The sequence below is a fragment of the Leptolyngbya sp. Cla-17 genome (assembly GCF_016807185.1).
Lineage (GTDB): Bacteria > Cyanobacteriota > Cyanobacteriia > Leptolyngbyales > Leptolyngbyaceae > ULC077BIN1.
This window is the reverse complement of the sequence record NZ_JAEVYN010000003.1, coordinates 224,129-281,799: the sequence shown is the minus strand read 5'-3', so window position 1 is coordinate 281,799 and position 57,671 is coordinate 224,129. Positions and strand designations below refer to the sequence as shown.

General features: G+C 50.3%; 53 protein-coding genes and 3 pseudogenes (2 of these 56 running past the window's edge). 24 read left to right on the top strand and 32 right to left on the bottom strand.

The features are described from left to right. From JOY44_RS25990 to JOY44_RS25955, 8 genes are all read right to left on the bottom strand, one after another. A protein-coding gene (locus tag JOY44_RS25990) for an Eco57I restriction-modification methylase domain-containing protein (RefSeq protein ID WP_171576457.1) crosses the window boundary here: on the bottom strand, positions 1-3,713 show its 5' portion. It extends 463 nt beyond the left edge of the window; only the first 3,713 of its 4,176 coding nucleotides appear in the window; the start codon lies at positions 3,711-3,713; its stop codon lies beyond the left edge, outside the window. A 6-nt stretch (positions 3,714-3,719) separates the two neighbouring features. After that, positions 3,720-4,148 (bottom strand): hypothetical protein, encoded by a 429-nt coding sequence (locus tag JOY44_RS25985; protein ID WP_242541882.1) that lies wholly within the window; start codon positions 4,146-4,148, stop codon positions 3,720-3,722. 108 nt (positions 4,149-4,256) lie between these two features. Continuing rightward, positions 4,257-7,409: a DISARM system SNF2-like helicase DrmD gene (gene drmD / locus JOY44_RS25980; RefSeq protein ID WP_242541881.1), complete on the bottom strand. Its 3,153-nt coding sequence runs from the start codon at positions 7,407-7,409 to the stop codon at positions 4,257-4,259. A gap of 187 nt (positions 7,410-7,596) precedes the next feature. Further along, positions 7,597-7,869, bottom strand: coding sequence for a class I SAM-dependent methyltransferase (locus JOY44_RS25975; RefSeq protein ID WP_171576455.1), 273 nt, complete (start codon positions 7,867-7,869; stop codon positions 7,597-7,599). Positions 7,870-8,028: 159 nt separating this feature from the next. Further along, on the bottom strand, positions 8,029-8,880 hold the full coding sequence (locus tag JOY44_RS25970) for a GNAT family N-acetyltransferase (protein WP_171576454.1): 852 nt from the start codon (positions 8,878-8,880) through the stop codon (positions 8,029-8,031). Continuing rightward, a complete protein-coding gene (locus JOY44_RS25965) occupies positions 8,877-9,710 on the bottom strand; it encodes a zinc-dependent peptidase (protein WP_171576453.1) in 834 nt (277 codons plus the stop codon). The genes JOY44_RS25970 and JOY44_RS25965 overlap by 4 nt, the downstream gene beginning before the upstream one ends. A 24-nt stretch (positions 9,711-9,734) precedes the next feature. Next, positions 9,735-11,234 carry a phenylacetate--CoA ligase family protein gene (locus JOY44_RS25960; RefSeq protein ID WP_171576598.1) on the bottom strand — a complete coding sequence of 500 codons (1,500 nt, stop codon included), beginning with the start codon at positions 11,232-11,234 and terminating at the stop codon, positions 9,735-9,737. Between the two features lie 7 nt (positions 11,235-11,241). Beyond that, positions 11,242-11,844: a class I SAM-dependent methyltransferase gene (locus JOY44_RS25955; RefSeq protein WP_171576452.1), complete on the bottom strand. Its 603-nt coding sequence runs from the start codon at positions 11,842-11,844 to the stop codon at positions 11,242-11,244. Between the two features lie 299 nt (positions 11,845-12,143). Between JOY44_RS25955 and JOY44_RS25950 the strand changes: the two genes are divergently transcribed. Continuing rightward, positions 12,144-13,613: a transglutaminase domain-containing protein gene (locus tag JOY44_RS25950; protein WP_171576451.1), complete on the top strand. Its 1,470-nt coding sequence runs from the start codon at positions 12,144-12,146 to the stop codon at positions 13,611-13,613. A 189-nt stretch (positions 13,614-13,802) separates the two neighbouring features. After that, complete coding sequence (locus JOY44_RS25945) at positions 13,803-14,069, top strand: hypothetical protein (protein ID WP_171576450.1); 267 nt, start codon at positions 13,803-13,805, stop codon at positions 14,067-14,069. Here the strand turns inward: JOY44_RS25945 and JOY44_RS25940 are convergent. Beyond that, entirely contained in the window at positions 14,052-14,483 is a 432-nt protein-coding gene (locus tag JOY44_RS25940; RefSeq protein ID WP_171576449.1) for an EVE domain-containing protein, read from the bottom strand. The two genes, JOY44_RS25945 and JOY44_RS25940, sit on opposite strands and share 18 nt — an antisense overlap. Before the next feature lie 37 nt (positions 14,484-14,520). After that, positions 14,521-14,673, bottom strand: coding sequence for a hypothetical protein (locus JOY44_RS25935; RefSeq protein ID WP_171576238.1), 153 nt, complete (start codon positions 14,671-14,673; stop codon positions 14,521-14,523). Between the two features lie 145 nt (positions 14,674-14,818). On the opposite strand from JOY44_RS25935, the gene JOY44_RS25930 reads away from it, so the two are divergent. The 3 genes and pseudogenes from JOY44_RS25930 (at position 14,819) to JOY44_RS25920 (ending at position 16,883) form a co-directional block, all read left to right on the top strand. Next, a complete protein-coding gene (locus JOY44_RS25930; RefSeq protein WP_171576448.1) occupies positions 14,819-15,274 on the top strand; it encodes a DUF4174 domain-containing protein in 456 nt (151 codons plus the stop codon). Between the two features lie 21 nt (positions 15,275-15,295). Continuing rightward, positions 15,296-16,129: an aldo/keto reductase gene (locus tag JOY44_RS25925; protein ID WP_171576447.1), complete on the top strand. Its 834-nt coding sequence runs from the start codon at positions 15,296-15,298 to the stop codon at positions 16,127-16,129. Between the two features lie 78 nt (positions 16,130-16,207). Continuing rightward, positions 16,208-16,883 (top strand): annotated as a pseudogene (locus JOY44_RS25920) (aldo/keto reductase). A gap of 9 nt (positions 16,884-16,892) precedes the next feature. Here JOY44_RS25920 and JOY44_RS25915 read toward each other — a convergent pair. Further along, a complete protein-coding gene (locus JOY44_RS25915; RefSeq protein WP_171576597.1) occupies positions 16,893-17,558 on the bottom strand; it encodes an SDR family oxidoreductase in 666 nt (221 codons plus the stop codon). A gap of 60 nt (positions 17,559-17,618) precedes the next feature. Here JOY44_RS25915 and JOY44_RS25910 point away from each other — a divergent pair, with 60 nt between their 5' ends. From JOY44_RS25910 to JOY44_RS25900, 3 genes are read left to right on the top strand one after another with little or no spacing between them, the layout of a single operon-like run. Continuing rightward, positions 17,619-18,839: a saccharopine dehydrogenase family protein gene (locus tag JOY44_RS25910; protein WP_171576446.1), complete on the top strand. Its 1,221-nt coding sequence runs from the start codon at positions 17,619-17,621 to the stop codon at positions 18,837-18,839. 42 nt (positions 18,840-18,881) lie between these two features. Next, positions 18,882-19,151: a Precorrin-3B methylase gene (locus tag JOY44_RS25905; protein ID WP_171576445.1), complete on the top strand. Its 270-nt coding sequence runs from the start codon at positions 18,882-18,884 to the stop codon at positions 19,149-19,151. A gap of 23 nt (positions 19,152-19,174) precedes the next feature. Further along, positions 19,175-20,032, top strand: coding sequence for a nucleotidyltransferase domain-containing protein (locus JOY44_RS25900; RefSeq protein ID WP_171576444.1), 858 nt, complete (start codon positions 19,175-19,177; stop codon positions 20,030-20,032). A 52-nt stretch (positions 20,033-20,084) separates the two neighbouring features. Here JOY44_RS25900 and JOY44_RS25895 read toward each other — a convergent pair whose 3' ends face one another. Beyond that, positions 20,085-20,588, bottom strand: a complete 504-nt coding sequence (locus tag JOY44_RS25895) for a DUF6929 family protein (RefSeq protein WP_171576443.1) — start codon at positions 20,586-20,588, stop codon at positions 20,085-20,087. Between the two features lie 11 nt (positions 20,589-20,599). Further along, positions 20,600-21,958 carry a serine hydrolase gene (locus JOY44_RS25890; RefSeq protein ID WP_242541880.1) on the bottom strand — a complete coding sequence of 453 codons (1,359 nt, stop codon included), beginning with the start codon at positions 21,956-21,958 and terminating at the stop codon, positions 20,600-20,602. 325 nt (positions 21,959-22,283) lie between these two features. On the opposite strand from JOY44_RS25890, the gene rsgA reads away from it, so the two are divergent. Continuing rightward, a complete protein-coding gene (rsgA, locus tag JOY44_RS25885) occupies positions 22,284-23,351 on the top strand; it encodes a ribosome small subunit-dependent GTPase A (RefSeq protein ID WP_171576441.1) in 1,068 nt (355 codons plus the stop codon). A gap of 27 nt (positions 23,352-23,378) precedes the next feature. On the opposite strand, the gene ilvD is transcribed toward rsgA, so the two are convergent. Further along, entirely contained in the window at positions 23,379-25,058 is a 1,680-nt protein-coding gene (gene ilvD / locus JOY44_RS25880; protein WP_171576596.1) for a dihydroxy-acid dehydratase, read from the bottom strand. Between the two features lie 110 nt (positions 25,059-25,168). Here ilvD and JOY44_RS25875 point away from each other — a divergent pair, with 110 nt between their 5' ends. Then, positions 25,169-26,065 carry a LysR family transcriptional regulator gene (locus JOY44_RS25875; protein ID WP_171576440.1) on the top strand — a complete coding sequence of 299 codons (897 nt, stop codon included), beginning with the start codon at positions 25,169-25,171 and terminating at the stop codon, positions 26,063-26,065. Between the two features lie 46 nt (positions 26,066-26,111). On the opposite strand, the pseudogene JOY44_RS25870 reads toward JOY44_RS25875, so the two are convergent. The 3 genes and pseudogenes from JOY44_RS25870 to JOY44_RS25860 form a co-directional block, all read right to left on the bottom strand. Then, positions 26,112-26,309, bottom strand: a pseudogene (locus JOY44_RS25870) (NAD-dependent epimerase); the annotation flags it as partial. Between the two features lie 119 nt (positions 26,310-26,428). Further along, complete coding sequence (locus JOY44_RS33090) at positions 26,429-26,629, bottom strand: helix-turn-helix domain-containing protein (RefSeq protein WP_415881136.1); 201 nt, start codon at positions 26,627-26,629, stop codon at positions 26,429-26,431. After that, a pseudogene (locus JOY44_RS25860) lies at positions 26,598-27,472 on the bottom strand (transposase-like zinc-binding domain-containing protein). The gene JOY44_RS33090 and the pseudogene JOY44_RS25860 overlap by 32 nt, the downstream one beginning before the upstream one ends. Before the next feature lie 177 nt (positions 27,473-27,649). On the opposite strand from JOY44_RS25860, the gene JOY44_RS32540 reads away from it, so the two are divergent. Then, on the top strand, positions 27,650-27,772 hold the full coding sequence (locus tag JOY44_RS32540; RefSeq protein WP_281063344.1) for a hypothetical protein: 123 nt from the start codon (positions 27,650-27,652) through the stop codon (positions 27,770-27,772). 5 nt (positions 27,773-27,777) lie between these two features. Next, entirely contained in the window at positions 27,778-28,236 is a 459-nt protein-coding gene (locus tag JOY44_RS25855; RefSeq protein WP_171576437.1) for a hypothetical protein, read from the top strand. Positions 28,237-28,593: 357 nt separating this feature from the next. On the opposite strand, the gene JOY44_RS25850 is transcribed toward JOY44_RS25855, so the two are convergent. Further along, positions 28,594-29,271: a hypothetical protein gene (locus tag JOY44_RS25850; RefSeq protein ID WP_171576436.1), complete on the bottom strand. Its 678-nt coding sequence runs from the start codon at positions 29,269-29,271 to the stop codon at positions 28,594-28,596. 127 nt (positions 29,272-29,398) lie between these two features. Here JOY44_RS25850 and JOY44_RS25845 point away from each other — a divergent pair, with 127 nt between their 5' ends. Both JOY44_RS25845 and JOY44_RS25840 read left to right on the top strand, forming a co-directional pair. Next, the gene (locus tag JOY44_RS25845) at positions 29,399-31,291 is read left to right on the top strand and encodes a 3'-5' exonuclease (RefSeq protein ID WP_171576435.1); all 1,893 of its coding nucleotides are present in this window, start codon (positions 29,399-29,401) and stop codon (positions 31,289-31,291) included. A gap of 38 nt (positions 31,292-31,329) precedes the next feature. After that, complete coding sequence (locus JOY44_RS25840) at positions 31,330-31,497, top strand: hypothetical protein (RefSeq protein WP_203032181.1); 168 nt, start codon at positions 31,330-31,332, stop codon at positions 31,495-31,497. Positions 31,498-31,657: 160 nt separating this feature from the next. On the opposite strand, the gene JOY44_RS25835 is transcribed toward JOY44_RS25840, so the two are convergent. Both JOY44_RS25835 and JOY44_RS25830 read right to left on the bottom strand, forming a co-directional pair. Next, entirely contained in the window at positions 31,658-31,951 is a 294-nt protein-coding gene (locus tag JOY44_RS25835) for a GIY-YIG nuclease family protein (protein ID WP_171576434.1), read from the bottom strand. 133 nt (positions 31,952-32,084) lie between these two features. Next, entirely contained in the window at positions 32,085-32,594 is a 510-nt protein-coding gene (locus tag JOY44_RS25830) for a DUF1993 family protein (RefSeq protein ID WP_171576433.1), read from the bottom strand. 200 nt (positions 32,595-32,794) lie between these two features. On the opposite strand from JOY44_RS25830, the gene JOY44_RS25825 reads away from it, so the two are divergent. Continuing rightward, positions 32,795-33,391, top strand: coding sequence for a rhomboid family intramembrane serine protease (locus JOY44_RS25825; RefSeq protein WP_171576595.1), 597 nt, complete (start codon positions 32,795-32,797; stop codon positions 33,389-33,391). Between the two features lie 138 nt (positions 33,392-33,529). On the opposite strand, the gene JOY44_RS25820 is transcribed toward JOY44_RS25825, so the two are convergent. Next, on the bottom strand, positions 33,530-34,075 hold the full coding sequence (locus JOY44_RS25820) for a pyridoxamine 5'-phosphate oxidase family protein (protein WP_171576432.1): 546 nt from the start codon (positions 34,073-34,075) through the stop codon (positions 33,530-33,532). Between the two features lie 140 nt (positions 34,076-34,215). Then, the gene (locus tag JOY44_RS25815; protein ID WP_171576594.1) at positions 34,216-34,452 is read right to left on the bottom strand and encodes a hypothetical protein; all 237 of its coding nucleotides are present in this window, start codon (positions 34,450-34,452) and stop codon (positions 34,216-34,218) included. A 516-nt stretch (positions 34,453-34,968) separates the two neighbouring features. Here JOY44_RS25815 and JOY44_RS25810 point away from each other — a divergent pair. From JOY44_RS25810 to JOY44_RS25790, 5 genes are all read left to right on the top strand, one after another. Next, entirely contained in the window at positions 34,969-36,006 is a 1,038-nt protein-coding gene (locus JOY44_RS25810) for a DUF4114 domain-containing protein (RefSeq protein ID WP_242541878.1), read from the top strand. Positions 36,007-36,737: 731 nt separating this feature from the next. Continuing rightward, positions 36,738-37,367 (top strand): ParA family protein, encoded by a 630-nt coding sequence (locus JOY44_RS25805; protein WP_171576430.1) that lies wholly within the window; start codon positions 36,738-36,740, stop codon positions 37,365-37,367. Then, positions 37,367-38,578 (top strand): ParB/RepB/Spo0J family partition protein, encoded by a 1,212-nt coding sequence (locus JOY44_RS25800; protein WP_171576429.1) that lies wholly within the window; start codon positions 37,367-37,369, stop codon positions 38,576-38,578. Before JOY44_RS25805 ends, JOY44_RS25800 begins: the two co-directional genes overlap by 1 nt. A gap of 150 nt (positions 38,579-38,728) precedes the next feature. After that, positions 38,729-39,460, top strand: a complete 732-nt coding sequence (locus JOY44_RS25795; protein ID WP_171576428.1) for a hypothetical protein — start codon at positions 38,729-38,731, stop codon at positions 39,458-39,460. 21 nt (positions 39,461-39,481) lie between these two features. After that, positions 39,482-40,135 carry a hypothetical protein gene (locus tag JOY44_RS25790; protein ID WP_171576427.1) on the top strand — a complete coding sequence of 218 codons (654 nt, stop codon included), beginning with the start codon at positions 39,482-39,484 and terminating at the stop codon, positions 40,133-40,135. Here JOY44_RS25790 and JOY44_RS25785 read toward each other — a convergent pair. Together JOY44_RS25785 and ggt are read right to left on the bottom strand one after the other, a co-directional pair. After that, positions 40,132-41,868, bottom strand: a complete 1,737-nt coding sequence (locus tag JOY44_RS25785) for a ShlB/FhaC/HecB family hemolysin secretion/activation protein (RefSeq protein ID WP_171576426.1) — start codon at positions 41,866-41,868, stop codon at positions 40,132-40,134. The two genes, JOY44_RS25790 and JOY44_RS25785, sit on opposite strands and share 4 nt — an antisense overlap. Positions 41,869-41,982: 114 nt before the next feature. Further along, positions 41,983-43,821 carry a gamma-glutamyltransferase gene (gene ggt / locus JOY44_RS25780; protein ID WP_171576425.1) on the bottom strand — a complete coding sequence of 613 codons (1,839 nt, stop codon included), beginning with the start codon at positions 43,819-43,821 and terminating at the stop codon, positions 41,983-41,985. 62 nt (positions 43,822-43,883) lie between these two features. Between ggt and JOY44_RS25775 the strand changes: the two genes are divergently transcribed. Continuing rightward, entirely contained in the window at positions 43,884-46,334 is a 2,451-nt protein-coding gene (locus JOY44_RS25775) for a filamentous hemagglutinin N-terminal domain-containing protein (RefSeq protein ID WP_171576424.1), read from the top strand. Between the two features lie 231 nt (positions 46,335-46,565). On the opposite strand, the gene topA is transcribed toward JOY44_RS25775, so the two are convergent. The 8 genes from topA to JOY44_RS25735 form a co-directional block, all read right to left on the bottom strand. Beyond that, positions 46,566-48,824 carry a type I DNA topoisomerase gene (gene topA, locus JOY44_RS25770; RefSeq protein WP_171576423.1) on the bottom strand — a complete coding sequence of 753 codons (2,259 nt, stop codon included), beginning with the start codon at positions 48,822-48,824 and terminating at the stop codon, positions 46,566-46,568. Between the two features lie 99 nt (positions 48,825-48,923). Continuing rightward, positions 48,924-49,145, bottom strand: coding sequence for a Mo-dependent nitrogenase C-terminal domain-containing protein (locus JOY44_RS25765; RefSeq protein ID WP_171576422.1), 222 nt, complete (start codon positions 49,143-49,145; stop codon positions 48,924-48,926). A 7-nt stretch (positions 49,146-49,152) separates the two neighbouring features. Continuing rightward, entirely contained in the window at positions 49,153-49,875 is a 723-nt protein-coding gene (gene ssb, locus JOY44_RS33085) for a single-stranded DNA-binding protein (protein WP_171576421.1), read from the bottom strand. Positions 49,876-49,934: 59 nt separating this feature from the next. Then, positions 49,935-51,236 (bottom strand): pentapeptide repeat-containing protein, encoded by a 1,302-nt coding sequence (locus JOY44_RS25755; RefSeq protein WP_171576420.1) that lies wholly within the window; start codon positions 51,234-51,236, stop codon positions 49,935-49,937. Between the two features lie 87 nt (positions 51,237-51,323). Continuing rightward, complete coding sequence (locus JOY44_RS25750) at positions 51,324-52,400, bottom strand: SpoIID/LytB domain-containing protein (RefSeq protein WP_171576419.1); 1,077 nt, start codon at positions 52,398-52,400, stop codon at positions 51,324-51,326. Then, positions 52,397-52,543, bottom strand: coding sequence for a hypothetical protein (locus tag JOY44_RS25745; protein WP_171576418.1), 147 nt, complete (start codon positions 52,541-52,543; stop codon positions 52,397-52,399). The genes JOY44_RS25750 and JOY44_RS25745 overlap by 4 nt, the downstream gene beginning before the upstream one ends. Beyond that, on the bottom strand, positions 52,540-53,067 hold the full coding sequence (locus tag JOY44_RS25740) for a hypothetical protein (RefSeq protein WP_171576417.1): 528 nt from the start codon (positions 53,065-53,067) through the stop codon (positions 52,540-52,542). Before JOY44_RS25740 ends, JOY44_RS25745 begins: the two co-directional genes overlap by 4 nt. Positions 53,068-53,075: 8 nt before the next feature. Beyond that, positions 53,076-54,224 carry a ParM/StbA family protein gene (locus tag JOY44_RS25735; RefSeq protein WP_171576416.1) on the bottom strand — a complete coding sequence of 383 codons (1,149 nt, stop codon included), beginning with the start codon at positions 54,222-54,224 and terminating at the stop codon, positions 53,076-53,078. 365 nt (positions 54,225-54,589) lie between these two features. Here JOY44_RS25735 and JOY44_RS25730 point away from each other — a divergent pair, with 365 nt between their 5' ends. The 3 genes from JOY44_RS25730 to JOY44_RS25720 form a co-directional block, all read left to right on the top strand. After that, positions 54,590-55,078, top strand: a complete 489-nt coding sequence (locus JOY44_RS25730) for a hypothetical protein (protein ID WP_171576415.1) — start codon at positions 54,590-54,592, stop codon at positions 55,076-55,078. A gap of 6 nt (positions 55,079-55,084) precedes the next feature. Next, on the top strand, positions 55,085-56,998 hold the full coding sequence (gene mobF / locus JOY44_RS25725; protein ID WP_171576414.1) for a MobF family relaxase: 1,914 nt from the start codon (positions 55,085-55,087) through the stop codon (positions 56,996-56,998). Positions 56,999-57,127: 129 nt separating this feature from the next. Beyond that, on the top strand, positions 57,128-57,671 hold the start of the coding sequence (locus JOY44_RS25720; protein ID WP_171576413.1) for a hypothetical protein. It continues 752 nt past the right edge of the window; only the first 544 of its 1,296 coding nucleotides appear in the window; the start codon lies at positions 57,128-57,130; its stop codon lies beyond the right edge, outside the window.

Here is a 57,671-nt window from a genome sequence, read left to right as displayed (position 1 = left end):
GGGAAGGTTAGAAAGCAGTCTGAGGGAGAGTAATTTATATCAAGGCGCATTGTTGAGCTATGGAGCCAAGCCCAATGATAATGAAAATTTGATTGCAGCAAAGCAAATTCTGAATATTGACTCAAAGGGAAAACTGCGAGTCTATGGGCAAAAACTATATTTGGTAACTGAAAGGCGAAACCCAGATGATTATTAACAAGTGATAAAGTCAAAGCTCGATCGCACCCCTCGATCGCCCCATAAAGCGCCGGACATTTCTCCGCATACTGCCACCATTTTTCACGGCGTTCTTTTCGATTATTCTTATCTCGCTCAGGCTTCACCTTCTCACGCACGATCGCTAAACAATCAGGATAATCGGCGGCATAGGGCGCACCCTTTGGCTTCTTGGGATCATCATGGTCTGCGTCTAACGCCCAGTCTTTGAAATTAATCACCCATCGGCTCGGTGATTGATCGGGGCGTGAGTTCAAATCTTCTCCATTCAGGTAAGGAAACAGGACATCTTTGTTTTTGGGATCTTTGTCGATGAGTGCCTGTGCCTCTTCGGGCGTGAGCACAAATCCCATGCCTAAGACAATTGAACCTTGAAATGATTTACTTTGATTTGCGATTAGCTGATACGGTTTCCCAACAGATTTCCCCGGTGGCGTGAGAAATGATGTAATTCCTGGGACAACTTTTTCATCTAAAACATAGTCATTTTGCCATTGCTGTTTGCATAACCAAAGATGAGCAACTTCTAAACTGGCTGCACCAATCCAAGGACGGCTCGGTACAGCCCGATGAATCACGCAACCATTTGCCACTAATTGATCTAACCCCACTTCACGGGTATCACCTTGAGCAATGGTATTGGTTGCAACTAAGCCGAATCCTCCAAAATTGCTGATGAGTTGATTGGCTCGCAGGAAGAAGTAAGCGCAAAGATCCGCGCTGCCTCGTTGACCGTTTGCCAGATATTCCACCAAGAAATTTCGGTAGTCTGTGCCGATCGCGCCTGTAATTTTTTGTCCGCCTTGAAAGGGTGGGTTGCCGACGATCGCCGCAAATCCCTTCGGTGCATCTTCCTGCAAAAACACTTCAGGAAACTCCAAAGCCCAATGGAATGCTCTCCGAGTTGGTTGTTTCTCTGGTTTACCCAAATCCAACATCCGGTCTGCTTTTTCCCGCAAAAGCTTGAGACGGTGGTCTTGCTCCTCTTCATCCTCAGTCAGCAAAGCATCCTCTACCGAGCGTTTCAATACCTCTAACGCCTCAGCGGCTAAGTTCTCCGCTTTTCCCGATTGCGTCAAAGCCTCCCCAATTAACAAATCGCCGACCAGTTTCACCCAACCCAGTGCGGCTTCTGCTTCTTGCAACAAGGTTTCCTTCCGCTGTAGATCCTGAATGTCATTGACTGAAAAGCTCTCAAGTTCCTGACGTTTGGCGATCGCATTCTTCAGCAACGGCTCACAAATTGCTGCAATCATCGTGCGCTGTAGCTTTGCAGGTGGATTGAGGTGAAACTTCTCAATCTGTTCGGCACTTGTCACCCCTAATAACGAATCACCACACTTCAGTGCATGATTCAGAAACGTAAACGGTCGCCCCTTCGCCAGCGTCACCAACCACAGCGACAGCTTTGCCATCTCTACCGCCAACGGGTTTTTATCGACTCCGTAGAGACAGCGATCCGCCACAATGCGTCGTGCCACCGCCAACCGCTCATCAGCATCTTTCGGAATCGGGCACTCCTCTGGACGCGCCCCTGACAGCGTGCCCTCTGGCGCAATCACCACCTGCCCCGGATGCTCTGCCTCCGCCTGCTGCCATGCCTCCACCAGCTTTCCAGCCAGATAGCGACAGGTCTGCACCAAAAACGCGCCACTGCCCATCGCCATATCGCAAATCTTCAGTTGCAGCAATGCCGCCGCCGATCGCAACCGCCACTCTTCCTTTGGCTTGCCTTCTGCCACACCCTCATACACCAACGGCTCCAGCGTATACTGCACAATCTCCTCCGTTAGATTGCGCGGCGTATAGTGCGTCCCAGACTGACGGCGATCGACCCCCTCGGTCATATACACCGCCCCTGCCGGAATCACCACCGGGTAGCCCAGCGTATCCTGCCGAATCAACCCAGCGAAGGGAAGGACGCGATCGAGCAGTGCCGAGTCATTGTTACAAGCCGATCGCAAGCGCTGCTGGTCGCGTGGCTCAAGCTCTGCACTCAAGGCTTTCTTCAAGGCAGTAGGCGATCGTCCCGTCTGCTCCTTCAACCACGCCAATAACGCTTCTTCACTCTGCGCCTGGAACCGCTCTAATTCTGCCAGTACAACCTCTGGTTCCTCATAGCGCGTCCCGACCAAGCCCAGCACCGTCGAAGTTGCCCGCACCGCCGTATGATCCAGCAAGCCTTCATAGACATGCCCAATTTGCTCAATATCCAACGCTCGAAACGACAACCGACGCGGCTCCACGCCACCACCCGGCACCCGAATTTGTAGAATTTGCAACGCCTCTAGCAAGTGCAACACAATCCGGTTGTTGATCCGCAATGGGTCAGCACTCGTTTCCTGCCAATGCGTTCCCTGCTCGCGCCCCTCCAGAAACGGAAAGCGATCGGGGTCAAACAAACTGCCGCCATAGGCTGGAAGCTGCAACGTGTCGTGAAAAATGCCGCCATACACAGCCCGAAACGTCGCCAACAACCGACACCAGGCATCCGATCGTCGTTCCAACACCTCTTCCCCATGCAGATCAGCGTGCGATCGCAACTGCTCCCGCAGAGTAGATACCGCATAATGCTGGTCATAAATCGGGTCACCCAACAGCAACAAGCCCCGCTCCTCCGCACAGAAGAGAAACACCAGCCGCATCATCACCGTCAGGGCTGCCTCATAGATCTGGGACTCGGAAATATCTTTCAGCAACGCTCCATTTTGATCCTGGTCGAGACGAGCGATCGCCTGCACCAGCACCTCCACCGCCCGCCGCACCTGATAGCCCAACTGGTCGGTCACTTCCTGCTGATCCGCCACGCTCTGGGTCAGCAAAGCCTCTAGCGTCTGGGAGTCCTCGACCCCAAAGAACCGCCGCGCCACCAACAAACTCCGAAACGCCCGCAGCGTCAGATGCTCCTCCACCCACAGGATGCTGTACCAGGAGATAAACCCCGTTGTCTCTCCCTTCGGCGCATTCACCAACATCCAGTGTTCGCCATTCGTCACCAGCCCCAACCGCACATTACAGGCGTGCAGCAACTCCATCATCCGCGTCGCCGGACTCGCCGCCCATCGCGATCCCTTCAACGGCTTCTCTAAAGCCTGCCCTGATGGCACAAGCTGCACCAGTAACCGAGGCTTCCCCGCATCCGCTGTCCCTGCCGGATTCACCACCACCCAATCCGGGCGTAAGGTTTCATTTTGTTCGGCAACGGTCACACTCAACCCCGGCGGGATCTGCTGCCCACTCAACAACACGTCCTCCGGCAACTCCAGCGTTTGCTTCAGCACAAACTCCACCCACGCTCGATGGATCGCTGGCTCTGGCTTCAAGCCAAACTGGCTGTCCTGCCATTCTTCGTAGGCCGATCGCAACAATTTCAAATGCTCCGGCTCGTGGGCATCCAACCCTGCTGGAAACGCCTTGAGCAGCACAGGCAAGCTCAGAAACGGACCCGATGCTTCAACCAGCGATAACCATTCAGCGTGATGACGGGCAATAGACATAGATGGTTAAGGATATTCAATTAAAACTGGACTTTCTGGAATGAATCGAGCTTGATAGTTTGTTTTCTTATTCTTCCCACGCAAGCCACCAATTGGAATCGGCTGCTTAAGCTGCTCTAGCTCTTGCACCTCCCAAAACACCGCCCAGGTCGGGGGATCAGTAGCCGTTGATTGAGGACGACAAATCAATTTACCCGGATAGCGACCTCGACGAGACCCCACATAACCTATATACAATCCGCGCCAGGTCACCTCCGGGTTCAATGGCTGCTCGCCTTTGGCGTGAGAGGCGTAGATGAAGACCTCGATCGCCTTGCCACCCCTCAGCTTTTCGGCTTCCCCAAACACTTCAAAATCCATGCTGCCAAAAGCCACTTTGGGCACATGATCAGGCGGCAGATCATCAGAATCGATTTGGGCAACAAGCGACTCCATTCCTGAGATTAAATGTATCTCTGGGACGGGAGCAAGAATTGCGAAGGCGTGAGTCTTTTGCATAAATCGTCGAACACTATTGAACAAAAAGTCAGCTTTTCTAGCCTACTAGGGTCGGATGAGTTTCTGCGGCACCAAGAACACGACTGCCAGAGGAAATAGTCGTGCCGTTGGGTTTTCAAACCGCTTCTGGATCAGACTTGTTTCCTGTTCAATCTCCTGTGGAATTTGCGCTGCCCTGGCTTTGAGGCTGTTCATATTTCGCTCAAACTGCTCTCGCTCTGGCGTACTAAAAAGGGTCAATTGCTCTACTTGAGGTTCGTCTAGTTCTCTGAGAATGCTGGTTTGCAATTCAGTGAGGATGGCAGTAATGTTCGCAATCTCTTTCTCCGCCCGGTTCTGCAAATCTCGTTGCAGACTGGCGGTTCGTTCACCCTGCCGCACTATTAATGCCTGCATCAGTGGCTCGGCGCATTTGTCCCAACGCTCCACCAACTTTTGTTGCATCGCTTTGGGCACGGCATCAGCAGACACTGCTCCTAATGCCGCTTGTAGAGGCATCACACCCAAACGGCTAAAGCGTCCTTCCTTCAACACTCCACCGGCCGTAATCACCTCTTCATGCAGTCGTTGCTGGTCACTCCCCAGCAGCACCAGTCGCCCATACGCCACTACTGCCGGAGTTTCTAACCCTGCCTTCGAGGACACCACTCTAGCAGCCACTCGATGCAGTTGCTTTCTGCCTTCTGTAGACCAGACCTCTGCCCGGAGCAACCGCAAACACATCTGCACTAAACGGTGATTCAGGTGTGCCAGAACCACGTCATCGCGTCCATGTGCCGCATCAGCATCAAACACGATCGGACGCATTGCTTTGGTGTGAGGGTGCTCTAACCCCTCAGCACAGACCGCCCAGCTACTCTTCAGTGGGGGCAAATTAAACACTGAACCCTTCACCCCCTCAACCGTTGTCTCAATTAACGGAGGCTGATCTGCTAGCTCCAAGCCAATCCGCACCACCGCTTCGACGTTTTCTGGCGTCAGCCGCAGATTTTGCCGCGTCTCCTGTAACTGCTCTCGCAGCTTCTCAATTTGCTCTCGCACCTTGCGTTCAAACTTGAGCATTCGCCTCACAGGTGCCGATTCTTGCTCAGCCCTGGTGGTATCGAGTGTCACTCGTCGCCCCAACATCGCTTCTTCTACTTGGGCTGCAATCACCGGACCTACTTTGCCCAGGTCTTCCCGAATATTGTTCACCTTGAGTGCCGCCCGCATCAGGAACTCTAAATCCCCCTCCAAATCACCAGGACGAATCCCGCTCGTGGTCTGCTCCTGATAGCCTTTGCCCACAAAGTGATAGATCCGTACTTCAGGCGCTCGCTGCCCATGGCGGTCAATCCGTCCATTGCGCTGCTCCATCCGGTTAGGGTTCCAGGGAATTTCGTAGTGGATCAGGCGGGAACAGAAGTTTTGTAAGTCCAGACCTTCGGAAGCCGCATCAGTCGCCAGCAGAATCCGCACGGGAGACACATCGGGATGCGTTTGAAAGGCTGCTTTCACCGCTTCGCGATCGTCTGAGTTCATGCCACCATAAAGCGTCCGCAGACGATCGCCCTGCACTAGCCCGTCGGCTGCCAGCAAATTATAGAGCCACTTCTGCGTTGCCCGATACTCGGTAAAGATAATCACGCGCTCGTTTGACCACTGCCCTTGGGGACGAATGGTGGTGTTGATCCAGTCGAGCAGTTGGGTTGCCTTAGCGTCGGGCTGTCGGGCTGCCCCTTCCGCCCACTGAAGCATTTCTCGCAGCAAGCCTTGCTCTTCCGATGTAAGCGCCCGAAACAGACGACTGGTCTGGCTGATCGAATCATCTGTTACCGCTTCATACACCGCATCATCAGCAAATTCTTCTTCCACCTGCTCTAGCTGTCGCCGCAACAGCCCTTCAGTTGGTTTCGCAGATAGGCTACTGGCTTGACGACGACGCGCGGTCGTTAACGACTCCTGGTGTTGCGTCAGAGTCGTAAGAAATGCTTGGGGACAGGAAAACAGCCGTTTCTTGAGCAGCTTCAAGACAAACTCAGTAGCGTACTTTTCAAGGCTGTCGTTAGCACCCTTCGTTCGCAGTTCTGTATACCGCTTCAGGGACGCATGTGCCTGACGTTCTGCTTGAGGATAATCCACCGCGATCGCCGCCAACTTCCGTTCAGGAAACATGGGCGAATCATCCCAATTTTTCATCTCCTGCTTCAAGCGCCGCACCATCACCACTTGCAGTTGGTTACGATCGGGTTCGACCCCTCGCGCAAACCGCTGAGCGTCTAGCAATTCCAGCAGTGCTGTGAAGCTTTCGGGATAACCGTTGTGAGGGGTAGCAGTAAGAAAGAGCTTATGCTCAAAGTGTGGCACCAATAGACGAATGGTCGCGGTTCGCTGGGAGTCGATCGCATACTGCCCACTACCAGAAGGAGCCACGTTATGGGCTTCATCCACAATCAGCAGATCAAAACGACGGGGATAAATGGATTCCCCTTCTGCGGGCAAGACTTCCCGAAACTGACGCAAAGGGCGATCGCGCTTGAGGAAGTCGATCGAAGTAATAAGTCGGGGAAAATGAATCCAGGGATTGGCATGAATGCCGCGCTGCCGCCGCAGGTCTTTCATCAAGGTACTATCAACAATCCGAAAGTCTAGCCCGAACTTATCGCGCATCTGATCGCGCCACTGAACTTGCAGCGAAGAAGGACAGACAATTAGAATCCTTCGGCAGCGATGGCGAATGATCAGTTCTTGAGCCACTAACCCAGCTTCGATCGTCTTTCCCAATCCGACATCATCCGCGATCAGAAGGTTTACGCGAGGCATCTGAATCGCGCGAACCACTGGGTCAAGCTGGTAGTCCTCAATATCAATACCACTGCGAAAGGGAGCTTGCAGTGTGCGAATATCCGCAGAAGAGGCAGCCCCCCATCGCACGGCATCGAGAAATGCCTCTAGTCGAGCCGGATCATCAAAGCCAGTGGGTTTGGGTAATTCGACCCGCTCATACACCTGTGTCCCAGGCTCTAGTTCCCAAATTACCTGAAGCTCTTCCCCTAACCCGTCATCCTCGATCGAAGAAAGCAGGACGAGATTTTGAGCCGGAGTCACCTTTGGTAATAAAAGACTGACAGGTAGCGTGGTTTGTCGCACATCTGTCACAACATACTGCCGCTGCCGAACTCTCACCAACTGTCCCTGCTCTGGAATTGCTTTAATCACACTCTTAAGAAAATAGGGAAGCCTGTTATGGTCCAGTCTGGCACAAGCTTCTACCCTCAACAATCATGCCCAAAGCCTAAAATGTAGTAACAGGGGTACTTTGGGCGTGTTGTGGCAATCAACGTTTTTCCAAAATGCAAAAGAGTGCTCTAGGGAGTGGATTGAGTGTCCTGTGGTAAACCGTCGTTTAAATGTCATCTTGGCGGAACGGTATTTCTAGTTTTTTCTCGGCTGCTTTTTCGGCTGCCTGATGAATGGCCGTTTCTGACAAATCTGTCGCAATCACCTGGAAGCCTCGCTCAGCCAACGAGATCGCCTGGGTTCCCGGTCCTGTTCCCAAATTCAGCACTATACTACAGCTTAGTTCGAGGGTGAGGAGGGCTTCCTCAACATCTGGGTCTAAGGATAATAACAGGTCAGTACTGTTGGTTGGAGCGTCCAGTTTTACCTCCTGGCTCACTTTATGTAGGGGATGTCACCAAACCGATTGTTTAGTTTCTGGGTGGCTTGTCATCTGGAAAATGCTCAGCTTCTAGCACCACTGAAGCTAGTTGAAAAGCATTGTCAGTCTGCTCAGAAGTTGGTAGCTAGATATACCCTTTAAAGCGACGGCAATTCATTATCCAAGTTCAAAGGTTGTCACACCAAACAGGCGATCGTAGGGTAACTCAGGGCAGGCTTGAGTATACATCCGAGCTGTCTCAAACACCCTCTTCATCTCATACTTCTCAGCCAGGGTGACAGCCGCTACGTTGATTTCAGGAACATCCAGGTAAATGGGAGTACCTGCTGCTACTGTTGACTGGAGGGCAACAAACAACGCTTCTGCCAAAGATGGCTGATCCGCAAACAACGGACCGATCTTGTAACCTGTGTGGCAGAGCCTTATCACTCCGTACCCTACCAGCGTGTTGTTTTGCACAATGCCTAAAGCAGTACTATCAGGTTGATCAATCCAACTCCGGAGAAACTGAACACGATCGCCTGGGAAGAATGCTCGATCATAGGTTGCAATCGTTGCAAATGGAATGTTGAATAGATCAACAATCCGCGAATCATTCGTTGACTCACCACCACTCACACCTTCATAGCGAATATTACGATAGGCGAATTGAAATCCAGATTGCTGATAGTTTTTCTGTTGAGTCAGCACACCATCTAGACCAATATTTCGACCTGACAATGTAGCTAATGCTGCATTCCAGAGTTGAATCCCATAGCCTTGCCCTCGATACTCTGGTTTGACGATATAGAATCCGACAAATCCAAAAGAGTTGCCATATTTAACGGCTGAGATGGTAGCGATCGGTTCATCCCCCAGTGAACCCATCCAAAATCCCGTTGGATCGGCTCTATAAAAACACTCAGCATCGTGCAACCCCGGATTCCATCCCTCTGCGGTTGCCCACGCGATCGCAATCTGAAGGTCTACGCGGCTCATCGGTCGAATTGAATAGGACTTTTTAGTCATTGCCGTCCCATCCATTGCAGCGGGTCAAGCTGATAATAGCGGCGCAGTTGTTCATAGAGGGTTGGGTAGTGAGTCAGCAATCGGCGTGGTTTTTCAAAGAATGTCTCAGTCGCAACGGCAAAAAACTCTGCTGGATTGGTTGCCCCATAACTATCTATCACAGTTTGAACCCCACGCTCTATATCCTGGCAAAGCTGACGGTAGGACTGAGTCATCACTTGTTTCCAAATAGCATAGTCTGAGTGGCTTGGCAAAATCGGCACCCCTTCAGCCTTTCCGTCTTCTTGATCGAGCTGATGAGCAAATTCGTGTAGGACAACGTTGTGTCCGTCTGTCCAATGAAGAGTATCTCGTTTCACAATGTCCCATGCTAGAACCACTTGATCCGCACTCCAGGATTCTCCCAATCTGGCTTCCCGCCTTTCCTCAACGATAAAATTCTCCACAAAGGTCGCTTCATTGACGATATAAACGGTTGGATAAACCAAGATAGACCGCAGCTTTGGGAAATACTGTCCGCGTTCGTTGAGCAGCAATAAACAGGCGATCGCGGCGATCGTGATCTTCATCTCTTCAGTAACCTCCAATCCAGCACAGCCAATGAACTGTTTTTCTGCCAAAAATACTTGAATATGTCCTTGCAGTCGCCTGCGTTCGTCCAGCGAGAGTTTCTCATACATGGGCAAAGTTTGCTCAATTACTGCCCTCCAGAGCGGGAGAAATGGGCGATGTTTGAGGCGATTGCGATGCCAGCGCATCAAAGCAGGGCGAAGCAAAATCGCGGCAGTGATGATGACGACCATCAGTAGGACAATCAGAGTTTGAATCATCGCCTGCTGTAAAACGAAAGCACATTATGAGCGAGTGTAACGGTGTTTGACTCCAACCGGGAAATAATCGGGATCACCCGTTGGATGCAAAGTGATACCAGGAATTTGGTACGCCTCTGGCACGTAGTTGGCAAATTCACTATTGAGTCGTCGCAGGTGTTGGTGAATGGCAGCCGCGATCGCATTCCGCTGCTCTTCACTACCTATCACACCGGGAGCTAACTCAACTGCAATGGCAAGCTGTTTATTTTGATCCGCATCATCCGTCACCTGCATGACAAATTTTCCAGTCACCCACTCACAAATGGGCGCTTGCTCCAATCCAACCGTGACATTTTCAGGATAGACGTTGGCACCAAAGTAAGACACCGTGAAATGCGATCGTCCAAACACATAGACAAACGGCAAGGGATAAACTCCCCGCTTGCCTTGCAGCGCTTTGATGGGATCAAATCCCCACTCTTGCAAAAATTGCAACATTTGTGGATACGCGATCAAGCCGCCATTATCAGAGATGTGATAGCGAATTAAGGGAATGCCATTATCACCGGAAAATAACAGGGTGCCGTCCTGGACTTCAAAGAAGCGACTGAGCGGATCGTATTGCGCCAGCGTCGGCAATCGGGATTCGCCAAACAGGGAGCGAGCCGCATCGGGATGATCCGCCAGCCAGCGACGAATACAAATGCTCAAGGGCGTTTCATTTCCCAACACTCCCGCATCCGCTGTGCCGTAGAGCGAAGCCGAGTCGTAGCAGAAGTTCGTAGAGCCAAGCCGACCGCCTACTAGCGATCTCCATGCTTCACTAAACACTTCCCCTGCCATCACCAACTTCACCTGATAAGCTTGCCAATCAACACCCTGAGCAATGCCACTATCAATCACATCTTTCAAAAATGGAGGATAGCCCAGCAGTATCACCTGCTCAAATTGGGGAGCTAGAGTTTGAACAACCCGCAAGATTTCAGGTTTGTTGTTTCCAGGGGTAATCAGGGTAAGGGGATAGCCTTTGCTTGCCAGATGACGACAACAATTTGCGGTATACATCCCGCCAACCCAGGTTCCCAGGGCAAAACATACGATCGCCAAAGTCCGGCGTTGATCTGCTTGAAAGCTATCGTGAAAAATTTGCTCAAAGCGGGTGGCGATTTGAAATTCATCCGCCAGCGATCGCGCCCAAAAGCTGGGTTGTCCGGTGGAGCCAGAGGAAACGGCAATCATGTCGCAGCTTTCGAGTTGCCCCTGACGACACACCTGCGCCATAGGGTATTGCCGCAGGTAATTGTCCTTCGTGGTCAGGGGCAGGTGTTGAAAGTCTGCGATCGTTTGGATAGTAGCCGGATCAATACCCTGAGTGTGCAGAAATGAAGCATAGGCAGGCACCGTTGCAGCGGTTTGATGAAATAGATCCAGAACTGATTTTTCCCAGTCCGCTTGACTGTGCGGTTGCAATTTGGCTGCAAGCGGCGTGGTCAGAAAAGCCTGGAATGCTTCAAGAGTCTGCTGCGATCGAGGGTGGTGCATCGTCAAATCACCGCTTTTCTAGAATGCAAAAGAGCGCTTTGGGGAGGGGATCGAGGGTGCCCTGGTAGACTGTTTGGGCAACCGATCTAAGATGAAATCGCTGTGTAAATATCTGCTGAATTTCTTCTGGAGTAAACCGATACGGACCTTGCTCCCCTGGTTGCTGCTGGCTAAAGCATTTCAACAACAAGTATTTCTTTGGTTTCAACAGGTTCGCGACGGTCTGCACATAGTCTTCTCTGCGCTGCGGTGGCAGAACATGAAAGCACCCTCTATCCAAAATCAGATCAAACGAGCGATCCAGATGACTGTTAAGAATGTCATCCTGGCGGAACGATATTTCTAGTCCTTTCTCTGCTGCTTTCTCGGCTGCCTGACGAATGGCTGTTTCTGACAAATCGGTAGCAATTACCTGGAAGCCTCGCTCAGCTAACGCGATCGCCTGGGTTCCAGGTCCGGTTCCCAAATCCAGTAGGGTGCCACTGTTCAGATCAAGGACAATGAGAGCTTCCTCAACATCCGGATCTAAGTCTGGGTTGAACCAGGGCATGGTTTCAACGGATTTCTCCTGATAAAGCGCTTCCCAGTTTGGAAATTCTCGTGCCGTCATTGTTACTGTGTTAAAGATTTACAGCATCCGTTCATTTTAGCGATGAACATCCTCATACTAAAGGGTAAGACTAGCAGTCGCATCGAAAGCTGCTTGACCAGAAAGATAGGATTTAGAGCTTGAACAGCCCAGAATTGGTGTAAGTGTTCATTTATCGAGTTTGACCCAGGGAAGCGTTGAATCAGAAAGCGATCGCCCTGTTAGTGTATCTATTTGAAGTTTCCCCTCCAACCAAACCTTAAACTCCGGCTCATACGATTGGGCACCCTTAAGTCAGGTAAGCGATTCTTTTTGATCTTATGCGTTTCCTCCTCCTTGACCTCCCCATTCTGCTGCTCAAAGGACTGCTAACCCTGTTGGGTTTCCTCACTCCTGTCCTGGGGGTGTGGTTAGCATCTTCCCTGGTCGCGTATACAAACGGTCCAACCTGGCTGGCAGTCTTCTCTGGCATTCTCCTATTTCCCCTGCTGCCGATCGCCTGGGATTTATGGGGCAGCAAACGTCGCCAACGAAAGCCGCCAGTTTTAACCTGGGGCGATCGCCTGGTCTTGCGAACTCTCCTGCTCAACCTGATTTTCCTTGCTTGCCTGCTGGCATTACGCCCTCAAACTTCATTTCTGGCACTTTCAACGCGAGGCGACTGGATGCTCGATGGTAAGCAGGGATCTCAGATTGAACTGGTACGGCGATCGCTGTTCAAACTGGCGAACGAGCTTGAGTGGCTATATCTGGCAGTGCATCAGAATCCTTACCAGCAGTACGCTGACACTAGAGAGATTAGCCCCACTCCCCAACCTGAAGTTCAACCATCTCCACAGCCCACACCAAGCAGTCAAGTCTCCCCGCAACCACAGCCCACACCCCAACCTGCGGCAAAGACTGCTGCAACCCGTCGGGCAAATCTATGGTCAGTTGATGCAAGTGTTCATCCTGCGGTTGCTCGAATGCCACCAGGTGTTGAAACCAGTATCGCAGCGGTTGCCCAATACATCGCTCAACAGGAAAAAGATCCGTTTCTACGAGTGAAAGCATTACACGATTACGTTGCCGATCGCATTGCCTATGATGCTCCGGCTTTCTTCGGACAAGTTCCTCGTCCACCCCAGGATGCGGAAACCACCTTTCGCACCCGCAAAGCGGTCTGTGCTGGATATGCCAAGTTGTTAGAAGCTTTGGGGCAGGCGATCGGGGAAGAGATTGTGTATGTGGTCGGTGATTCTCGCAGTCAGATCAGCGACCTGAATGGTAGTGGTCATGCTTGGAATGCGGCGAAGATTGAAGGAAATTGGTACTTGATCGATGCCACCTGGGACAGCGGCTACGTGAATGCCTCCGGTTTCACGAAAAAATATGGCACTAGCTACCTGTTTCCACCGCCAAAAGTCATGATTGTCAGCCATTTCCCCGATGATGCCGCTTGGCAGCTTCTATCCCAACCTATAACTCGTGGTGATTTCCTGCGGCAACCGATGCTGCGTCCCAACTTCTTTGCTCAGGGGTTGAAATTAATTTCACCGACGCGATCGCAAACGGACATTCGGAGCAACGCGGTGATTCAACTAGAAAATCCTGGGCAGCGCTGGTTGATGGCAAGTTATGGAGTCAAAGGGAGTGGGCAATCCCAACACTGCGCCCAGCAAACGAGTCAACAGCCCCAGTTGTCCTGTACTTTACCTGGTACTGGAACTTACGAGGTGCAATTATTTATCGGCGATCAGCAGTATGGACAATATGAGTATGTTGGACAACTGGAATTTAACAAAGGGTAGCGATCGCTCCGTTGATCTACAACAGGAGTACTTTTCTAGAGAAGTCATGGAGATTTTTGCTCTTGTGTTGATGTAGAAGTGAGGCAATTTCTAACTATTGACGCTGCTGCTTCTACCTCTCAGCAGAACTCAGTCAGGAACTTACTTCGTTAGACTTGTTACAAAGGTTAACAAAGAGAGATTTCTGCCATGGGTTCAAATTTATTAGCGGCGACGAGCACCTATTGGCGCAAGTTGAGCCAACTGGATGCGGCTTATCAACGGGGAGAGGTATCCCTTGAAGAAGTCGATGCTCAAGTAAAGGTGCTGATGGCAGAACTGGGGCGAGCTCGCAAAGAATCTTTCAGGTATTTCGTGAACGGACTGCAGAACACCTGGCATGAGCAGCGGGAGTTGTTGTTGGGGGTATCCCTTCTGGGTGTTTTGGCGTATACCTGGTTAGTAGTGCCGTTGTAGCAACGCTTCGACTCTTTGCCATTGTTCCTGGGTCACTTCAAAATTTGTACTCCGGGGAGTCCGAAGCACTTGCAACTTTCGCAAAACTGGGTCGTGTTGGAGACAAAACTTTAGCAGAGGTGCATCCAGAAGTTTTTGAGTGAACTCGACCGGAGCATAAAACCTGCCGATCGCTCGCATGGGTGTTGTCCAGTAGGCGAGATCTGGTGGACGATCCAGGAATTGGGGTGGTTCAAGCACACGAGCGATCGCAAAAATTCCCGCTTGCTTTCCGGCAATCCAAATCAGGACTTGGTCGTCCACTGTAATTTCATCGTTGTACCGCGTGACGAGCCAGTAGAGAACTAACAATTCTCGAATGCTGGTCAGAATTTGGCTGTATTTAGGGTTGGCTTGAAACAACCAGTATGCCATGTCGGTTTATGCCACTTCTGCAAGTTGGACTTACCATTTACTCCACAATACTCTCGTTGGTCTGAGATGCTAGTTTGAGGGCATGAGCCAGACTCAAAACGTCATGCTGCCATTCGGGTAGAACCAGAGTCATCACAATCTCTTCCAGACTGTTGCAGGTTTTCCCTTGTCCGCTTAACCCGTGAACCATGAAATTCCCTCTTGGGAATCAGCCTCTCTTGCAAAGATTTGGCTACAGTGAGGAAGTCGGTTCTATCTAAGCAATGTGGTTTCTAGCGGTTTTTGTTCTTCTGCCCCTTTTGCAAGGCTGTGTCTATAGTCAGCCTCCCATCTCAATGAGTGATTCACCTGTCCCTGCTTGGTCTGGACTCTCAACAACCAGTGTTGATTCAACTTCTGGTCGTTTGCAGATGGTTGAATTCAAATTGAGTGACTACCAATGGCAGCATCGGACTGTGCTGATCTTCGCGCCTTCAAAGCGTATACCTGCTTACCAACAACAAGTACAAATGTGGCAAGCGGATCGAGCCAATGTAAACGAGCGCGACCTCAAGTTGGTGGAAGTGTTGGGAACAGGAGAGAGTCGAGTTGATGGGAAATTCCTCAGCGCAGCATCAGTAGAGAGGCTCAGACAACAATTTGGTGTCCCTGTTGAGGAGTTTGCGGTGATTTTAATTGGTAAAGACGGGACAGAAAAACAACGGAGTCAAACTCCTGTTGATTTGGCTGTGCTATTTCGTACGATTGACGTGATGCCAATGCGTCAGCAAGAAATGCGCTCCCGACAGTAACCTAACGGAAGGATGACGCTCATGCGATCGCTGCAAGTATCCTCTGGACAAACCGTTCCTGTGCTTGGCATGGGCACCTGGAGAATGGGCGAGAATGCCAGCAATCGACAGACTGAAGTTAATGCCTTGCGTCACGGCTTGGATCTGGGACTCTCTTTGATTGATACTGCCGAAATGTATGGAGAAGGTGGAGCCGAAGAGGTGATTGCCCTGGCGATCGCTAATCGCCGTTCTGAAGTCCTTTTGGTCAGCAAAGTCTATCCGCATAACGCCTCTAAAAAAGGAGCAATTGCTGCCTGTGAGCGCAGTCTCAAACGACTGCAAACGGACTATCTAGATCTGTACCTGCTGCATTGGCGTGGTTCTGTACCGTTGTCAGAGACATTGGACGCTTTTCAAACCCTTCGGCAGGCGGGAAAAATCCGCAGCTATGGGGTGAGTAATTTTGATACTGAAGATATGCAGGAAGCAATCCATTTGAAGGGTGGGAACACGATTGTCACAAATCAGGTACTCTACAACCTGATGCGACGGGGAATTGAGTTGAACTTGTTACCCTGGTGTCGGCAGCAAGAGATTCCCATCATGGCGTACTCCCCCCTTGAGCAAGGACAGTTGCTCAACAACCAGACGCTCAAGGTGATCGCTCAAAATCGTGGAGTGACAGCGGCTCAGGTTGCGATCGCCTGGTTATTACACCAAAAAGATGTAATCGTAATTCCCAAGTCCAGCCGCATTGAGCATGTAGAGCAAAACCGCGCTGCCCTGGATTTGAAATTGACTGCTGAAGAACTGGCAGCCCTGAATGCTGCTTTTCCACCACCCACTAAACCGGTTCCACTAGAAATGTTGTGATGCTTCAACGACCCTAGTGTTAATGCCTATCTGGTTGCAGCTACGTTAGCTTAGACACAACCGTTTGTGAATGGGAGTATTTCAGCAGCTCATGCCCCCCAAACTCGGCGCACTTTTTTAGCCACAAGTTTCGCGATCACAGGCGGCATTGTCGGCAGTCATGCCCTCACAGAGAACTCGACGGGTGGTTCTGCCAACTCCGCTCAAACTCCGCCCTCCGGTTCTATGCCAGAGCGGGAATTGGGACAGACTGGCATCCACGTTCCGATTCTGGGATTAGGGGGTGCTGGTCAAACGCCGCTATCATGGCAAAACTCGGAGGCTGCTGCCGTTTCCATAGTTGAACGAGCCTTGGCGTTGGGCATTCGCTACTTTGATACCGCCGCCAATTACAGTCCCAGTGAAGACTACTTGGGCAAAGTGTTACCCGCTCATCGTCAGCGGATTTTTCTTGCCAGCAAAACCGATGCCCGCGATCGCGATGGTGCTTGGCGAGACTTGGAGCGATCGAGCAAGCGCCTACTGATTACTTAGACCTGGGGCATTAGCGGGAATGCATCAGGCAATGGGCTACACCTTGTCGCTACCAGGCGTGCATTGCTGTGTCATTGCGGCTGAAACGGTGGCTCAACTGGAACACAATGTCACCGTTGCCCGTGCCTTTAAGCCATTGGTGAAATCTGAAATGGCAGAGATCGAGCAACGCACTGCAACGACCTGGCAGGAAAACACCTTCTTTCGGAGTTGGACGTAAGCTCTAACCTCACCACGGCAGCGCTTCACCATTGGCGTGCCAGAAGGTGCCTGTGTTCTCCAGCGTTAACTGGTCAATCCGAGCCAGTAATCCCTTAACAGACTCCTCTGGCGTAATGCCATTTGCTGTAAAGTTTGTCATGCGAGTTTGCACTAAACCGGGATGGAGAATTGCCACGGCAATCCCGCGCGGTTTCAGATCGTGAGCCAATGATTTACCCGCCATCGACAATGCTACCTTCGACATGCGGTAGCCGTAGGAACTGCCAGAAGTATTGTCGGCGATCGACCCCATCCGACTAGTCATTAGCACAATTTTAGAGCCTGATTTGAGATTGGGCAGAAGTGCATGAGTCATCCGTAAAGCACCCAAAGCGTTGATCTCAAACTGTTCTCGAATGCTGTCGAAGTCAAGGTTCTCCAGCGTCACCCGCTGAATGATACCGGCATTGTTAATCAACACATCAATTGCCCTCTCCCCCAAGCGACTTTGCAAATCTGCCACTGAAGCATCGGAGGTAATGTCAATCCCCTCCTCCACCTGTATGCCTAGCTGCTGCAATTCCTGGGAGGCACTACGACAAACCGCAATGACGGTCTCTCCCCGCGCTTGCAGTTGACGGCAGTATTCGTAACCAATGCCTCGATTGGCACCCGTAATCAAGTAAGTTGCCATGAAAACTTCAATCATTCGTTAGAGTACAAGTGTATCTCTATTATCAGGAGTGATTCTGTCATGTCCGATCGCCCCTATGATATTGTCCTCTACGGTGCCAGTGGTTTCGTTGGCAAGCAGACGGTGCAATATTTTGCTAACCATGCTGCTCCTGAATTAGTGCGATGGGCGATCTCGGGACGAAATCGCCAGAGGTTAGAGGCTGTTCGAGATGAGGTTGGCATAACCGTAGATGTGCTGGTTGCCGATAGTCAGGATCAGCAGGCGATCGATGGGATCGTTGCTCAAGCACGAGTAATCCTCAACACGGCTGGACCCTTTGCCCTCTATGCCAATGCCCTAGTCGATGCTTGTGTTCGGCTCAGAACTCATTATGTCGATATCACTGGAGAAACACCTTGGGTCAGAACGCTGATTGATCGCTATCATGCTCAAGCTGCTACCGATGGCACACGCATTATTCCCTGTTGTGGCTTCGATTCGGTTCCATCGGATCTTGGGACTTACCTGGTCGTTCGTTACCTGCAACGAGAATTGGGTGTGCCCTGTCAGCAAGTGAATGCCTATTTTCAAGCATTTGGTGGATTTAACGGTGGCACTCTGGCATCGGCGTTCAATCTTTACGATTCTCCAGACGCAACTCAGATGAATGAACCATTCCTGCTGAATCCCTCGACCGCTCATTCTCATGCCGAAGCTGAGCGCGATCGTGACCCGCAAACGCCGTTCTTTGATCCGAACCTCAATACCTGGGTTGCACCCTTTTTCATGGGAGTCGTGAATGCCCGCATCGTCCGCCGCAGTAGTGCTTTATATAAGGACTGGCAGAAACCCTATGGAGCCGACTTCACTTATCAAGAGTATCTCAAGTTTGACCCACCCCTGGCATGGTTGAAGGCAATCGGTGTGACTGCCGGACTGGGACTGTTCGTGGGAGTTCTACAACAATCCCAAGTGCGCGGACTGCTGCAACCCTTCCTACCCCAACCTGGCGAAGGTCCCTCTGAACAAACGATGAACGAGGGGTGGTTCTCCTGTGAACTGGTGGGTACCGCTGTCGATGGGCGCAAGGTGCGCGGAATCATTCGAGATCAGGGCGACCCTGGCAATCGAGCAACGGTCAAATTTGTCTGTGAATCGGCATTGAGTCTGGCACTACAAACCGATGAACTAACCGGTGGACAGGCGAGAGGAGGCATCCTCACACCAGCCACCGGGTTAGGAGATGTGCTGGCAGAACGGTTACGTCAGGCTGGGATGACCATAACCGTGAACCTGTGATTCTGTAGGCTAGGATTGGAGTCAAGACAGTTGGATGGAACGATGGCAAAGCAGGAAAAACCCCTCATGGGAGAGGCACTGGTCAAAGAAGTGTGTCGGCGGATTCGAGTTGCCCGCAGCTATTGGGATGCTCATAACAATGCTGCCTGTCGAGGAGAGCGAGAACGCGCCCTAGCCCTTTATGACACCCTGACGCAGGAGCAAAAGGAGAAAATTCCACAACAGCTAAGGGTGTGGCTACGCTATCGCAGTGAAAAATGCTTTAGCGCACACCGAACGCCACCAAAATCAAAGCGTCAGCCAAAGATTTGAATGAGTGATGGGAATGGGTCAATATGGATGAGCAATTGCCCCGGTTCATTCCTCGCGTTATTGATCGCTTGCAGTCAATTGAAGGAATTGTCGCGATCGCTCTGGGCGGTTCAAGGGCACAAGGCAACCATACACCCAAGTCAGATGTGGATCTGGGAATTTATTACCAGCCAGAGAATCCACCTGATCTGATTGCTCTCAACCACCTTGCCTCCGAAGTGGACGACGACCATCGCACGAATCTCATTACTCCAATTGGTGAATGGGGAAAGTGGATGAATGGTGGTGGCTGGCTCAAGGTAGACGGTGTTCCTGTCGATTTCCTCTACCGTGATGTAGCTCAGGTCAATCAGGTCATTCATGACTGCCATACCGGACAAATTACAATTGATTATCAGCCTGGACACCCCCACGGCTTTGTGTCCTCGATCTACATGGGTGAAGTCGCCCTTTGTCTGCCGCTTCACGATCCAGATGGCATTTTAGCTGCTTTGAAAGCTAAGACAACGCTCTATCCGGTTAGCCTTAAAGGGGCAACAATTGATAAGTTTGCCTGGGAAATCAGTTTTTCCCTGTTCGTTGCTCAAAAGGCAGTTGCACGAGGTGATGTTGCCTATGCCGCAGGCTGTTGTTTTTGCAGTGTAGCGTGTATGAATCAGGTACTCTTCACCCTCAATGAAACGTACCTATTAAATGAGAAAGGTGCAGTGGCACTTGCTAACCGCTTTGCGCTCTGTCCATCGGACTATCAACGACGAGTTGAGTCGGTGTTTGCGTTGTTGACTCCTGATGCAACATCAATCATGGAAGCGATCGCCATTCTTAACAGAATTGAGCAAGAATTGAGTCAATGGTATGGCGATAGACGGTTGGAAATGTAAAGCTCACTTAACAGGATTGCTACGGAGCGATTGCAGCAAGACAGCTAATATCTCACAACGAAGTGTAGGCTCGCAGTTGGGCATACAAAGCACTTGCCTGTTTCAATGTTGGGGTGGTTGGGTCAGATGCCTGCACCATTAAAATTTGCTCCCGTTGTGCCATTGAGCCAGAGCCAAACGCCAGAAATAAGTCGCCATTTGGAGTTGGAACTGTGGTACAGGCTTCTAAGTCCAACTTAAAGCGTTTATTACCGCGCAAGTCATCAAACTGCCGCGCTCCTGCTTCTCCCGCAGCAAGGGTGATTGCCTCAACGGTCAGGCTGTCTGGATCAATGAACACCAGAAAGTTGGCATCATCTTGAACTAGAGCAAGTTTATCGCCCAACCAACTGAGGCTGGAACCGGCGCGAACATGGGCGGGACGATCGTTCGATAAATCGGCTCCTTGACTGTAGAACAGCGAGATTCTTTTTTGCACGATCGCCTTCAGTGCCGGATCTCGCTTGGCTTGAATTATCGAAACTGTGGCTTCACTCAACGCCTTTCCTCCCATCATGATCCTGTATGCTAATTCAATTTTGGGGCTGTTATTTCTTGTCCTGCCTGATGCAGAAGCAAGTGCTTCACAGGACCTTGCGAATCTCGAATGAAGGTAATTTGAGCATCGACTTCGGTAATGAAAAATTGAGTCTCTGTTTCTGCAAATAACTCAACCTGAGATTGACCAGTGGCTTGAGCATAGAGTCGATCGCGTTCTTTTGTAATGGTGAGGATAAAGTCTGAAGCGATTTCATAGCGTCCCACATAGGCATCAAACAGGTTGGGATCAACAGGGATTGCCTGACGCTGTTTGGGGGGATGATGTTTAGCCAAAGGATAACGTGGTTCCAGCAGATGCAAGCCAATATCATTGACATCATTCTCTGAATTCGATAGCACGACAATTCCTAATCGCTTCTGTTTCACAAACCCCAAAAAGCTGCGAAATCCACCTGTGCCACCGTCATGGAAGATGATTTCCGTCTCATGATGATTCAAGATGTGCCAACCCAGGGCGATCGCCATTCCGAGTGTTTCCGTTGGCGCTTGAACCACATGAGTTTTCTGGAGGATTGGATTTAACGGGGAAGATCCAAGCTGTAAATTTGCTGCCAGGAATTTGAGCAAATCGTTTGCGGTAGCTCGCAAGGCTCCTGCACCTGCCAGGGTTGACAAATCCCAGTAAGGAACGGGTTGACCGAGGAGATTATGTCCGGTTGCAAATCGAGCATGTTGCTCTGTAGTCAGTTGAATGCTCGTATCACTCATTTGCAGCGGTTGAGTAATCTGGGTTGTAATGAGCGTTTCGTAATCCATGCCTGTTTTAAGGCTGAGAAGATGCCCCAGCAACCCTGCGCCTAGATTTGAATATTCGTACTGACTGCCAATGTCTCGTGACAATGGGTAGTTGGATAAAAACGCATACAACTGTTCGACGGAGTAATCGACATAGGGATTACTCATATCCGCTGGGGCAAAGTTATCAGGTAAACGGGGCAGCCCAGATGTATGGGTTGCTAAATTCAGCAAGGAAATTTCTTGACCATTGTGAGTGGGTACTTTCACAGCGTCAGGCAGAAGCGTGGAGATGCGATCGCCCAACTTAAGAGTGCCTTGTTTCACCAGATTCGCCAGCTCTAGCGCCGTAAACACTTTGGTAATTGAACCAATTTCAAACAGGGTGTTGCCATCCACTGGACAGGAATTCGTCTGAGCCTGATTCCCATAGGCAATGATACGCTCTCCTCTCTCATCAATCACTCCTACGACAATCCCAACACTTTGTTTCTCCTGATCGATGCGTTGTTCTAGGATGGCTTCAATTTCGCTATCTACCGGAACAGGTTGATTAGTCGTCATATCCTCAAGCTCCATTGCACCAGGCATTCAAGAAGTCAGTGTAAGACATTCTACGAATTACGAATTGCTGCAAAGCTGCGGAGTCGCTTACCAAATCGACGAAACCAAAATTTACAGCAAAATTGATTCAGAAAATCAGGAATTAGTTAGGGTGAGGGTGGAGTTTTTCTGTAGAACTTCTCAAGGAGGTGGACGATGACTGTATTGTTAGCCGATCGCGTCACGGCAAAGACGCTCACCCTTCAATCGCAAGACACAGGAAGTCTCGTTCACTCCTGCACCATTTCGGCAAGATGATGCGGACTCTTCTGTGAACCTTGCAGTGCACAAGTTATCACAGAAAGGAAATCCAATGAATTTAGAACAATTAGGCTGGAGCGATCGCTATGCTCACAGCTTGAAACCCTACTGCGAACAAGCATTTGCAGTAGGTCGAGTTGCTGTTGAATATCGCCAGACGTACCTGCTTTACACCGAGCAGGGTGAGCAATTGGCGGAAGTTTCTGGCAAGCTCAGACATCAAACTACTGACCTTCAAGACTTCCCAGCCGTTGGAGACTGGGTCGTGATTCAGTCCAGACCCACAGACCATCGCGCCACCATTCACGCAATCTTGCCGCGCATGAGCAAATTTTCTCGCAAAGTTGCAGGCAGTAAAACTGAGGAACAGGTGATTGCTGCCAATGTCGATACCGTATTTATTGTTTCCGGACTGGATGGCGATTTGAACCTGAGACGGATTGAACGCTATTTGATTCTGGCATGGGAAAGTGGTGCCAATCCGGTGATTGTGTTGAATAAGGCAGATCTTTGTTTGCAGGTTGCACAACAGGTGGCAGCAGTCGAAGCGATCGCCATTGGTGTTCCAGTCATTGCTTTGAGTGCCGCACAACAACAGGGAATGGATGCCCTCCAACCCTATCTGCAATCCGGTCAAACGATCGCTCTACTGGGATCGTCAGGTGTGGGAAAATCCACGATCGCGAATCAACTGAACGGTGAGCCAATTCAAACAGTACAAGCCGTTCGCCAAGGAGACGATCGCGGGAAACATACAACCACGCATCGCCAGTTGATTCTGCTCCCGTCTGGTGCGTTGATGATCGACACACCTGGAATGCGAGAACTTCAGGTATGGTCAGGCACAGAGGGATTGCCAGAAACCTTTCCAGAGATTGAAACATTGGCGCAGCAGTGTCATTTTCGCGATTGCCAACACCAACAAGAACCCGGTTGCGCCGTGCAACAGGCACTGGTTGACGGACACCTTGACCAAGGGCGTTTCCTGAACTATCAGAAATTGCAGCGGGAACTGCACTATCTGACTCGCAAGCAAGATCAACGGGCAGCCCTGGCAGAGAAGGAGCGGTGGAAGAAAATTCATAAATCGCTCCGCAACCACCCCAAATATCAGGAATGATGGTTCGCTGAACACTCCAGCAGTGACCTAGACTAAATCTGTCACCGCACCTAAACTACTCGTGGAAACCAATTTGGCATACTTGGCAAGTACACCTCTTGTGTAGCGTGGCAAAGGTGGTTTCCAGATCGCACGGCGCTGTTCAAGTTCTGTCTCTGACACATGTAGATGCAGCGATCTCGCTGGGACATCGATGGTAATTTCATCCCCTTCCTGCACCAGGGCAATGGTTCCACCCACAAATGCCTCCGGTGCAACATGACCGACGACCATGCCATACGTCCCACCCGAAAAACGTCCATCGGTGATCAGCCCAACGGAGTCACCTAAGCCCGCACCAATAATTGCTGAAGTCGGAGCCAACATTTCTCGCATTCCCGGTCCACCTTTGGGTCCTTCATAACGAATCACAATGATATCGCCTGCGTTAATTTTGCCTGCAAGAATGGCATCCAGGCAGGCTTCCTCAGATTCAAACACTCGTGCTAGTCCAGTCATTTTAGGATTTTTCACGCCCGTGATTTTAGCAACGGCTCCTTCTATTGCCAAATTACCTTTGAGTATCGCCAAATGACCTTGAGCATAGATGGGATGCCTCCAGGAACGAATCACATCCTGGTCGGCAGGGGGTGCTTCAGGAATGTCTTTGAGACGTTCTGCGATCGTGTCTCCCGTAATCGTCAAACAATCACCGTGCAGCAAATTCTGTGCCAGCAGCATTTTCATCACTTGGGGGATGCCGCCTACCGCATGAAGATCGGTCGCCACATAACGCCCCGATGGTTTGAGGTCACATAGCACCGGAACTCGTTCCCGAATGGTTTCAAAATCATCAATCGTCCAAGGTACTTCAGCCGCATGAGCGATCGCCAGAAAATGTAAAACAGCATTGGTGGAACCCCCAACCGCCATCACAACTGAAACAGCATTTTCGATCGATTGGCGCGTAATAATATCTCGTGGCAAGATCTGCTGGCGGATCGCTTCCACTAATACTTTTCCTGCCAGTGCCGTGTTTGCTGCTTTTTCTGGGGCGATCGTAGACATTGTGGACGAATACATCAAACTCATGCCCATCGCCTCAAAAGCAGCCGACATCGTGTTCGCCGTAAACATGCCGCCACAGGAACCCGATCCTGGACAGGCATTGCGCTCGACGGCATAGAGCATCGCCTCATCAATTCTGCCTGCACTGTATTGCCCAACGGCTTCAAAGGAACTGACTAACGTCAAATCTTGACCCTCTAGATGACCTGGTTTAATCGTGCCACCGTAGACAAAAATGGCTGGAATATTCATGCGTGCGATCGCGATCATCGCACCGGGCATATTTTTATCGCAGCCGCCGATCGCCAGCACTCCATCCATGCTTTGAGCGTTGCAAGCCGTTTCGATCGAGTCTGCAATCACATCGCGGGATACCAGCGAATATTTCATCCCTTCAGTGCCCATTGAAATGCCATCACTGACCGTGATCGTGCCAAATAGTTGAGGCATCGCCTCGGCTGCTCGAATCCCGGCTTCGGCTTCTGTTGCTAGAGGGGCAATTCCCATGTTGCAGGGCGTGATCGTACTGTGAGCACTCGCGATTCCCACAATTGGCTTAGTGAAATCGGCATCCTTAAACCCAACGGCACGCAGCAGGGCACGATTAGGCGATCGCTGTAAACCCTGGGTAATCTTCTGGCTTCTCAAATTCTCTTGCATACTTTCGTCCTCGTGAATGCTCATGATTGATTATTCTTGGAGTATAGAAAGCGTTTTTAGGGATGTCCAATATATGATTTGATGGATTTAAGACGAGAAACATATCAAACATGGAACTGCGTCACCTGCGTTATTTTGTAGCGGTTGCCGAAGAACTGCATTTCAATCGGGCAGCCGAACGGTTGCATATCGCTCAACCCCCACTTAGTCAGCAGATCAAACAATTGGAAACAGAATTAGGGGTCGAACTATTCCATCGACGCACGAAGCGTCAGGTTCAGTTAACCGAGGCAGGACAAGTCTTATTGCAGGCAACTTACCGGATTCTGACTCAAGTAGAACAGGCGGTAAGCGATACTCAACGAGCAGGCAGCGGCGAGAGCGGAACTTTGATGATTGGATTTACCAGTACCGTTGTTTATGACATTTTGCCCGCGATTCTGTCTCAATATCGCGAACAATTTCCGCAAGTGAATCTGGTATTGCAGGAATTGACCACTACTCAACAGGAGGAGGCATTGCAAAATCATCAGATCGAAGTTGGCTTTTGTCATCCACCGCTGAAGGACGATCGCCTCGCATTAGAATCAATTTTGCGAGAACCACTGGTTGTAGCTCTGCCTGAAACACACCCACTCGTAAATGAAACCACAATCTCGATTAATGCACTCGCTGATGAATCCTTCATCTTGTTTCCGCGCCATCTTGGACCAGGTCTCTATGACCAGATCGTGAGCTTCTGTCACCAGGCAAACTTTAGCCCTAAGGTAATGCAGGAGGCGGTTCAAATGCAGACGATTATTGGACTGGTTTCAGCAAAAATGGGAATTGCCTTGGTTCCAGCCTCACTCCAAAATCTGCAACGAGCAGGTGTTGTCTACAAACCGCTACAGGGTGTAACTCCGCAAGTCGAAGTAGCAGTGGTATGGCTGTTGGAGAACGTTTCACCTGTTTTATACGAATTTCTGAAAGTCATTAGACTTTACATCAAGAAGAGATGCGACTGAAATTTCTGTCCAGATGAAAAATTTGAATCTTGATTGAATCTGTTTGCTATTTTACATACTGAACGATGGTCATTTGCTGGTGCAGATGTTGGGGATTTTCAACCTCACCCAGCAGAGCGATCGCGTAATCTTCCGCAGAAATATAGCTTTCACCCTGCTCATTCAACAACAATTGCTTACTACCTACTCGAAATTTGCCCGTTCGTTCACCTGGTTCAAACACGGCTGCTGGACTGAGGAATGTCGATCTAAACCAGAAGCTTTGTAGATTGCTAAAGACCTCGATGCGCCAGAGAAGCCGGATGCGAATGTCTTGTAGAATTGCGCTCAAATCGTTGCAAAATTCCGTTCTGTTTGTTCAGTCTATTGCTGATTACGGTACTGACGAGGAGTAAGTTTTATCGGACGTTGAAAGGCATTGGTGAAATGGCTCTGGTCACAAAACCCGACAACCTGTCCAATTTCACTTAATGATAAGCGTGAGGGCTTCAACAATTGTTTGGCAATCGATCCGACAATGCAAGATTGTGCGTCAAATAATTGTGGGATAAATTGCAATATCATGCCAACTCCAACAGCGATCGGCTAAATTCGCTCGTTGAGCAGCGGTGGTCTTGAAACGACTGTGCTGCCAAATCCAATTGAAATAGCTCACAACCAATCGCGTCGTGACCTTCGATTGCTCCCACACCTTGCCAAACTTATTCTGCCTTCGTTCGCGTAGCGTGCCGCAGGCTTAGCCACTTGCCCGTCTGTTGCCTGACAATGCCGTTGGTGCGCTCCAATCGCTGTGTGCTGTCTTTGCCGATGTAGTGCAGGATCTCAGGGGGTAGCACCCGCTCATACCCACCCCATAGAGCTTCGCTCCGCCAAAGGCGTACGTCACTATTCCAACGTTTACAATCGGTTTTCCCTTGAGTGGTCACAATCAACGCCTCAATCAGTTCATCAGTATGTTTTCCTACTCATGCCGCTAGAATCAATCCACTGCAATTGGCTAAACTCAACGCAATCCAGCAATCACCCACTTCTAATTCACCGGGGGAGCATTGCTTCTGTTTTTTTGCACAAATGACCCCATCTCATCAGCCGATACCTCTTGGGTTTGAACCGTTTGCACCTGGGCATTATGTACCTGTTGTGCTCTTTGACTAGCAGAGCGAACGAGACTGACGACGGTATTGTATGCCAGTCCGCTAGTGCGACTAATGCCTCGCAGACTGCTGCCTTCGCTGTGAGCCTGGAGAACTTGGCGAATTTGCTCTGGGCTGATGTGACGATGGTAGTAGAGGGTATCAAAGCGTTCGTTAAAGTTTGGCGGCAACCGGGGCAAAAGTACCGTTGGACTCCACTGGGCATCTTGCCGTGTTTATGAACCTTCAAATGTCCACACAACGGGCATTCCATAGGTTGAGTAATAAAGTAGCTGTTTCCTATTTTATCGGAACCCACAGAAATTTAATGCACGATCGGTTCAATTAACTCCCCTTGCCACCCCTCAACCACCGAGCTAGTCCTCTATTTTCAAAGCAGGTCTACTGATGCCCTGTAACTGATTACTGGTGAGGATGAAAACGTGCCTTAGTGAAAAAATGCCTTGATGCCAAAGGTCAAGGAGTTGCCGAAGGGGAAACTGAAATAAATGATCGCGTTGCTCATCTCTGTGGGCTAACTGCGGCAGAAATACAGCAAATCAATGAACATTAAATGATATGAATTCTCAAGTTATTTGGCTACAACAAATATTGGTAGGAATAATAACCGCAGCGTTTGCTAGTTTTTTTACCACCTACCTTAACAATAGGTATCAGCGTTTGAGAGAAGACAGTAAATGGCACAAGGAGAAATTATTTGAAGCCTATTCTAAGTGCCTTTCTACTTCTGTTCTAGCGACTCAGCTTGCAAGAACTAAATTTGGGAATAGTGTAGAACAATCTTCTACAAGAATTGGAGCAATCACTGAACTTTTAACCTCATTAAATATTTTGCTTGTCCTTTGTTCCGGCGAACAAGAAAGTGCAGTGATTGCAGTTAGAGATGAAATTGAACAGCTTCTTCAAAGTAACTCAACCGCTCTTCTTAATATTCTTCCTAAGCCATTAGAAAGTATTAGGGATAAACTCATTCAGCTCATGCAAAGCGACCCGAAATTGAAGGAGTTTGGTCAATAATGCCACTCCCCGTTCGATTGACAACGACCGCCACAGAGTCGAATTTATCCTAACCACGATCATCCAGATCAAGCCTCAAACTGACCTCGACATCGCTACTGGATTCTTCCGCATTGAAGCCTGATTCGTCTGGAAAAAGCTTTCAACCAACTCACTAACCTAAGATTCCTAATCGGTCGTGACCCTACTATCGTAAGGCGGCGAGGATAGTACGCACCTCGTCCGTCTTTTTCCAGTGACTTTTCAGGGGCATCATAGCTATGAACCTTACTATTCCAACGATTGTCTTTGTCATGTTGCACAGTCCAAAGGAACAGAAAAGTCACTATGCACTGGCAGTTGGCAGCAGACTGAAGCTTACGGTGTCTTCAACAGTTCATTGCAAAATGCTTGTAGGGTTGGTTGTTGTTGTTGCTGGGAGACAGGAGTCGCTTTGAACCGTTGGCATTGCCGTCCCCAAGTCGTTTCACGATAGAGCGCCAGTGCTTCTTTGGATAAAGCTTGATGGCATTGTGCTCTTGATAAGGGGGTAAAGCCCTTGCCAGGTTGCCTACCAATGGACTGGCTGAGTAACTCCTTGCAGGGTTGCCAGATCATTTCGGGAAACCAGGCTTCTGTCCAACCATCCTGACTGGTCAACCAGTTTGACTTCGGTTTACCCAGCTTTTTGTCGGCGATCTCTTGGCTTAAAGCTAGCTCGTTACCGAAAGCGGTGACTTGCTTACTGACTTCGTTAAACAAAAAGAATCCTGTTTGACTCTCACCAGCGATGTAGCCCTGGTAGTATTGCCAGCGTCGCAGATGGGAGACATACACTTGCCCATGCTGACTCGGTGGCAGTGTCACGTCAGCATCATCTGCCTTGAGGCAGTCACCATAGGTTTCTTTCCAGCCATCGGCATGGAGAATCAGGTTGCCACCAGGGGTAGACACTTGCCACTCAGCCAACCCAATCGATGCCCGACTCGACTGGGGTGTGAAGGTGAGTGAGAGCACCAGAGCGGCTGTCATCCAGAAAGTCTTACGGCTAGTCATGCTGACCTTTGTGCAAGGAGACGTTTCCTACTGTGATAACCTGCTCGACTCAGTAGTGCCTATAGTCTGACGGCATTCTTTACAGCTTGGGCACACTGAAAGTAACATCATTTGTCTGCACGATCTTATGGCAACCCTGATTCCTGCTTTCAGCACCTGTTCCCAGCGCATGACGGCTGGTGAGCGACGCCTAGCACAACGGTTGGAGGACAAGTTAGAGGCGGATTATCTGCTTTGGTACGATGTCCCAGTGGGGACGAAGCGACTTCATCCCGATTTCATCCTCCTGCATCCCAGTCGAGGGCTGTTTGTGCTGGAGGTCAAGGACTGGAAGTTAAGCACCCTCCAGGGGGAAGCGGATCGTGAGTCCGTCACCATCCTCACTGAAGCAGGCTTCAAAACCGTGCGTAACCCGTTAGAGCAAGCCAGAGATTACCTGATGGTCATCGCTCAACAACTAGGACAGGATAAACTACTGGTGCAAGCTGAGAGCCGTCATCGCGGCAAGCTTGCCTTTCCCTACAGTTACGGTTTAGTCCTGACTAACATTACCCGCAAACAGTTTGAGTCGGCTGGTCTCGAAGCCGTCTTAGAACCGAACCTGGTGTTCTGTCAGGATGAAATGTACGAGAGCGTCGATGCTTATGCGTTTCAACAACGGCTCTGGAACCTCTGCACCTATGAGTTTGGCGAACCGCTGACTCCCACGCAGATTGATCGCATTCGCTGGCACCTGTTCCCAGAAGTGCGGCTTAGCAACAGACAGCTCTCGCTGCTACCCGACCAACCAGACGCATCCACCAAACCGATCATGCTGCCTGACCTTTTGCAAGTGATGGATCTCCAGCAGGAACAACTTGCCCGTAGCTTGGGAGATGGTCATCGGGTCATACATGGCGTAGCGGGTTCTGGTAAGACGCTGATCCTGGTCTATCGTTGCCTGCGCCTGGTAGAAGAAACCACTAAACCGCTTCTGGTGCTGTGTTTCAACGTAACCTTGGCAGCGCGACTACGCCAGATGCTTCACGCCAAAGGCATTGGCTCTGATTGTGTCCATGTCCGGCATTTTCATGGCTGGTGCGGGGAACTGCTCCGGCGGCACCATTTAGCTAAACCTAGCTATAACGAGTTCCAGGGTGAGGCTTACGTGTCCAAGCTGGTACAGCGGGTCATCCAGTCAGTGGACGCGGGTATCATCCCGGCTGGCAGCTACGGTGCGGTCATGATTGATGAAGGGCACGACTTCCGACCAGAGTGGTTCAAACTTGCTGCCCAAATGGTGGACCCAGCGACGAACTCGCTGCTGGTGCTCTATGACGATGCTCAGAATCTTTATGAGCAAAAGGCAAAGCCAACATTCAGCTTTAAGCAAGTCGGCATCCAGGCACAGGGACGGACAACGATTCTCAAGGTTAACTATCGCAATACCAAGGAGATCTTGGCGATCGCTTATGCCTTTGCTCAAGAAGTCATGACTCCGACTGAGGCACGTGAAGAGGATGTCCCACCGCTCATCCAGCCCCAGAGTGCAGGTCGGCATGGACCACCACCAGAGTTAATCAAGCTACCTAGCTTCCGCCACGAAGCTGATTACTTGGCAACACGGTTAGCGCAAATGCATGGGCGTGGTATCCCCTGGAACGAGATGGCGATCGTCTACCGCGCCAAGTGGATGGCAGAGCAGCTCTACGCTTGCTGTCAACACGCCCACATTCCAGTGGAATGGCTGAATCGAGATCAAGACAGTCAGCTCTATGATGCAGCAGCGCCCAGCGTCAAACTGGTGACTATGCATAGCAGTAGGGGGTTAGAGTTTTCGGTCGTCTTCGTCCCTGGGGTGGGCTATCTACCGAACAAACACAACACGCCGGAGGATGAAGCACGCTTGCTGTATGTGGCAATGACGAGAGCGATCGATCAGTTGGTGCTCACGTGCGATCGTGACTCTGCGTTCGTGCAGCGCCTGGAGGAAGTGTTGGCTAGCAAGCACATGGCAACGTTGGGGAGTCACACACTATGAGCATACACAAATTTGCCCAACGCCTTGAGTAGTTGCTGTTGACAGGGGGGATCAAAGGCAACCAGCTTCTTACCCTGCACCAGCAGTTCAAACGCTACCAGCAGGAAGCCATCAGTGATGCAGCGATGCAGACAGAGATCAACGTCGTTGATCCTGATTTGGCGATACAGTCCTGCTGGAAAACAGACCCACGAGACCTTGAGTGAGGTTCACCTGCTGTGCCGAACAGTACGGGCTAAGAGCATCAGCCGTCGCAACAGTGAGGCTTGGAAACCTTAAACAGTGTAATGTGAGAGATCGCCAGCGACAGTAGCCTAACGATGCTTCTTGTAGCGTCGCTGGAATCACAAAACAGCGTAAGTTCGCTTAGTTAAAGGCATCGCTCACTGTCTGTTCTGATGCCGTTCTGAAATGAACTGAGCTTGTGCTTAACGCTAGTTTTTGTTGCCGGGTGAGTTGCTTGATTTGATATTCCCGTTTAAGCGCGGCTGACTGAGTGGGAAAGTGCCAGGAGGCAAGCAGGATAACAGGTAGACGGGTACGTGTGTAGCGAGCGCCCTTGCCAGTGTTATGCACCGCCACCCGTTGTGGCACATTTTTGGCATAACCCGTGTAGAGCGTGCCGTCAGCGCATTGCACAAGATAAACATAATGGCTCATGGAATATGCTCAATGCCTATATCGTTCGTTGCCCATCAAGCCTAGTCGTCTCTTGATCGGAGCGATGGTCATTCATTCGCCAGCCGCATCTGTTGCGATAACGAAGACAGACCGATGCTGACCAAGATCGTTTCTAGGCGGGTTTACCGAGAAAATCTCGTTTACCCAGTGCAACGCCATGATGCCTGAGAATGTCATAAGCCGTGGTGACATGAAAATAGACGTTCGGTAACACAAAGTATTGGAGATACAGTAAACCCTCAAAGACCATCGTTTCTTCACCGACTGGTAGGGAAATTGACCGTGCCTCAGAACCATCAATTTGATCAGCGGGCAACGTTTCCAGATAGGTGACGGCTTGCTGTAGCCGTGCAATGAGTTCCGGAAAGGTCGATTCCTTGTCTTCCATGGAGGGAGCAACTAAGCCTGCCAGTCTGGCGGCGCCTCTACAAGCGATATCAGAAGCGATTTGTACCTGCCGCCCTAGCGGAAACATATCGGCATAGAGTCGGCTGTTAATCAAGAGCGCTGGTTCAATTTTTTGGGCTTCAGCATGGGCTGCACCCTTTTCTAAGATCACCACGAGATTGTTGAGTGCGCGTATCAGCGACGGCACAGAGGCTTGATACATCGAAATGGGCATGAGCATGGCTCTTAAAAGCTGATCATAGCAGTATTGTCTGTTGGCAGGGGTTGCCCTGTCGGGAACGCTCGCTCAGGAGCACGCCAGGATCAAGTTGATGCTGGATGAGTGTAAGCATACTGCTCTGACTCGTTCCAGGCTACATGTGCGAAAGCGTAGTCGATCGCTTAAACTACAACAGCAAGTCATGTCCGCGATCAATGCCCTTGCCCCTTACCGCCAGTGCTGTTGTGACTCACGCCAAAATCGTGGGTAGCTTGCTTGCGCTCATGTGGGTGTTAGAGCTTGTAGACCAGGTGTTGTTGCGGCACCGCTTGGATCGCTTCGGCATTGTGCCCCGAACCCAGATTGGACTGCGGGGCATTGTGTTTGCGCCCCTACTGCACGGGACTTGGCAGCACTTGATAGCAAATACAATTCCATTCGCTGTGCTTGGCTGGTTGACCCTCTTGCATGGCGTTACCGAATTTACGATCGCGACGGCTGTGATCTGGTTGGTGAATGGTGTGGGCGTTTGGCTTTTGGCAGCCCCCCGTACCCTACACATTGGCGCAAGCGGCATCGTTTTTGGCTATTTCGGCTTTTTGCTGTCCCGGAGCTACTTCGAGCAAGACCTGCTCTCGGCTGGCATTGCGATCGTGGTGGCGTTGCTTTACGGTCCACTGATCTGGGGTATTTTGCCGTCCCGGCGACGTGGTATCTCCTGGCAAGGACATCTGTTTGGCTTGGTCGGCGGCATCCTCACAGCGCGTTATTTGCCAGAACTGAAGCAATGGTTTGCCACGTTCCAAGGCTAGCCGTTAAGACTAAGAAGCGCTGCTGCCATAACCGTGGCTAGGGGCGGGATGACGGCTCTAAACGTGCCGATGCCAAAGCGCCTGTGAATTCACAGGCGCTTTGGCTCTAGCATACGCCTTACCGCTAAGGGGGCACTTCTACACCTGCTGTCCAAGCACCGTTCTGAGATGGAGCCGGACTTTGGTATCGACCAGTTGATTCCCGATCGCCAGTCGTTCACCACTGATCCAGACTGCCTGCGGTTGGAACCGATAGATGCGGCGAGGGGATGCCTCCAAGTAGTCTTGTGGGGTGCGCTTAGGGTCTCTGCCAGCACGCTTAAACAGCAGTTTCATGCTGGACAGCACCCGGTCTGGCTCGACTTCAGCAGCGCTACCGCTCAAGTACAACCCTTTGCCACTGCCCTCACTCACGCTGGAGTCATAGATGGCGATCGCAGCTCGCCCCTGGTTGTGGTCGAGATTTTGGGAGTGCTGGGCAGCGATAGTTGAAGACCAGTAGAGGTGCCAGTTTGCGTCATAAGCGAAGAAGACAGGCGAGACCCAGGGCAAACCATCGGCAGAACAAGTAGAGAGGGTGCAGTAGTGAATGCTTGCCATGATTTGGTGTGCCTTGGCAAGTACGTCTGGGTGATCAGACTCCAGTGTATTGATCCAGCCATTGGCAGCGGTAGCGGGAGGCATGAAGTTACTCCTAAAGCTCTATGATGCTTGCACTGGCTCCTACGACAGCGAGTGCCCCTTCCTGTCGCTCTGCCGTGTGTTTTGGATCAGAGGCTAAGTTGGTGGCGGTAGACAGACTCAGGTTGGCTTGTCTTAGTGGGCTACTGACAAGACGGCGGCAAGTGCAGACTCAACTGAGTGTAGCGTAGTAATGCAGTCGGTTCGCCCAGATTAGACACTGTTAGCCCCAGCAATCTCACTTTCCTGGTTGGTTCAAGGTGTGACCGCAGCAAGTCCTTTCCCATGCTGGAGAGCGTTGTGGCATCCCGCAATAGCCATGCCACTGTCTGAGCGCGGGTGATCTGCTCATAATCGGCATATTTGACCTTGAGCGTCAGAGTATGACCCTAGCGCTGGTGTTTGTCCATGCGTACTGTCAGCTCCCCTAGCTAGCTTTGCCAATGCTGCCTCCATCCCGTCCAGTGCTTAGAGGAACCGCCGGAAGCTAGCTTTGCCAATGCCGCCTTCATCGCGTCCAGTGCTTAGAGGAACTGCCGGAGAAGGAATTTACCAAACCAAACGTCCTGACTCTGGTGGAAAATCTACGGCATCTCAGCCCTGAAGAGCGGCAACAGATTTTCAAATTGGTAGAGGGAGCGTAGTTTCTTGAGGGACTGGGGATTACTTACAGTTGCCAGTCTCTCAGCTTGCGATCATGGGGTTGAGTTAAAGCAATCGGGAGAGTTCTATGGCAATGGTTTTGGGTCAACTGTATCAAGTGGATGGGTAGCCCTAACGGTTCAAGGCAAAGAAAATGCGATAAAGCGCAGGGTGAAGAAAAAATAGTCAAGTAGCGCGTAATTTCTAGAAAAAATTGCCGAGAAGAATACAGAGGTTGTTCAGGCAGCTTCTCAATGTTCAACTCATTGCGAGTCAAAAGAATTATGCGTCTATTTAAGCGGAACCGTCAGCCTCATGTCCCTCAATCGCCGCAAGCTGCTTCAGCCCAATCTAGCTTTATTCTGGAACCCATTCTCACTCCCACTGTCGGGATCGACGGCATAGAAGGCACACCGGATCTGGCGATCGTGCACCTCCCCGATCATCCGCTTCCCACAATCGATCTCCCAGATCATCACTCCGCTGACTCTCATGCACTTACTAATGCCCACACTGCGGCAGTCGAAGTCGCGGCTCCAATCCCAGAGATTCACGCAGCTACCGATCTTCAGCATCAGTCCCTAGACTTCCTGACCGCCCCTCCCAGTCTTGAGTCACCCCTATTTGATTCTGGGTTCTTCACCGTAGGCGAATCCGGCACGGTAGACATCGACTACCTGTTTGATGGCGGCGGCTACCAGGGAGAACTTGCAGTCTTTAGTCTGAGTGGAATGGAACGGTTTGAACCCGGATCGCAGGAGTTCATCCACGAAGCTGCTCACCGTGCCCTCAGCAATTCTGACCTCGGTCACATTGTGATTTCAGATGCCACAGAAGGGGCAAGATTCCATAGTGCCCTGATGGGAGAAGGCGACCTGAATTCAGGAGACTATCAGGGAGTGCGATCGTTCCAGATGAGATCGGGCGACACTGTAGGTTTCATGCTGGTTCCCAACGGCGAGATTAAGGATGCGCTGGCTGATCCTAGGATTGGCGGTGATCACCGCCCGCTGTTTTCTATGGCTTCGGCGAACCCAGAGAGTGCGTTCCACACGGGGCAGATTGCCGATATCACCGGGGATAGCAATACCTTTGTGTTTGAGGATTTGCGGGTAGATGGGAAGACCGATCTGGATTACAACGATGCGGTCTTCCAGGTGCGGGGCGCGACGGGTGAGGCGGCACATCTGGATCAGGTAATTGAGCACAACCATGATTGGCGCACCACTAATCCAAGACGTTTAGCGAACCTCATGTACCCTCTTAGCCATTTCAATAGATTGTTTTTTTAGGGGTTTCGCGATCGCTATGCTATACCAAGGGTAGTGTCTAGATGTTGATGCACTTGCTATATCAGAGCGTAACTTCTATCTCAGCAAGGTTCTGCAAACTGTTACAGCTAAACAGGCGTGCTTCACAGACTTTTATATACATCAGAAATTCAAGTTAAAAATTTTGCCATCTACCATCTTGAACCAGGGAGAACTGACTAAGAGCAAGATTTTCCACGCCCAAACAATATCTACAGGAAGTTTTGCCCCTTACCCGAAGCATCAGAAGATCGCAGAGAGATTTCTAACAAACTGGCTTAAGCCAAGACTGGTATCAAAGGGAAAATCAGATGAAGCAGGAAAAGACGGCTTTATATGGATATTTCAACTTTCTACCTGTTTTCAGCCCCAGACTCAGCTTATCTCAGTCTCTTGATTCGCAAAAATGTCTCCAACACTGCCTTTCAGAAGATAATAAATAGCCTGCGAAATTCTGATTCACACTATTTATATTTAGAGCGATTGTACTACTTCATCTTTTCCGAAAAAGGAATTTCAATTAGATTTAACGAATATCGAGTTTAAAAACAAGAACCCACATTTAGAAGTTTGATGGCTCAAAGCTCAAGAAAGGGATTACGATATTTACAATCTCAAGATTGCAACTTTCAATGCAGATATTTACAATCTTGAGATTGTAAATGCTGTCTAGCTCCTCAAATATAGACGCAGCAAGCTTTACGAGGAATTTAATGGGTAAGATCCTGGTTATTTTGAACGGTAAGGGAGGAGTGGGCAAAACCACTACATCTTTTAATATTGCAGCCGTCTTTGCCGAAAAAAGCCGTGTGCTTTTAGTCGATTCAGATTCCCAAGAAAGTGCAACATGGTGGGCGCAACAGGGAAATCAGAACTTTGAAATTGCAACAGAAACTGATCCTGATGTCCTGAAGCACTTAAAAACAGTCGAGGACTATGATTTGATTGTTTGTGATACCCCACCTCACCTGGATAGCAAAACATTCACAACGCTTATCCATACTGGAGATTACATTGTTCTCCCGACCCCTCCAGCCCCTCTGGATATACAAGCTTTAATTACAACCATTCAACTTGCTATCCATCCAGTAGGAGTTCCGCATCGAGTCTGTCTCACAAAAGTTGATCCTCGTAGCATAAATGAAGCAGTGGCAGCTCAAAACACCTTTATGGAAGCTGGAGTGCCTGTCTTTAACACTTTCATTAGAGCCTACAAAGCTCATGAACGTGCCCCTCTCGATGGGCTTCCCATTATTCAATGGAAAGGGAAGAACGGGACAGAAGCTGCTTCAGATTACCGAAGACTTGTAAAAGAATTGACCGAATTGAAGGAGTGGAACTAATGGCACAAAAGCGTAACCTAACCGATCTAATTCGCCAAAATGCATCTGGATTTTCTTCTTCTCCAATTACGCAAACAGTCGCTCCAACAACTGCTTTCAATGAGGAGTTGAATCAAAAAATCCAAGACCTTGAGCGTGAAGTGATTGAGCTTAGACAACAAGCAAGCACCGACCAAGAAAAAGAGTTTTTAGAACAACAGATTCAGGATTTGACTAAGCAATTAGCCGCTGTTGGCGGTGAGCATATTGTTGAAATAGATCTCATTGATCCTGATCCAAATCAACCAAGAACCATTTTCCCGCGCGCGCTGATTGAAGAACGAACAGAGAGTTTAAAGCGAAATGGACAAATTTCTCCAATCATTCTCAATCCTCAAGAGAATGGTAGATATCGGTTATTTGATGGAGCCGTTCGACGGCTATCAGGACCAAAGGCTGGTTTAGCCACTCTGCGTGCAGTACTTCTTCCGCACCATGAGTCTTTAGACGATGCGACTCGTTTTGAACAACAGTTTGTCACAGGAAAAGATACTGAAAAACTTCACGACTTAGATGTCGCAAATGGACTCATTCGTATTATCTATAGCCGCCATCCCCACCTGAAGGAAAAGCAGATTGACTTTCCTAGAACCCTCAACAACGTCATTTATCAAATCAGGAAATTTGGCAAATTGAAGGAATTAACCAAGATGGTAAATAAGCCAATCGAACAGCAAAGAGAGTGGCTCGACAGTCTTGGACTAGAGACATCAGAAGGCAGAGATATTCTGGAAATATTACTTGATCGCCAATTCAACCCAGCTTCAATTTCAGCGAATGTCTTTCCACTCCTTTCGGTAACTGACGATTTGAAAGCTGTGGTTCAAGAAACAGGACTTAGTTCTGGGAAAATCATGGCTGTGAATAAATTGACTGCTGAGGCTCTAACCACCAATGAAGCGGATGCTAAACAAGTTCGCTCACAACTTGCTTATCGCATTGCAGAGCAAGAACTTACTGAAAAAGAAACAAACGACCTCATCCGAAAAACAATTCAGGACCACAACCCCACAGCGCAACAACCAGACCCGATCGCAGAAAAATCGTTAAAGACGGTCAAGCAAATCCAGAACATTAAGCTAGATGAATTCAAACCTGATCAATTAAAAAGCATCCGAGAGTCTTTACAAGAACGTATTCGGAAAATTGACCAGCTTCTTGATGGCAAATAGCTTGGATTCTGACTGGTGCTAAGAGCGCACTCAAAAAAGGACTGGCAGTTATTTAGGCGCTGCTGGAGCAGAAAGATGAGTTTGTCTGGAGGCTAACTCAAGCAGGTATTCGTGTTACTTTAATTCAAGATAGAAAGTAACACGAATACCATGTCAGTAGATAGGGATTTGAAAACCCAGATGTCAGCCCTAGAAGCGGAGCTGGAAACGCTCAAAGGAATGGGGGACTACCTCATCGGAGTCCGAATTGAGCGATCGCCTGCGGGGGGTTCAGCCTCTACCGCTGCTAAGGAAACTTGTAAATATGCAAGACTGCGGGCAGGCAGAGGCAAACTCCTCCCCAATGGCAAAAAAAGCCTTTACATTCCAGTCGAGAAAATTGCTCAGTATCAGGTAGCCTGCGATCGTGGTAGACAAGTGCAGCAGCTTGAACAACGAATTGAATGCATCAAAGCTCAAATTCGGAAAACTGAGCAGTCCCAGTATCGCCGCTGGGATGATAAGAGTCGCAAAGGGCGGAATAATGTCCGGAAGCCGAATCTGCAGGTTACCCATCCGGCGCTTGAGGTCCTTGAGATTGATCCACCTCTACCACCGACCACTCCCGCTGCCATTCTCGTCCTATACCGCCAATCTCCCAATACCCCAGTTCATGCTGTGGCAGCGGAGGTCTGGAAAGGAAGTCAAAAAATTGCCGAAGTCAAGCCTGTACACTGTATGGGAATGAGAGCCGATAAAGTAGCCGACTACATTAAACAACTTCTAACATCCTTGAATCAGCAGTTTGCAGTCACTAAGTTTGAGGATGTGGTTAAGGAAGTTCCGGTTCAGAACTGCCCCGTTATTCCCTGTCCATTGAAGCTTACAGTTCCCGTACCATGAAGCAATTCCTTGGCTGAGTCGATGCCAGTAGAACCGATAGAACTGGATTTGGAGTTGGCGATGCAGCAGGCGATCGCTGATCCGAGTTCTGCCAATTTACATCAACTCCTGCATGGACTAGAGCAATTGCTCGTTGGTTTACCTCAAGATTCTCAGTTGCAGGTCGCCGGTACGATTCTGGCTCAACTCGTTGATATTTATGCCTCCCGCGCTAATGGTCTGCTAGAAGAGTGGGAGGATAAGTACAATCCTGCCCAAGGTGAGCCGATTCTGACGGCTGAGTTGCTGCATGAAGTTTTGCGGCAAAGCATGACGTTGAATCTGGATGAAGTTCTAGAAGCTGCTCCATCATGGCAAGAGAACCCTTCGCCATCAGATTCCCTTGTAAGTGTCGTTGATCAGAGCAACCTGCTAGAGTTTTTAGCCCAAATGGAGCAAGAACAAGTCCAGCAAGATGCGCTTGCCATTGCCCATGATGAAGATATTTCTGCCTGGATTGGGAAAATCTCGCAATGGATGAAAGAGCATCAGAACAGGGAAGTTTCTCTGTTGGAACTTCAGAGATCGCTCCAGATGCCGTTTATTGAAATTTGGTTGGCACTGCTGCTCGGAGGCTATGGGATTGAACAACGGGGCGACTTTTACCAGACTGAAGGCATTTGGGTGAAGTCTTAAAAAGCCCAAATATATTTGATGGAGGCATTCAATCCGTTTTCCTGCAACGTGTCTCCAATTCGAGGAATAGGAATCAAAGGAACTCCGTAGCTGAGATTGACAATCAAGTTTCCCCAGGTCCATTGAACACCTAGCCCTAAAGACGCTAGCGTGTTTCGGTCAAATTCAATGTTCTGGTTACTCCACACATACCCAACATCCAAAAATGGAATTAGTTGTAATTCCATCGTTCGAGTTGAAACAGCTGGATAATGCAATTCGATCGATCCCACAACACCACTATCTCCAAGTAGGGCATCTTGCCGATAACCTCGAACTGTAGAAAGACCTCCAATGCTGAACTGCTCTAAAGGCACTAATGGGCGATCGGCTAACTGAAGATCCGAGCGGAGCAGCAGATAAGGACGTGACCCTAATCGTTGCAAGAATGCGACCTGTCCTCGCCAAACAAAAAAGCGGCTATCTGGTGGAGAGGAGTTGGTTGTCGCACCCAGAACATCTAGCCCAAAACTGAACTGCGATCGCACAAGTAAAACCTGACGATTGCTCCGCTGAGTATATTCCTGAAATACTCGTAGCGCTGAGATGCGCGTCTTGCCACTGTCATCCGCTCCAGCAGAAAGGGGAAAGTCTACGCCTAAAAGTGAGGTGTCGCTCTCCAAACGAGAAGCCGTAATGCCGATCGCGAACTCTTTGAATGACTGAGCCGTGGCGGTTCTGATGATAGGTTGACGGAAGGTTAATTCATATATGCGTGAATTTCCTTGAATGTCAAAATCATCAAACGGTTCCTCAATCACCCGACTGAAAAGGGTGCTGTATCGAAAAGAAACGGTTGCATTACGCAGGCTGACCGGAATGGTATAGTCAATATCAACTTCGTTACTGCCATTGGTATTGGCATAGCCGATTTGCAGCCCATCTCCTAGTCCTAGCAAATTTGCTTGCGTTAGCTGAACCCGCCGCTCAAGCGTCCCAACCGTCGGAGAGCGCCGATTATTGAGTTCTGCTGCGGCTCTGAACGTTGGAGCAGGTTCCAGGTTGATGGTCAAAACACTCAAACCTGTCTGGCTACCAGATTCCAACTTTCCAGAAATCGACAGAATGAGTGGATCTAACTGAAGCAGCCGCAATGCTTCGAGTAGTTTCTTCTCATTCAAGATTGGATTAGCAGCAGTCTCCAGTCTTGGTCTGATGTATTTCGCCAAACGGTGCGAAGCCGTTCCCCCGTTGGGATAATTGCTGTCCGTAATATCAATGCGCTCTAGTTTCCCTTCAATAATCTGGATGGTCACCACACCACCTTGTATCTCAACCGCCTCATTTCCTTCAATTGGGATCAAGGCGGCAGAGGTAATGTATCCCCGGTCAACATAAAGTTGGGTGATGGCAGAGCGAACCTTGAATAACTCAGAGAAGGTGATTCGCCGACCCCTAAAGGGAGCGGTGATGGCATCAAGATCTTGATCGCTCACTATCGTGTTGCCCTGGTACTCAAATCGAGCAACTTCAATAGTGTCTTGAGATTCTAGTGGCTCTGATGGTAAGAGTAGCTGGGGCGATTGATCGAGAGGAGGGGATCGCGGAGTAGGTCGCGGCAGATCTGGTGTTGGAATCGGTCTGGGTAGAACAGGAGATGGCAGTTGGGGTGTCACATTGGGAACTTGAGCGTTAGCGGGAACGCCTGCTGGTAATAAGCCAAGGATGAGAACAGCGAAAAGATAACGATTCAAAACTGACTGAAACTCAGGAACTTTCAGTATTTTTTAAGGCAAAATGGCACCTAAAAAATATATCTATAGAAGTAATTTCGTACTTTCACCAAAGAGAAATTAACAACCGTAGGATTAATATCCTGCTGCCTGCCCTGCAGATTTTCGAGGGTCGTTCACCCCGTGAAAGGTCGATTCTTGATCAATCAAAATTGATTCGGCAGCTCCCCAGTTTGGGATAGGAACAACCCGATAGCCTTTTTCCCATAGCGATTGCACAACGGCTGGCTCAAGGGCAAAGGGTTCTGTCACCACCACATTGGGAAGTCCTTGATAGTGAATGCGGGGTGAGGCAACGGACTGTTCTACCGTCATGCCAGAGTCCACTACATTGCTCACAACCTGTAGGATCGTCGTGGAAATTGTAGGACCCCCTGGGCTACCTGTCACAATCTGGGGCTTCCCGTCTTTCATCACCAGGGTAGGAGCCATTGAACTGAGCGGACGTTTGCCAGGAGCGATCGCGTTTGCGTTTCCTTGAACAAGCCCAAACTGATTGGCAGACCCTGGTTGCGTGGCAAAGTCATCCATCTCATTATTGAGGAAAAATCCGGTCTTGCCCGCAATCACCTCCGCCCCAAACAGAGAATTAATCGTGTAAGTGACTGAAACGACATTTCCAAACCGATCAACCACTGAATAATGTGTGGTGTGTTCCCCCTCAGAGTCAGCGTACAGTTGCTTGGGAGACGTTGCTTTATCGGGTTGAATTTGTTGCCGAACTTGAGCGGCATATTTGGGAGAAAGTAGCCTGTCAACCGGGTTCTGAACAAACTCTGGATCTCCAAGATATTTGTTGCGGTCAGTGTAAGCAAATAGCATGGTTGAAAGAAACCAATGCACGCGACCAGTAGATCGAAAATCCTTTGGCTTCAGTGAGTAGCCATTCAGAGTCGTTAGCATCTGGCAGACCGTCACTCCGCCCCCAGGCAATGGAGTGGTTAGAACGGTGTAGCCCCGATACTGGCATTGCAAGGGTTTTGATTCAGAAACAGCGTAAGAGCGAAAATCTTGCAGCGTCAGAATTCCCCCATGAGCGTTGCTTTCTCGCACCACTTCTGCCGCAATAGAGCCGCTGTAAAATGCCTGCGGTCCCTGTTGGGATATTTGCTTCAACGTCTGTGCCAAGTCGGTTTGTACTAGGCGATCGCCCACTTCAAAAGGCTTGCCATTTTTCAAGAAGATCGCTGCAACATTGGGTTGCCCTGAGAACTTGCGAGTATTCTTTTTCAGAATGTCAACATCGCCTGCTTGTAAAACGAATCCATTCTCAGCAAGTTTAATCGCAGGAGCCATCACCTGCTGCCGGGTCATGGTTCCATAGGTTGTTAGCGCCTGATCCAATCCTGCAACCGACCCCGGCACCCCGATTGCCAGATAGCCTTTTCTAGAGAGATCGGACTGCACCTGACCTTTCTCGTTCACATACATCTGGGAATGCGATCGCAAAGGCGCTTTCTCGCGGAAGTTAATCACCGTCTCTTTGCCATTCGCTTGACGGATCAGCATGAAGCCGCCACCGCCCAGGTTGCCGCAGCAGGGGTAGGTTACCGCCAGGGCATAGCCGATCGCGACAGCGGCATCTACCGCGTTTCCGCCTGATTTCAGGATGTCTAGCCCAACAGCCGAGGCTTCTTGTTGCTCGGTCACCACCATTCCCCGCTTACCGGTGACCTCCCGCGTGGAGTATTTCTGATCCTGGCAGGCTGGCGACTGCTGACAGAAAAGCCAGCTTCCGACTTGATAGACATGGGTTAGGGGACGATAGACACTTCGACCCATCAGCATATCGGCACCAATGCCCAGAGTCAGTAATAAGACGGCTCCTCCACACAGTCGAAGGCACCGTTTCCATGAACGTTTCCGTTGCTTTGGCGGGTGATTTTCGGGTTCTCTCTGTCGAAGGTTAGACATGAGTTGTCGCTTGTTGCTCGTACTGTTAGAAGAATGTTCAATCTCTGTGATTTCCTACCGCTATGCAGACGAAACCCACGGCGTTCGGATTATTCTTAATCAAAGGATTGGGGAGACTCCTCATTTATTTGGGTTTCAGTGCCCCCGCGATCGCCCAAATTGTTCCGGACGCAACGCTTCCTGTGAATTCTACCGTCACACCGAACTGTAGTAACTGCACCATCGACGGAGGATCTGTTCGTGGGGGGAATTTATTTCACAGCTTCAGCCAATTCTCAGTCCCAACGGGCGGCTCCGCTTACTTTAATAACGCCGTCAACCTCCAGTCAATTATTAGCCGTGTGACTGGCACCGATGCATCCACGATTGATGGGCTGATGCGGGCGAATGGTATGGCGAATCTAATTTTCATCAATCCCAATGGCATCACCCTGGGACCGAATGCAAGGCTCAATATTGGCGGGTCGTTTTTAGCCAGCACTGCCCAAAGCGTTCGATTTGCCGATGGAGTCGAGTTTAGCGCCACCAACCCCCAGGCAGCACCATTACTCACCAGCAGCATTCCAGTTGGGCTAGGATTCCTCAATCCAGGACCGATTAAGGTGCAAGGGCAGGGACATTCCTTAATCGGTCCAACTTTTCTGACCCCTCCAATTGGATTGGGAACCAATCCCGGACTCACCGTCAGACCCGGCCGGACATTAGCAATCATTGGAGGTGCTGTGACACTGGATGGTGGGGTGTTGAATGTTCCCAGTGGACACGTCGAAATTGCGGGTGTGGGAAATGGAACGGTTCGCCTTGTGCCCAGCTTGACCGGGTGGCGGTTCAACTATGGACAGACGCACAGCTTTAACGACCTGTTGATCACCAATCGCTCCCTCGCAGATACCACGGGACTCGGCGGCAACTCACTCAACTTACAAGGGCGTAACATCCTGCTCGATCGCGGTTCAGTGCTGATTGGTCTCAATGGCGGCACCATCCCCTCTGAAGCCTTTACACTCAACGCCACAGAATCAATCACCGTTAGTGGCACTGATCCAATTGCTCGGATTCCAGGCGGCATTATCAATGCGACGGCTGGTAGGGCACCGGGCGGCACGATTGAAATCTCCAGTCCAAATTTGAAGTTGGAAGCAGGTGGATTGATTGTTACAGAGACATTTGGGGCAAACCCAGCAGGCAATATTCGGATTCAGGTTCCTGGGACATTTCAAGTGGATGGAACTTCACCTCGCGATCGCCGTGTGCAAAGTACCCTGGTTTCGTTAAGCCTGGGAGAAGGCAGAGCCGGAGACGTTCAGATCGACACGGGAACTCTCCGAATCACTAATGGGGGCTTTTTGGAGTCTGCTACTTATGGCAGGGGTGAGGGTGGCGATGTTTGGGTGAATGCAACTTCAGGCGTTGAGCTAAATGGGGTAGCAAGACCGTTTCTCCAGCCCAGTCTCTTGGGATCATCGACGCTCGGAACGGGCAATGCAGGATCTGTCACGATTAAAACGCCGACATTAACGGTGCTCAATGGCGGTCGCCTTGACTCATCGACTCAAAGCAGTGGTTCGGCAGGCAGTGTATTTATTACCGCAGATCGATCTGTCACTGTGTCTGGAGCAGTGCCAGAATCTCGCAATCCCAGTTTGATTAGTTCTGCGGCTGCGATCGTTGACCCTTCGCTCCAGCAACTTTTTGGGTTGCCACGAATTCCGACAGGTGCAGCTGGCAACGTCACCATCAATACGCCTCAACTCACGGTTAGGAATAAAGGGCAAGTGAGTGTCCGCAATGAGGGGGTTGGGGATGCGGGAAGCCTAATCATCAACGCTGATAAGGTTCAAGTTCTTTCCAATGGAGCAATCACCGCTCAAACCAACCGTGGGCAGGGTGGCGATATCCAAATTAATTCCAGGACGTTAGTTCTTCGAGAGGGAGGAAGCATTGTTGCAGCCGTCAGTGGCGCAGGCGATGGTGGCAACATCACTATTGACAGCAGCTTGATTGCGCTTCTGCAAGGAAGCCGAATCAGTGCGAATGCGAATCAGGGTACAGGCGGGCGAATTTTTATCAACGCACAGGGAGTATTTCTGTCTCCTGACAGCTTGATTACCGCTACGTCTACATTAGGACCGCAGTTCAGCGGGATTGTTCAGATCAACACCCCGGACATTGATTTCTCGCGGAGTGGCGTTCAAGCGGTTCCGGCTCCAGCAGTTCCCGAAGTGGCAGTGACGTGTGGTGGTGGTAGTAGCACAAACGCCAACAGTTTTACCATCAGTGGAACAGGAGGAATTCCAACCAACCCTGACGAGTTTTTAGGGAGTCAATGGGGATGGAAAGACCCAGAGCAAACGCAATCCCAGAGCAGTACAGCACCTTTGAGTAAAGGGCAAGCGATCATTGAGGCTCAAGGATGGGAAAGAACCTCCGCCAACACGGTTCGGTTTGCTGTCGTTCCTAGCTCAGTAGGTTCTTACCGTTCTGATGCCTTAACTGGATGCGTGAATCGGTGATCATAACTCTTGAGCGCCTCTCAAAACTCATCCCTTTAGTCAAGTTTCGAGGGATTGAAGCAGGTTAAAAAAGCTGATAGATCTAGCTTTGAGCTTGAAATTTTGCATTCTCAAGAACCTGTAAAAGCTCCTGAGCTTTGATGGAGGATAGTCGTGACTTCACGGGAACATCTTTTTTTTCTGCATGGTTAAGTTTTTTACCACATATAAACCTCTTACGTTTTCCACTGCCTAATGTCTGCGACTTCTAGACTTGCCCAAAGGCTGCCGCTTGGCAGTTGGAATAAGAGCTTTGCCAGATTGTTCACTCCCCAACTCTCCAAACTTGGGACTCCAAAACCCGTTCGACGTTTGGAAGTAGCCAGCCCCTTCATGCTTTTTCTGTTGCCGCGCTTTAGCATCCGAACAACGTAGCATCACCTTTTGCTGCCCGTCTTTCTGGTAGCCGTATTCCTCCAATGGTTTCTTGCAGACTGGACAGACGTGCTCGGTTAATTTCGCGGGAGAACCTTCTGATTGCTTCGACTTTGCCTGTGGCGCTTCCCAGGTTGAAGTGCGATCGCTCCAAAACATCACCGATTCACACCCCTGGCACTTGAGGAAGAAACCCTTTCTGACCTTTTTTGAAGGAAGTTGGATCATCAGCTTTTGACACTGAGGACATTCAGTATCCGAAACGTCAGGAGTCTTCCCGACTGGAGCTTCACTGGCATAGTTGGGAATCACTTTCCGTGCCTGCTCCAGCGCGGGAGCAAAATAATCTCGGTTCCAACGGGTCAACCACTGCTCCCAACTCAGTTCGCCACTCGCAATCTGATCGAGTGAAGCCTCCATCTCTGCCGTGAACCCAACATCAACCAATTTTGGTAAGGCTTGCACCAGGAAGAGATCGACCTGCTCACCCACCGCTGTAGGCTGGAGTTTGCTTTTGATAATGCTGACATACTCGCGCTGTTTGAGCGTCTGAATGGTTGGCGCATAGGTGGAGGGACGACCAATACCCTTGCGTTCCATCAGAGCAACGAGCTGGGCTTCGCTGTAGCGTGGGGGCGGTTGAGTTTGCTTTTTTTCATGAGCCGCCCGCTCCAGGTTCAATGCTTGCCCCTGCTGCACGATCGGTAACTCGGCATCTTGACCCAGCGATCGCCAATACTTGGCAAACCCCTCGAACTCAACCACCTGACCTCTCGCCTGCCACTGCACATCCCCGGATTGAGTGATGATGCGCGTCTGCCGGATTCGTGCAGGCTGACAAAGCGATGCAACGGTGCGCTTCCAAATCATCACATAGAGAGAAAAAGCATCCGCATCCAGTTCCGCTTTGAGGGACTCGGATGAACGGTGAACATCCGTTGGTCGGATGGCTTCGTGAGCTTCCTGTGCGTTTTTGCCACTCTTATGCTGAGTCACTTTCTGCGGCAAGTTCGTTGGGTCATGACTGGACAACCAATTCCGCACAGATTGAACAAACTCCGGACTCAAGTAGGTGCTGTCGGAGCGGTGATAGGTGATGATACCTTTTTCATACAGTCCTTGAGCAATCTGCATCGTCTGCTCTGGCGAAAATCGCAACTTAGACCCTGCTACCTGCTGAAGTGTGGAAGTCGTAAAGGGAGCAGGCGGCGTGCGATTCACAGTTTTCCCCTCAATGCTGACCACTCCATGGGGGTACTGCTGTGCGAACTGAATGAGTCGATCAGCTTCTGCCTGACTTAACACTCGGTCGGATTCGGGAACTTTTTTGTCCGCTGGATCGGCGGCATCATCAGCCAGATCTTCTGTCGATGTGCTGTTACTCCCACCTCGATGGTAAAAGGCTCGAAAGCCTTCCTTGTAATCTACATAGCAACTCCAGTAGTCCTGAGGCTTGAAGTTGCGAATCTGCAACTCTCGTTCGACCACGAGATGAAGGGTCGCAGACTGAACCCGACCGATCGATTTCGCTCCATTGTTGAGCTTCCAAACGAGAGGGCTACCGCGATAACCCACCAGCTTATCTAAGACAGAACGGCAAATCCCAGCATGAACCAGATTCAAATCAATCGGGCGAGGATGGGCGATCGCGGCTCTGACGGCAGCAGGCGTGATTTCTCGATAGGTAATTCGTTGAACGGTTTTCAATCCTAATGCCTGAGCAATATGCCAGCCAATAGTTTCTCCTTCCCGGTCTTCATCGGTTGCCAGAATAACACTCTGAGCGTGCTTTGCCGCTTCTCGCAATTGGGCGATCGCTTGTTTGCCTCGTGACCCACGCGCTTCCCAACGGCATTGCACCTGGTTGCCCACCAGGTCAAACCCTAACTGCTCATCGCCATCATTCGCCAGTTCCCGAATGTGACCACCACTTGCCTGAATCAGATAATCATCTCCTAAAATATGTCGCAATTTTGATAGCTTACCGGGAGCTTCGATGATAATCAGAGGTTTGCCTTTCGAGTTTTTAGAGTGACTTGTTGCGGAACTAGAACGGTTGTGAGTGGAGGTCGCCATTATTAAAACACTTCCATGCAGTTGTCAGTATTTTAGTGCAAGTGTTCTGATTGAGGTGAGCAGGGGCATAGCAGCCAGGACTGCGGAGTTGAAATCACCTCAAGACTCAAGAAAAGTCGAAGCACGAAAACGCAGACCCATCAGTTGGTCGTAAAGAGGATTCAGTTTGCATAGCGGCGGAATGCTGGCGATCGTTCGACCAAACAGTTTAATTTCGCGGGCAAATGGACAGATTGCAGGGATCAACCAACAAATCAAAGTGGCTGTAAGCCTATCCTGGATTTTCCAGCGATCAAGCCAGTTCTGTAATGGTTTCAACATGGTTCTCTCACGCGGCTGATGCTTTTGTGGCTTTACGCTTGCGGTTTGGTGCTACTTCTGGTGTTTGTGTTTCAACGTCTGGCACTGCCTCAGTTTCTTCTGAACCTGTTTCGCGTTTACCCCCTAAGAGTTCCAAGCGATCGACTCGGATCACAGGCTTGGTTCGTGGAAGCTGGGTTGCTTTGTCTGTCCAACGGTCAATCTTGAGTGCCCCGGTAACCCCAATCAAACTTCCCTTGCGAACGTAGTTCATCGCAACTTCGGCGCGTTTATTCCATAATTCCAATGAGTACCAGTCGGGTTCTTCTACTTTGGGGCGATTAATTGCCAGCGAAAGATTGGCGACAACGTTGCCGGACTCCTGGTCTTTGCGGTCTGGATCGCTCCCGACATACCCAACCAACATCACGCTATTGAGCGACTGCTCTGGGGATGCACTTTGAACCCGTAATGCCCGGATGCTCAACCGTGGAATAGTGCGATTTTCGGCAACCGGAACTAGCTCAATTTGGGTCAGCCCTTCGACCAAGACTCGACTGCCAACTGAAAATTGGTTGTAAACCTCTGTTCCTAACTCATTCCAAGCCGTCACAGCTACTGTTTCTCGGACAACTGCATCTCTGCGCTCAAACTGAAATTCCAGGTCAAATTCACAGATGGGTGTTTGATCTTGGGGTGTATGCCGGAGTTCAGCACGGATCAAAGTTCCAGTCAAAAAGATATTGTTCATAGAAATGTCCTCTTTTTATGGTCGAAAGGAGAAACGGGCGATTGGTTTGGATAACTTGTTCAGGCAGCTTTAGGAGTAATTTCGGGATACTCCATCGCTCCAACCTGCGACAAAATCCAGCTAGCAGGCTGAGACATCACAGGTGCAGCAGGAAGAGCTTGAGTGGCTTCTTCCTCCAAAACGGTTCCAGAAAAGTTAGTCCACTGGTCGCATTGCCAGTTTTCAATCTGTGCACCCAGAAAATCCGCTTGAGTGAAGTTGGTGCCTTCAGTCTTTGCCCCATAGAGAAGGGCACACCTGAAATCGGCATGAGAGAGATCGGCTCTTTGCAGCCCCACGCCCATCATTTGGGTCACTTCAAAATTGGTGCGCTGAGCGATCGCCTGTGTCATCACCGTAGACTGCAAGATTGCCCATTTCGCAAAAGCATGGGACAAATTGGCATTGATCAGACGCGCATGGCTGAGGTTAGCGGATTTGAGTTGAGCCGAAATCAGATTGGCTTCATTGAGCGTGGTGTAGGTCAGATCGGCAAATGACAGGTCTGCTCCCTGGAGTGAAGCTCTACGGCAATCTGCGAAGGCAAGCTTGGCACTGGTCAACTTTGCCCCTTGCAATCGGGCAGCGCTGAGGTTGGCATAGCTTAAGTCAGCGCTGGACAGGTTGGTACGATCTAAGTTCGCGGCGGACAAATCAACACAGGATAGGTTAAACCCCGGCAAAGAGCGACCGGAGAGATCCATTTTAGACAGGTTCAACTTTTGATTTGGGTATGCCTCACGCCATTGATTCCAACCGTTGAGGTCACCTGATAGGAGAAATTCCAACCCGTCTGCTAAAGCAAAGGGGGGAAGTTGTTCCTTTGCTTCGAGGGACTCATCAACGCTGATTTCAGGCACTTGAACGGAATCAGAAATATCCTCCTGCCGCTCATGCCAATCGAGTTCGGAACTGCGATCGCTCTTCCTTTTAGTCAAAGTCACCCCGATAGCGACAACACCCACAGCACCTCCACCCATAAACAGCAGAAGCGGCAGGTTAGCCCTGTGACTTTGCGGCTTTTCTTCTGATAAAGCGGGTGTTGGTTGGGGAGACGGAACCGGGACAGGTGTGACGAGAGGAGTTGATGCGTCTTGTGAAGTCGCTTTGGGTGGAGCGGGCGATGGCGATCGCTGCTGAAGTTGCAACTTCAGTTTTTCAATCGGAGGCAAGTCAGTAGACGTGGAGGGAGTGGGTAAAGAATCGCCTGCATGGACGACTCCTGCGAACCAGAGGAACGGAGCAAGGGCGCACGGCAAAGCCGATACCGCAAGGGTCGCACAAGCGGTTGATAGGAGTTGTTGCCAGCGGAAACGTTGCACTGAATGACCTCTGATTTACACTCAATGATTTCAGACTAAATCTGCGATCTTGCACCGGTATGGCACGGGTCAGGAAATGTCTGACATTCAGTTGCTGGTTGTGGATAGCAGTGAGAGTTGAGCGGATGGGTAATAGGTTTGCAGAATGGAAGCGTAATGGTAGCCTGCTTCCGCCAAATTCTGTGCTCCTGTTTGACTCATGCCCACTCCCCCATGAGCCTCACGGCTAACCTCCTCCGTGGAGGCATACTGCGCCATCAAAATTCGCCCGTTTTGGGTCAGCACCTGAGCGCGAGTAGAGTCTACAGCAGCGATTGTCGAATCAGTTTCAGCCTCAACACCCCGGTAGACTTGATGGTATTCATCATTGCCAAGATCGAAGTATGGACTGGCAGGTTGCTCTAAAAATGAAAGAGCATAGGAACGGGCAGCGATTGCTTGTGAGGACAGCGCTTCAATGTTCCATGAAGGTGGCATCTCAGACCCAACTGCGCCGTAAAGATATTCTTCCAGGTCAACCCAGTTAATTGCCAGCAGGCTTTCCCCGTCATACACAAGCTGCATAACTCCCCGATACCAATGCCCATCCACGAATGTCAAACCGTCTGAACCTGGATTAATCAACGCGCCATTGGGAATGGTTTGAGAGCCAACCTGCAAGCCATTGGAGCCGATCTCTGCCAAGTACGGGTGATTGGAGTTTAGACTGGCAACAACCTTGCCATCAGCATCAAGGATATCTGCTGGAGTAGAGGTGGCAATTTGCAATTGGTTTGAGTGAGAGGCAACCCGCACTCGAATAAAAGTGGACGTTGGGGGCACTACCTGTCGTTGAACTGGTGCTGTGGTTGGAGCATCACCCGATAGATCTGTCGATGACTTCGCCCTACTTTTGGACATTTTGCTCTCAGGTTTAGAAGACTTGGAGCGTTGTTTTGCTGCTGGCTGTTGTTTGAAAGTGAGGTTGAATTTCGTGGTTGAGGGGCTGGTTGCTGTAGAGAGACCTGGTGCAATCAAACTGGGAGAAAGAGTTGTCGGGATTGGGGGTTGAGCTTGAGCCGTAGTTTTTTGTACCGTTGCTCCAATCAATGGTGCCAGTGGAATGACTCCCGTGACCCCTACCATCCCCACACCAGCCCAACGTCTAAGCGGTAGCGTCATCATTGCTCAAACCACTCCTGTGAGCGTGTCGGAGGAAGGTAGTGAATAGGGCGGCGATTTCTCTTCTGCCGAATGAGGGCAAACACATGGAGGGCGATCGCTAAAACACCAGTCGTTATCATCACGCCATTCATGAATTCAGTCATGCCAGGTCTCCTAATAGTTCGTCGTCATCGACATAAATTGCTTCCAGTCCAACAGACACTCTGTCTGCTTTTAAAGCTGAGCTAGAGTGTTGAATTGACTCAGGGGCAGATTTGAGTGGTGAAACGTGCTGAGTCGTGGACGAGCCAGATTGCAGAAGCTGCATCAGGGCATCAAGCACCGTTGAGTTAGCGTTGGCGGTTGGTAGTGACTCAGTAAAAGGCGACACTACGCCAAAGTCCTCACAAATCGCCCGAATTTGCTGGCTCAATACCGTGATCGAATACCGGGCAGCCTCCTTTTGCTGATCGGTTTCAGCACCACTCGCCCTGAGCGCATAGGCTTGCCAAAACCCTGCCATCGCTTCCAGTGCTCGACGTTTGCCTTCTCGAATCGAAATGAGAGAGGCAAGTTTGCCATTGAAGTAATCAATGAGAAGAGCAACGGTCGTACCGTCTTCTGCCTTGTAGGAAAACTCCCGGCGAGATCGCCCCGTCTGTTTCTTAGCAACTTTTGAAAGTGCCATCGGCTTCTCTAACGCCCCCGATTCACTTTGCCTGCCAGTGCCTGAGCTAACCCATACACATCCGCAAAACGGAGTGGACGCGCCAGGTCTCCTTGAGCATTACGGGTTTGCTCTGCCAGGGTCAACAATCGCCCACCCACGATATCAGCAAAGTACAAATTCTCAGCCAATCCCAACTCGGTGAAGTAGTCCCGCAACTCAGAGCGCATCACATGCGCCACTCCCCCTCCAATCAACACATCGGTCTGGCGATCGCTATTAATCAGCAGATCCATCACGTTATCGCGGCAGAAGGTTTCCACTCGACTCGTCAAACCTTCTCTGACTGCTTGTGCTGCCGTTGAAAAATCTTTCAAGCCACCTGCCACTTTAGAAAGCTGTTGCGGCTTGCCGCTGGTAACCGCTGCCATGAGTGAGGGATAATCGGCTTCCCGGATACCAGAGGAGGTTGCATCCGCCTTGAAACAATTCCAAAACCCTAAGTTGTCACTGGTTTGGGACTGGTTCGCGTTGAGTCTACCACCCTCAAAGACGAGAACAGATAAGTTGCGGTGCCCCATCATCAAGACAACGACTCGTCGGGTGTAGGGATCAGCGATCGCTTGTTCTCGCTCTTTTTTGTGCAGCAGGTATAGCCCTGTGCCTTCTGGGTAAAAGGAGGGAGTCACAGTAAATTGCTGCTGCCGTCCGCAGAAGACTACGCCTTCTCCGATCTCCCTCAACCGGGTCTCAATCTCCGCTTTGAAGCGATACTCGTTGAGTGGAACTGCCAGGGAAATGACCGCGTTGTACGCCTGAATCCCCAGGTGAATCGCCGCTAAGCCCAGCGCTGCGACAATTTGATAGGCGGCAACCTGAACTTTGTCCGCCGAAAAGCTACTGCCATAATCGGCAGCGGAGTTACCCACCAGAATCGTGCTGTCGCCCAGTTGCAACCAGACAGATTCAGCCAGGTCTCCAGCCGCATCAAATTTGTGGATAACGGAGGGGCTGACTCCTTCAGCTACGTCAGACCCCAACCAAAGTGGTTGGAGTTCTTCAGCAGTATTCCAATAGAGAAACTTACAGGCAGACTTGCCCAAGTCCCCAGCAAGGTAAATCGTGGCAGGCTTCTCTGGTGTGGATGTTGAAATGGGCACGGCTGTAACACTTACCATTGCTTGTTGTTACCTCTTTTGGTCGTTGAATGGTCGGTAGATGGTCAGTCGATGGCTCAGAACTGCTTTTTTGGGTCGGTAGATGGTCGGTAAATGGTCGGTACTATTTCTGAAAGTGAATCCAGATAACCTTTTTGAGCTTTACTATTTTCAGACTAAACCGATGATCTAACTGGCGTATGGCACTGGTCTGCGATTTTGCGCGAAGTTGGCAGATTTGTGCCATCTCCCAGTCAGATGACAGCGGTACGGTAGGGAATGGAAATTCCAGCATTCACCTCATCTGACCTCCCACACCCAACGGCTTGATGGAAATTCCATTCCCTTTCCATTTCCAAGTGCCATTTCCAGGCTTTTCCATCTCCATGAGCACCAGAACTTCCAAAGATTTCCATATCACCCTGCCAATTGTGGAAGGGCAGGAGATTGAACAAATCGCCCGCGATCGCGGCGCAAAACCGATTCATGTCATCCGCAACTGGATTCGACTGGGCAAAGCCGCCCAGGAAGCTGGATGCCAATTACTTCCAGATGGGAGTTTTGGTGAAAAGTCAGCGGTTTCCAATGCCTCTCCATCCACTTCCGCGAACTTCCAACCCGCCACGCCGCTCATGGAGAAACTGATGGAAAGGGTGGAGTCGATGCAAGAACAGGTGGACGACCAGCGATCGCACTTGAATCCGTTGACTCACCTATCCCTGCTTCAGAAAACCCAGGAAGCCTGTTTTGTCCTGCTGGAATGTGTAGCGACAGATACTGCCAGCGATACCCTCAAGCTGAAGCGAAAAGAGTTGATTGAATCACTGAAGCTGCGGCTACAGCAAATTGAAGCAGAGACTTTAGCACCAAGGTAGCGATCGATGGTTGTTTCACTCACCAATGTCTCTCCATCCCACGCCAGCCACTATTACGCATCCCAAAATGTTTCTAGCCAAATGCAGGTATCTCACTGGAGTGGAAAGTTGTTGCAGCCGTTGGGTGTGGGAGGATCGGTCAACCACTTTGAGTTGGAAAACCTGCTAAATGGCAGATCGGCAACGGGAGAGGTCCTGATTGACAAGCTTCGATTGCATCAACAGCAACTCAATGCTAGAGATGCCAATAAAACTCCCCCGACTGAACGCGCTGGCATTGATGTAACTACCAGTGCGCCTAAATCGGTCAGTATTCAGGCGTTGGTATTTGGAGACCACCGATTAGAGGACGCTCAACAGCAGGCAAATGCCAGGATGTTGCAAGTCATGGAAGACCGTTACGCCATCGTTTGCTTGCGGGAGGGAGGCAAACGGCGCAAAGTGCGAACCGGAAAGTTAGCGATCGCCAGTTTTCACCACGACACCAGCCGTTCACTCGATCCACAGATTCACACTCACAACGTCATTCTGAATCTCCAGCGCCGACCTGATAACGGCAGGTGGCAGAGCCTGGATAATGCTGAAATTTATCACGCCAAGATGCTACTGGGTCAGATTTACCGGAATGAGTTGGCATTGCAGGTTCAAGCCTTGGGCTACCGAATTCATGTCACAGATCAGCGTCACGGACTTTGGGATTTGGAAGGGTTTTCTGACCGTCAACTTAAGGCGTTTAGCACCCGGTCCCAGCAAATTGAAGCGGCGGTTGGAGTGGATGCCAGCAGCAAAACAAAGGAGTGGGCAGCAACCCGTGTGACTCGTAGCCGCAAACATGATATCCCTCGATTTGACCTGTTAAAGCACTGGCACGAGCAAGCGATCGCTGCTCAAATGCTGCAAATAGCTCCGATTCATCCACTCATGACTCAGACCTCACAGGAACTCGTACAAACCCTGGTCGCTCAGAGCCTGACCGTTTTGGCTGAACAAGGCATCGATTATCGCAGTGAAGAAATTGAGCGTTTGGTTCTGCAACAACCAGGACAGGTGAGCTTTGTTGATCTACAACAGGCGATCAACCACCACCCAACTCCTCTCATTGGAGATAATGACTATGATTTTTCAAGAAATGAAAGACAAGATTACAGAAGCGAAGGAGGCAAACTCACTCTCCCCGCCGACATTGCAATCACCACCAGCAAGCACGGTTCTGGAAGTCCCTCAGCCGAAGACAGCAGCACAGACAACTCAGATGCCGCAGAAGTCAGCGATCACGGGTCCGTTACTGGAGTCGCCCCCGGAACAGATCAATGGGCAGCAGGTAGTCTCAGGACACCCGACACCGAAAACCCAACTCCAGAGCGATCGGGCAACAGCAGCAAGGCCCCCAACAGTTCCGACACACAATCAGGCAGTCAACTATCGTCAGAACCTTGGACGGTCTCATCCTCAAGCGAAACAAATCCCCCCGAATTTGTGGGAAGGGTGGACAGCTCCAGCACCTGCCACAGCCGAGCAGATGGAGCAACTGATTACCCTGCTCCAACCCTTGCCCAAGAGTTTGATCACACTCAAACAATTGCTGGAGACAACATCCAGGCGAACCGATCTTCAGATGCCCTTAGTCAACTTGCAGGAGACTTTGGAAGACTTGAAGAAGTCTTTACCACAACAACCTCAACAGAAAGTGGAGGATTCGACTGGACAGCGCCTGAACTTGATTACCGAACAACTGAAGCAGACGAATCAAAGCGTCCTCGAACTGAAGGCACAACTGAAAACACTTCCCACATCTCCGATGAACTCGAAGTCAGTCCATCCCGACCCATCTTCAACACCCGACCAAAACAGGAACCAGAGCCGTCCGTGGCTGGAGATTCCGATTGGGAAGAAGAAATGGAACTTCGCCAAACCTCTTGAGATAGTCCTCATCATCTTCTGTACGGCATCCCTTACCGCATCACTCATTCAATACCATCCCAGGGGAATGAGCCATATTAACAACCGGATCAATGATGTTCTCATCAAATTGGGAGGAAGGAAGTAACCATGCCTGAAATATCAGACTCGCAATACTGGCAAGAACAGGAGCAAAGAGCCAATGAGATTCGCCCAATTTTGGAACGCACGTTTGCCCTAGCCCAGCAGTACGGATGGGTTGAGCCAATCAGTGATGAGTGCTGGCAATACCAGGGGGACAAGCACACCCTGGTTTACGATCCAGAGTCCGATGCCCTCTGGATTGAGGCAAATGATAGCAATTGGTGCGTTAACTTCCATGAGCAGGCATTTGTTCCTGAACCCGACACTCAAATTACGGAAGAGCAACTTCAAGACTTTCAAGCGCTGCGGGACTACCTTGAGCAACAGGATGTGGTTGGAGATGTTGATTTACGAGCCGTTCAGCAGCAAGCACAACAGCAATGGAACCAGGATCACATTGTCACTGAAGACGATCGCGGCTCAATTGCCAATGCCGTTGAACAACTGTTTGAGTACTACGCCAGCCAGGGCGAAGTTGCCTACAAATTGTCGCCTGAGAGTACCGAGCACCTATACCGTTTAGCTGTTGAGGACAAGATTTACGTTGTCA

What these genes read in the sequence shown, in the direction of transcription:
- JOY44_RS25985 (WP_242541882.1), bottom strand. Translation starts at nt 4,148, where the DNA reads ATGGAGTCGCTTGTTGCCCAAATCGATTCTGATGATCTGCCGCCTGAT.
- JOY44_RS25970 (WP_171576454.1), bottom strand. Translation starts at nt 8,880, where the DNA reads ATGACTAAAAAGTCCTATTCAATTCGACCGATGAGCCGCGTAGACCTT.
- JOY44_RS25965 (WP_171576453.1), bottom strand. Translation starts at nt 9,710, where the DNA reads ATGATTCAAACTCTGATTGTCCTACTGATGGTCGTCATCATCACTGCC.
- JOY44_RS25960 (WP_171576598.1), bottom strand. Translation starts at nt 11,234, where the DNA reads ATGCACCACCCTCGATCGCAGCAGACTCTTGAAGCATTCCAGGCTTTT.
- JOY44_RS25955 (WP_171576452.1), bottom strand. Translation starts at nt 11,844, where the DNA reads ATGACGGCACGAGAATTTCCAAACTGGGAAGCGCTTTATCAGGAGAAA.
- JOY44_RS25950 (WP_171576451.1), top strand. Translation starts at nt 12,144, where the DNA reads ATGCGTTTCCTCCTCCTTGACCTCCCCATTCTGCTGCTCAAAGGACTG.
- JOY44_RS25945 (WP_171576450.1), top strand. Translation starts at nt 13,803, where the DNA reads ATGGGTTCAAATTTATTAGCGGCGACGAGCACCTATTGGCGCAAGTTG.
- JOY44_RS25940 (WP_171576449.1), bottom strand. Translation starts at nt 14,483, where the DNA reads ATGGCATACTGGTTGTTTCAAGCCAACCCTAAATACAGCCAAATTCTG.
- JOY44_RS25935 (WP_171576238.1), bottom strand. Translation starts at nt 14,673, where the DNA reads ATGGTTCACGGGTTAAGCGGACAAGGGAAAACCTGCAACAGTCTGGAA.
- JOY44_RS25930 (WP_171576448.1), top strand. Translation starts at nt 14,819, where the DNA reads ATGAGTGATTCACCTGTCCCTGCTTGGTCTGGACTCTCAACAACCAGT.
- JOY44_RS25925 (WP_171576447.1), top strand. Translation starts at nt 15,296, where the DNA reads ATGCGATCGCTGCAAGTATCCTCTGGACAAACCGTTCCTGTGCTTGGC.
- JOY44_RS25915 (WP_171576597.1), bottom strand. Translation starts at nt 17,558, where the DNA reads ATGGCAACTTACTTGATTACGGGTGCCAATCGAGGCATTGGTTACGAA.
- JOY44_RS25910 (WP_171576446.1), top strand. Translation starts at nt 17,619, where the DNA reads ATGTCCGATCGCCCCTATGATATTGTCCTCTACGGTGCCAGTGGTTTC.
- JOY44_RS25905 (WP_171576445.1), top strand. Translation starts at nt 18,882, where the DNA reads ATGGCAAAGCAGGAAAAACCCCTCATGGGAGAGGCACTGGTCAAAGAA.
- JOY44_RS25900 (WP_171576444.1), top strand. Translation starts at nt 19,175, where the DNA reads ATGGATGAGCAATTGCCCCGGTTCATTCCTCGCGTTATTGATCGCTTG.
- JOY44_RS25895 (WP_171576443.1), bottom strand. Translation starts at nt 20,588, where the DNA reads ATGATGGGAGGAAAGGCGTTGAGTGAAGCCACAGTTTCGATAATTCAA.
- JOY44_RS25890 (WP_242541880.1), bottom strand. Translation starts at nt 21,958, where the DNA reads ATGCCTGGTGCAATGGAGCTTGAGGATATGACGACTAATCAACCTGTT.
- rsgA (WP_171576441.1), top strand. Translation starts at nt 22,284, where the DNA reads ATGAATTTAGAACAATTAGGCTGGAGCGATCGCTATGCTCACAGCTTG.
- ilvD (WP_171576596.1), bottom strand. Translation starts at nt 25,058, where the DNA reads ATGCAAGAGAATTTGAGAAGCCAGAAGATTACCCAGGGTTTACAGCGA.
- JOY44_RS25875 (WP_171576440.1), top strand. Translation starts at nt 25,169, where the DNA reads ATGGAACTGCGTCACCTGCGTTATTTTGTAGCGGTTGCCGAAGAACTG.
- JOY44_RS33090 (WP_415881136.1), bottom strand. Translation starts at nt 26,629, where the DNA reads ATGATATTGCAATTTATCCCACAATTATTTGACGCACAATCTTGCATT.
- JOY44_RS25855 (WP_171576437.1), top strand. Translation starts at nt 27,778, where the DNA reads ATGAATTCTCAAGTTATTTGGCTACAACAAATATTGGTAGGAATAATA.
- JOY44_RS25850 (WP_171576436.1), bottom strand. Translation starts at nt 29,271, where the DNA reads ATGACTAGCCGTAAGACTTTCTGGATGACAGCCGCTCTGGTGCTCTCA.
- JOY44_RS25845 (WP_171576435.1), top strand. Translation starts at nt 29,399, where the DNA reads ATGGCAACCCTGATTCCTGCTTTCAGCACCTGTTCCCAGCGCATGACG.
- JOY44_RS25835 (WP_171576434.1), bottom strand. Translation starts at nt 31,951, where the DNA reads ATGAGCCATTATGTTTATCTTGTGCAATGCGCTGACGGCACGCTCTAC.
- JOY44_RS25830 (WP_171576433.1), bottom strand. Translation starts at nt 32,594, where the DNA reads ATGCCCATTTCGATGTATCAAGCCTCTGTGCCGTCGCTGATACGCGCA.
- JOY44_RS25825 (WP_171576595.1), top strand. Translation starts at nt 32,795, where the DNA reads ATGCCCTTGCCCCTTACCGCCAGTGCTGTTGTGACTCACGCCAAAATC.
- JOY44_RS25820 (WP_171576432.1), bottom strand. Translation starts at nt 34,075, where the DNA reads ATGCCTCCCGCTACCGCTGCCAATGGCTGGATCAATACACTGGAGTCT.
- JOY44_RS25810 (WP_242541878.1), top strand. Translation starts at nt 34,969, where the DNA reads ATGTTCAACTCATTGCGAGTCAAAAGAATTATGCGTCTATTTAAGCGG.
- JOY44_RS25805 (WP_171576430.1), top strand. Translation starts at nt 36,738, where the DNA reads ATGGGTAAGATCCTGGTTATTTTGAACGGTAAGGGAGGAGTGGGCAAA.
- JOY44_RS25800 (WP_171576429.1), top strand. Translation starts at nt 37,367, where the DNA reads ATGGCACAAAAGCGTAACCTAACCGATCTAATTCGCCAAAATGCATCT.
- JOY44_RS25795 (WP_171576428.1), top strand. Translation starts at nt 38,729, where the DNA reads ATGTCAGTAGATAGGGATTTGAAAACCCAGATGTCAGCCCTAGAAGCG.
- JOY44_RS25790 (WP_171576427.1), top strand. Translation starts at nt 39,482, where the DNA reads ATGCCAGTAGAACCGATAGAACTGGATTTGGAGTTGGCGATGCAGCAG.
- ggt (WP_171576425.1), bottom strand. Translation starts at nt 43,821, where the DNA reads ATGTCTAACCTTCGACAGAGAGAACCCGAAAATCACCCGCCAAAGCAA.
- JOY44_RS25775 (WP_171576424.1), top strand. Translation starts at nt 43,884, where the DNA reads ATGCAGACGAAACCCACGGCGTTCGGATTATTCTTAATCAAAGGATTG.
- topA (WP_171576423.1), bottom strand. Translation starts at nt 48,824, where the DNA reads ATGGCGACCTCCACTCACAACCGTTCTAGTTCCGCAACAAGTCACTCT.
- JOY44_RS25765 (WP_171576422.1), bottom strand. Translation starts at nt 49,145, where the DNA reads ATGTTGAAACCATTACAGAACTGGCTTGATCGCTGGAAAATCCAGGAT.
- ssb (WP_171576421.1), bottom strand. Translation starts at nt 49,875, where the DNA reads ATGAACAATATCTTTTTGACTGGAACTTTGATCCGTGCTGAACTCCGG.
- JOY44_RS25750 (WP_171576419.1), bottom strand. Translation starts at nt 52,400, where the DNA reads ATGATGACGCTACCGCTTAGACGTTGGGCTGGTGTGGGGATGGTAGGG.
- JOY44_RS25745 (WP_171576418.1), bottom strand. Translation starts at nt 52,543, where the DNA reads ATGACTGAATTCATGAATGGCGTGATGATAACGACTGGTGTTTTAGCG.
- JOY44_RS25740 (WP_171576417.1), bottom strand. Translation starts at nt 53,067, where the DNA reads ATGGCACTTTCAAAAGTTGCTAAGAAACAGACGGGGCGATCTCGCCGG.
- JOY44_RS25735 (WP_171576416.1), bottom strand. Translation starts at nt 54,224, where the DNA reads ATGGTAAGTGTTACAGCCGTGCCCATTTCAACATCCACACCAGAGAAG.
- JOY44_RS25730 (WP_171576415.1), top strand. Translation starts at nt 54,590, where the DNA reads ATGAGCACCAGAACTTCCAAAGATTTCCATATCACCCTGCCAATTGTG.
- mobF (WP_171576414.1), top strand. Translation starts at nt 55,085, where the DNA reads ATGGTTGTTTCACTCACCAATGTCTCTCCATCCCACGCCAGCCACTAT.